The sequence below is a fragment of the Rhizobacter sp. P5_A1 genome, assembly GCF_056400745.1.
This window is the reverse complement of record NZ_JBFUKR010000017.1, coordinates 56,450-111,661: the sequence shown is the minus strand read 5'-3', so window position 1 is coordinate 111,661 and position 55,212 is coordinate 56,450. Positions and strand designations below refer to the sequence as shown.

Annotated in this window: 53 protein-coding genes and 5 tRNA genes (2 of these 58 only partly in view); 22 read left to right on the top strand and 36 right to left on the bottom strand. The window is 68.4% G+C overall.

Features of this window, described 5'->3' with window-relative positions; genetic code table 11:
- From AC1DTW_RS18630 to AC1DTW_RS18565, 14 genes are all read left to right on the top strand, one after another.
- Positions 1 to 469: the 3' portion of a putative Ig domain-containing protein gene (locus tag AC1DTW_RS18630; RefSeq protein WP_477982812.1), read on the top strand. The gene continues 179 nt to the left of window position 1, outside the view; the window shows 469 of its 648 coding nt (coding positions 180-648); its start codon lies beyond the left edge, outside the window; the stop codon is at positions 467 to 469.
- A gap of 159 nt (positions 470 to 628) precedes the next feature.
- The gene (locus AC1DTW_RS18625; protein WP_477982811.1) at positions 629 to 2,188 is read left to right on the top strand and encodes a benzoate-CoA ligase family protein; all 1,560 of its coding nucleotides are present in this window, start codon (positions 629 to 631) and stop codon (positions 2,186 to 2,188) included.
- A 70-nt stretch (positions 2,189 to 2,258) separates the two neighbouring features.
- Complete coding sequence (locus AC1DTW_RS18620; protein ID WP_477982810.1) at positions 2,259 to 3,062, top strand: alpha/beta fold hydrolase; 804 nt, start codon at positions 2,259 to 2,261, stop codon at positions 3,060 to 3,062.
- Positions 3,063 to 3,076: 14 nt separating this feature from the next.
- Entirely contained in the window at positions 3,077 to 4,258 is a 1,182-nt protein-coding gene (locus AC1DTW_RS18615; RefSeq protein ID WP_477982809.1) for an ABC transporter substrate-binding protein, read from the top strand.
- A 144-nt stretch (positions 4,259 to 4,402) separates the two neighbouring features.
- Complete coding sequence (locus tag AC1DTW_RS18610) at positions 4,403 to 4,681, top strand: type II toxin-antitoxin system prevent-host-death family antitoxin (protein WP_477982807.1); 279 nt, start codon at positions 4,403 to 4,405, stop codon at positions 4,679 to 4,681.
- The gene (locus tag AC1DTW_RS18605) at positions 4,678 to 5,088 is read left to right on the top strand and encodes a type II toxin-antitoxin system VapC family toxin (protein ID WP_477982806.1); all 411 of its coding nucleotides are present in this window, start codon (positions 4,678 to 4,680) and stop codon (positions 5,086 to 5,088) included. The genes AC1DTW_RS18610 and AC1DTW_RS18605 overlap by 4 nt, the downstream gene beginning before the upstream one ends.
- A gap of 10 nt (positions 5,089 to 5,098) precedes the next feature.
- A complete protein-coding gene (locus AC1DTW_RS18600; RefSeq protein ID WP_477982805.1) occupies positions 5,099 to 5,971 on the top strand; it encodes a branched-chain amino acid ABC transporter permease in 873 nt (290 codons plus the stop codon).
- 601 nt (positions 5,972 to 6,572) lie between these two features.
- The gene (locus tag AC1DTW_RS18595) at positions 6,573 to 7,520 is read left to right on the top strand and encodes a branched-chain amino acid ABC transporter permease (protein ID WP_477982804.1); all 948 of its coding nucleotides are present in this window, start codon (positions 6,573 to 6,575) and stop codon (positions 7,518 to 7,520) included.
- Positions 7,513 to 8,295, top strand: coding sequence for an ABC transporter ATP-binding protein (locus AC1DTW_RS18590; protein WP_477982803.1), 783 nt, complete (start codon positions 7,513 to 7,515; stop codon positions 8,293 to 8,295). Before AC1DTW_RS18595 ends, AC1DTW_RS18590 begins: the two co-directional genes overlap by 8 nt.
- 13 nt (positions 8,296 to 8,308) lie before the next feature.
- Positions 8,309 to 9,010, top strand: a complete 702-nt coding sequence (locus tag AC1DTW_RS18585) for an ABC transporter ATP-binding protein (protein WP_477982802.1) — start codon at positions 8,309 to 8,311, stop codon at positions 9,008 to 9,010.
- 66 nt (positions 9,011 to 9,076) lie between these two features.
- The gene (locus AC1DTW_RS18580) at positions 9,077 to 9,379 is read left to right on the top strand and encodes an antibiotic biosynthesis monooxygenase family protein (protein WP_477982801.1); all 303 of its coding nucleotides are present in this window, start codon (positions 9,077 to 9,079) and stop codon (positions 9,377 to 9,379) included.
- Positions 9,380 to 9,389: 10 nt separating this feature from the next.
- A complete protein-coding gene (locus AC1DTW_RS18575; protein WP_477982800.1) occupies positions 9,390 to 10,742 on the top strand; it encodes a M16 family metallopeptidase in 1,353 nt (450 codons plus the stop codon).
- On the top strand, positions 10,739 to 12,199 hold the full coding sequence (locus tag AC1DTW_RS18570; RefSeq protein WP_477982799.1) for a M16 family metallopeptidase: 1,461 nt from the start codon (positions 10,739 to 10,741) through the stop codon (positions 12,197 to 12,199). The genes AC1DTW_RS18575 and AC1DTW_RS18570 overlap by 4 nt, the downstream gene beginning before the upstream one ends.
- A 153-nt stretch (positions 12,200 to 12,352) precedes the next feature.
- Positions 12,353 to 12,610: a hypothetical protein gene (locus tag AC1DTW_RS18565; protein WP_477982798.1), complete on the top strand. Its 258-nt coding sequence runs from the start codon at positions 12,353 to 12,355 to the stop codon at positions 12,608 to 12,610.
- A gap of 48 nt (positions 12,611 to 12,658) precedes the next feature.
- Here AC1DTW_RS18565 and AC1DTW_RS18560 read toward each other — a convergent pair whose 3' ends face one another.
- The 9 genes from AC1DTW_RS18560 to AC1DTW_RS18520 all read right to left on the bottom strand — a co-directional run bounded on the left by AC1DTW_RS18560 (position 12,659) and on the right by AC1DTW_RS18520 (position 21,344).
- Complete coding sequence (locus tag AC1DTW_RS18560) at positions 12,659 to 12,898, bottom strand: hypothetical protein (protein ID WP_477982796.1); 240 nt, start codon at positions 12,896 to 12,898, stop codon at positions 12,659 to 12,661.
- 92 nt (positions 12,899 to 12,990) lie between these two features.
- Positions 12,991 to 13,941 carry a PfkB family carbohydrate kinase gene (locus AC1DTW_RS18555; protein WP_477982795.1) on the bottom strand — a complete coding sequence of 317 codons (951 nt, stop codon included), beginning with the start codon at positions 13,939 to 13,941 and terminating at the stop codon, positions 12,991 to 12,993.
- Positions 13,934 to 14,899, bottom strand: a complete 966-nt coding sequence (locus AC1DTW_RS18550; protein ID WP_477982794.1) for an AraC family transcriptional regulator — start codon at positions 14,897 to 14,899, stop codon at positions 13,934 to 13,936. Before AC1DTW_RS18550 ends, AC1DTW_RS18555 begins: the two co-directional genes overlap by 8 nt.
- A 93-nt stretch (positions 14,900 to 14,992) precedes the next feature.
- A complete protein-coding gene (gene dalD, locus AC1DTW_RS18545) occupies positions 14,993 to 16,390 on the bottom strand; it encodes a D-arabinitol 4-dehydrogenase (RefSeq protein ID WP_477982793.1) in 1,398 nt (465 codons plus the stop codon).
- A gap of 4 nt (positions 16,391 to 16,394) precedes the next feature.
- A complete protein-coding gene (locus tag AC1DTW_RS18540) occupies positions 16,395 to 17,441 on the bottom strand; it encodes an ABC transporter ATP-binding protein (protein WP_477982792.1) in 1,047 nt (348 codons plus the stop codon).
- A gap of 11 nt (positions 17,442 to 17,452) precedes the next feature.
- The gene (locus AC1DTW_RS18535; RefSeq protein ID WP_477982791.1) at positions 17,453 to 18,331 is read right to left on the bottom strand and encodes a carbohydrate ABC transporter permease; all 879 of its coding nucleotides are present in this window, start codon (positions 18,329 to 18,331) and stop codon (positions 17,453 to 17,455) included.
- 4 nt (positions 18,332 to 18,335) lie between these two features.
- Complete coding sequence (locus tag AC1DTW_RS18530; RefSeq protein ID WP_477982790.1) at positions 18,336 to 19,193, bottom strand: carbohydrate ABC transporter permease; 858 nt, start codon at positions 19,191 to 19,193, stop codon at positions 18,336 to 18,338.
- Positions 19,194 to 19,317: 124 nt separating this feature from the next.
- Positions 19,318 to 20,625: an ABC transporter substrate-binding protein gene (locus AC1DTW_RS18525; protein WP_477982789.1), complete on the bottom strand. Its 1,308-nt coding sequence runs from the start codon at positions 20,623 to 20,625 to the stop codon at positions 19,318 to 19,320.
- A 308-nt stretch (positions 20,626 to 20,933) separates the two neighbouring features.
- Positions 20,934 to 21,344 carry an LIC_13387 family protein gene (locus AC1DTW_RS18520; protein WP_477982788.1) on the bottom strand — a complete coding sequence of 137 codons (411 nt, stop codon included), beginning with the start codon at positions 21,342 to 21,344 and terminating at the stop codon, positions 20,934 to 20,936.
- Positions 21,345 to 21,433: 89 nt separating this feature from the next.
- Between AC1DTW_RS18520 and AC1DTW_RS18515 the strand changes: the two genes are divergently transcribed.
- Complete coding sequence (locus AC1DTW_RS18515) at positions 21,434 to 22,063, top strand: TetR/AcrR family transcriptional regulator (RefSeq protein ID WP_477982787.1); 630 nt, start codon at positions 21,434 to 21,436, stop codon at positions 22,061 to 22,063.
- Between the two features lie 22 nt (positions 22,064 to 22,085).
- Here the strand turns inward: AC1DTW_RS18515 and AC1DTW_RS18510 are convergent, their stop codons facing one another.
- Both AC1DTW_RS18510 and AC1DTW_RS18505 read right to left on the bottom strand, forming a co-directional pair.
- The gene (locus AC1DTW_RS18510) at positions 22,086 to 22,943 is read right to left on the bottom strand and encodes a sigma-70 family RNA polymerase sigma factor (RefSeq protein WP_477982786.1); all 858 of its coding nucleotides are present in this window, start codon (positions 22,941 to 22,943) and stop codon (positions 22,086 to 22,088) included.
- Positions 22,944 to 23,039: 96 nt separating this feature from the next.
- Positions 23,040 to 23,363 (bottom strand): putative quinol monooxygenase, encoded by a 324-nt coding sequence (locus AC1DTW_RS18505; RefSeq protein ID WP_477982785.1) that lies wholly within the window; start codon positions 23,361 to 23,363, stop codon positions 23,040 to 23,042.
- Between the two features lie 144 nt (positions 23,364 to 23,507).
- Between AC1DTW_RS18505 and AC1DTW_RS18500 the strand changes: the two genes are divergently transcribed.
- Positions 23,508 to 23,792 carry a cupin domain-containing protein gene (locus tag AC1DTW_RS18500; protein WP_477982784.1) on the top strand — a complete coding sequence of 95 codons (285 nt, stop codon included), beginning with the start codon at positions 23,508 to 23,510 and terminating at the stop codon, positions 23,790 to 23,792.
- 12 nt (positions 23,793 to 23,804) lie between these two features.
- Here the strand turns inward: AC1DTW_RS18500 and AC1DTW_RS18495 are convergent, their stop codons facing one another.
- The 19 genes from AC1DTW_RS18495 to AC1DTW_RS18405 all read right to left on the bottom strand — a co-directional run bounded on the left by AC1DTW_RS18495 (position 23,805) and on the right by AC1DTW_RS18405 (position 41,279).
- On the bottom strand, positions 23,805 to 25,088 hold the full coding sequence (locus AC1DTW_RS18495; RefSeq protein ID WP_477982782.1) for an aspartate aminotransferase family protein: 1,284 nt from the start codon (positions 25,086 to 25,088) through the stop codon (positions 23,805 to 23,807).
- A gap of 10 nt (positions 25,089 to 25,098) precedes the next feature.
- Positions 25,099 to 26,166, bottom strand: a complete 1,068-nt coding sequence (locus AC1DTW_RS18490) for a phosphotransferase (protein WP_477982780.1) — start codon at positions 26,164 to 26,166, stop codon at positions 25,099 to 25,101.
- A complete protein-coding gene (locus AC1DTW_RS18485; protein ID WP_477982779.1) occupies positions 26,163 to 27,191 on the bottom strand; it encodes a histone deacetylase family protein in 1,029 nt (342 codons plus the stop codon). Before AC1DTW_RS18485 ends, AC1DTW_RS18490 begins: the two co-directional genes overlap by 4 nt.
- On the bottom strand, positions 27,188 to 27,937 hold the full coding sequence (locus tag AC1DTW_RS18480) for a GntR family transcriptional regulator (protein ID WP_477982778.1): 750 nt from the start codon (positions 27,935 to 27,937) through the stop codon (positions 27,188 to 27,190). Before AC1DTW_RS18480 ends, AC1DTW_RS18485 begins: the two co-directional genes overlap by 4 nt.
- 64 nt (positions 27,938 to 28,001) lie before the next feature.
- Positions 28,002 to 28,946 (bottom strand): 2-hydroxyacid dehydrogenase, encoded by a 945-nt coding sequence (locus AC1DTW_RS18475; RefSeq protein WP_477982777.1) that lies wholly within the window; start codon positions 28,944 to 28,946, stop codon positions 28,002 to 28,004.
- On the bottom strand, positions 28,946 to 30,604 hold the full coding sequence (locus AC1DTW_RS18470) for an ABC transporter ATP-binding protein (RefSeq protein WP_477982776.1): 1,659 nt from the start codon (positions 30,602 to 30,604) through the stop codon (positions 28,946 to 28,948). The genes AC1DTW_RS18475 and AC1DTW_RS18470 overlap by 1 nt, the downstream gene beginning before the upstream one ends.
- Positions 30,601 to 31,446 carry an ABC transporter permease gene (locus AC1DTW_RS18465; RefSeq protein WP_477982775.1) on the bottom strand — a complete coding sequence of 282 codons (846 nt, stop codon included), beginning with the start codon at positions 31,444 to 31,446 and terminating at the stop codon, positions 30,601 to 30,603. The genes AC1DTW_RS18470 and AC1DTW_RS18465 overlap by 4 nt, the downstream gene beginning before the upstream one ends.
- Positions 31,443 to 32,417: an ABC transporter permease gene (locus AC1DTW_RS18460; RefSeq protein WP_477982773.1), complete on the bottom strand. Its 975-nt coding sequence runs from the start codon at positions 32,415 to 32,417 to the stop codon at positions 31,443 to 31,445. Before AC1DTW_RS18460 ends, AC1DTW_RS18465 begins: the two co-directional genes overlap by 4 nt.
- A 37-nt stretch (positions 32,418 to 32,454) precedes the next feature.
- Positions 32,455 to 34,023: an ABC transporter substrate-binding protein gene (locus tag AC1DTW_RS18455; protein WP_477982772.1), complete on the bottom strand. Its 1,569-nt coding sequence runs from the start codon at positions 34,021 to 34,023 to the stop codon at positions 32,455 to 32,457.
- Between the two features lie 55 nt (positions 34,024 to 34,078).
- Positions 34,079 to 34,870, bottom strand: a complete 792-nt coding sequence (locus AC1DTW_RS18450; protein WP_477982771.1) for a class II aldolase/adducin family protein — start codon at positions 34,868 to 34,870, stop codon at positions 34,079 to 34,081.
- A 246-nt stretch (positions 34,871 to 35,116) separates the two neighbouring features.
- Positions 35,117 to 37,555, bottom strand: a complete 2,439-nt coding sequence (locus AC1DTW_RS18445) for a DUF6351 family protein (RefSeq protein ID WP_477982770.1) — start codon at positions 37,553 to 37,555, stop codon at positions 35,117 to 35,119.
- 95 nt (positions 37,556 to 37,650) lie between these two features.
- Positions 37,651 to 38,871: an RtcB family protein gene (locus AC1DTW_RS18440; RefSeq protein WP_477982769.1), complete on the bottom strand. Its 1,221-nt coding sequence runs from the start codon at positions 38,869 to 38,871 to the stop codon at positions 37,651 to 37,653.
- Positions 38,872 to 38,899: 28 nt separating this feature from the next.
- Positions 38,900 to 39,805, bottom strand: a complete 906-nt coding sequence (locus AC1DTW_RS18435) for a hypothetical protein (protein ID WP_477982768.1) — start codon at positions 39,803 to 39,805, stop codon at positions 38,900 to 38,902.
- A gap of 411 nt (positions 39,806 to 40,216) precedes the next feature.
- Positions 40,217 to 40,295: transfer RNA gene (locus AC1DTW_RS18430), tRNA-Arg, on the bottom strand.
- A gap of 9 nt (positions 40,296 to 40,304) precedes the next feature.
- Positions 40,305 to 40,380 (bottom strand) — tRNA-Phe (locus AC1DTW_RS18425).
- 9 nt (positions 40,381 to 40,389) lie between these two features.
- Positions 40,390 to 40,465 (bottom strand) — tRNA-Asp (locus tag AC1DTW_RS18420).
- Positions 40,466 to 40,591: 126 nt separating this feature from the next.
- A tRNA-Thr gene (locus tag AC1DTW_RS18415) sits at positions 40,592 to 40,668 on the bottom strand.
- Positions 40,669 to 40,814: 146 nt separating this feature from the next.
- A tRNA-Gly gene (locus AC1DTW_RS18410) sits at positions 40,815 to 40,890 on the bottom strand.
- Between the two features lie 206 nt (positions 40,891 to 41,096).
- Entirely contained in the window at positions 41,097 to 41,279 is a 183-nt protein-coding gene (locus tag AC1DTW_RS18405; protein ID WP_477982767.1) for a hypothetical protein, read from the bottom strand.
- A gap of 127 nt (positions 41,280 to 41,406) precedes the next feature.
- On the opposite strand from AC1DTW_RS18405, the gene AC1DTW_RS18400 reads away from it, so the two are divergent.
- The gene (locus AC1DTW_RS18400) at positions 41,407 to 41,790 is read left to right on the top strand and encodes a hypothetical protein (protein ID WP_477982766.1); all 384 of its coding nucleotides are present in this window, start codon (positions 41,407 to 41,409) and stop codon (positions 41,788 to 41,790) included.
- A 4-nt stretch (positions 41,791 to 41,794) separates the two neighbouring features.
- On the opposite strand, the gene AC1DTW_RS18395 is transcribed toward AC1DTW_RS18400, so the two are convergent.
- Positions 41,795 to 42,211, bottom strand: a complete 417-nt coding sequence (locus tag AC1DTW_RS18395) for a hypothetical protein (protein WP_477982765.1) — start codon at positions 42,209 to 42,211, stop codon at positions 41,795 to 41,797.
- Positions 42,212 to 42,234: 23 nt separating this feature from the next.
- Here AC1DTW_RS18395 and AC1DTW_RS18390 point away from each other — a divergent pair, with 23 nt between their 5' ends.
- From AC1DTW_RS18390 to AC1DTW_RS18380, 3 genes are all read left to right on the top strand, one after another.
- Positions 42,235 to 42,462: a hypothetical protein gene (locus AC1DTW_RS18390; protein WP_477982763.1), complete on the top strand. Its 228-nt coding sequence runs from the start codon at positions 42,235 to 42,237 to the stop codon at positions 42,460 to 42,462.
- A 123-nt stretch (positions 42,463 to 42,585) separates the two neighbouring features.
- Complete coding sequence (locus AC1DTW_RS18385; RefSeq protein WP_477982762.1) at positions 42,586 to 43,215, top strand: hypothetical protein; 630 nt, start codon at positions 42,586 to 42,588, stop codon at positions 43,213 to 43,215.
- 316 nt (positions 43,216 to 43,531) lie between these two features.
- Positions 43,532 to 43,798 carry a hypothetical protein gene (locus tag AC1DTW_RS18380; RefSeq protein WP_477982761.1) on the top strand — a complete coding sequence of 89 codons (267 nt, stop codon included), beginning with the start codon at positions 43,532 to 43,534 and terminating at the stop codon, positions 43,796 to 43,798.
- A 319-nt stretch (positions 43,799 to 44,117) separates the two neighbouring features.
- Here AC1DTW_RS18380 and AC1DTW_RS18375 read toward each other — a convergent pair whose 3' ends face one another.
- Entirely contained in the window at positions 44,118 to 44,675 is a 558-nt protein-coding gene (locus AC1DTW_RS18375) for a DUF1439 domain-containing protein (RefSeq protein ID WP_477982760.1), read from the bottom strand.
- 343 nt (positions 44,676 to 45,018) lie between these two features.
- Here AC1DTW_RS18375 and AC1DTW_RS18370 point away from each other — a divergent pair, with 343 nt between their 5' ends.
- On the top strand, positions 45,019 to 49,842 hold the full coding sequence (locus AC1DTW_RS18370) for an NAD-glutamate dehydrogenase (RefSeq protein ID WP_477982758.1): 4,824 nt from the start codon (positions 45,019 to 45,021) through the stop codon (positions 49,840 to 49,842).
- Here AC1DTW_RS18370 and AC1DTW_RS18365 read toward each other — a convergent pair.
- From AC1DTW_RS18365 to AC1DTW_RS18355, 3 genes are all read right to left on the bottom strand, one after another.
- Positions 49,835 to 51,559 carry a SagB/ThcOx family dehydrogenase gene (locus AC1DTW_RS18365; protein ID WP_477982757.1) on the bottom strand — a complete coding sequence of 575 codons (1,725 nt, stop codon included), beginning with the start codon at positions 51,557 to 51,559 and terminating at the stop codon, positions 49,835 to 49,837. The genes AC1DTW_RS18370 and AC1DTW_RS18365 overlap by 8 nt on opposite strands.
- A 237-nt stretch (positions 51,560 to 51,796) precedes the next feature.
- Positions 51,797 to 52,414, bottom strand: a complete 618-nt coding sequence (locus AC1DTW_RS18360) for a YdeI/OmpD-associated family protein (RefSeq protein WP_477982756.1) — start codon at positions 52,412 to 52,414, stop codon at positions 51,797 to 51,799.
- Positions 52,415 to 52,466: 52 nt separating this feature from the next.
- A complete protein-coding gene (locus AC1DTW_RS18355; protein ID WP_477982755.1) occupies positions 52,467 to 53,279 on the bottom strand; it encodes a hypothetical protein in 813 nt (270 codons plus the stop codon).
- 57 nt (positions 53,280 to 53,336) lie between these two features.
- Between AC1DTW_RS18355 and pdxR the strand changes: the two genes are divergently transcribed.
- Positions 53,337 to 54,797, top strand: coding sequence for a MocR-like pyridoxine biosynthesis transcription factor PdxR (gene pdxR / locus AC1DTW_RS18350; RefSeq protein WP_477982754.1), 1,461 nt, complete (start codon positions 53,337 to 53,339; stop codon positions 54,795 to 54,797).
- A 7-nt stretch (positions 54,798 to 54,804) separates the two neighbouring features.
- On the opposite strand, the gene AC1DTW_RS18345 is transcribed toward pdxR, so the two are convergent.
- Positions 54,805 to 55,212 carry the 3' portion of a cupin domain-containing protein gene (locus tag AC1DTW_RS18345; protein ID WP_477982753.1) on the bottom strand. Its footprint extends 33 nt past the window's final position, so the window shows 408 of its 441 coding nt (coding positions 34-441); the start codon falls outside the window, past its right edge — the gene reads right to left on this strand; its stop codon occupies positions 54,805 to 54,807.

Here is a 55,212-nt window from a genome sequence, read left to right as displayed (position 1 = left end):
TCAGCGCTGCGACCAGAACTCCGGCGCGCTGCCGGCCGGCATGCACATCAACAACGATTGCTCGATCTCCGGCCGGCCGACCCAGGTGGGCACGTTCACTTTCGGGTACAAGGTCCGCGCCGAAGATGCGGATGGCAGCTTCGACACCACCGCCTCGGTGACCGTGATTGCGCCGACCGCGTGGTACGGCGCGCACCAGGTCTCCGTGAGGCTGGGCGCCGCCATCAACGATCTGCCGCAGATCGTGTCCAACGGCTGGGTCGCGCCGACGGACACCACGGTCGTCTGGTCGTACCAGCTCGCCGGCGGCTCGCTGGCGCCAGGCCTGGCGCTCGACGCCTCGACCGGCGCGATCACCGGCACGCCGACGACGGCCGGCAACTTCCTCGCGACGATCCAGCCGGTGCTGACGACCCCCTACGGGAGCGTGTCGCTGACGCCGTATCCCTACCAGACCATCGCCTCCTGAGCAGAGGCGCAGTATGTTGCATTGATCGAGGGGCAACGGCCCGCCGCGCTTCATGCGTGCGGCGGCACGCGGGAGGGGTGTTCGGGTTTGCTCGAGGGGTCGCGTTGGAAGATCAGCCCTATAGTGCAAACATGCAACATACTACATCACGCGTCGCGAATGATCGACTCCGCGATTAGCCCGCCGCCGGAGCGCTTCAACGCCGCCGCGCACCTGCTCGCGCTGAACGCCGGGCGGGCCGCGAAGCTCGCCTACATCGACGACGCGCAGCGCGTCAGCTACGGCGAGCTGGACGACCAGGTGCGCCGCTGCGCCGCCGCGTTGCTGGCGCTCGGCCTGCGACGCGAAGAGCGCATGCTGATGGTGATGCACGACAGCGTCGACTTCCCCATCGCGTTTCTCGGTGCGCTGTACGCGGGCATCGTGCCGGTGCCGGTCAACACGCTGCTGACCGCTGACGACTACGACTACATGCTGCGCAACAGCGGCGCCCGGGCGCTGCTGGTGTCGCGCGCACTGTGGCCGACCTTGCAGAGCGCGGTCGCGGACTTGGCGATCCCGACGATCGTGACCGGCGATGCTGTGGCCCCCGAGGGGACGCGACGTTTCGCGAGCCTGCTCGAGGCGCCGCCGTTGGCCGCGCCGGCCGACACGCGCGCCGACGACTTCGGTTTCTGGCTCTACTCCAGCGGTTCGACCGGCCGGCCCAAGGGCACGGTGCACACGCACGCGAACCTGTACTGGACCGCCGCGCTCTACGGCACGCCGGTGCTCGGCCTGCGCGAAGACGACATCGGCTTCTCGGCCGCCAAGCTGTTCTTCGCGTACGGCCTGGGCAACGCGCTGACCTTCCCGCTGAGCGTCGGCGCGACGACCGTGCTGATGGCCGAGCGGCCGACGCCGGCCGCTGTGTTCAGGCGCTGGGTCGATCATGGCGTCACGGTCTTCTTCGGCGCCCCGACCGGCTATGCGGGCATGCTCGTCTCGCCCGAGCTGCCGGCGCGCGCCGACGTGAAGCTGCGGCTGTGCTCGTCCGCCGGCGAGGCGTTGCCGCGCGAGATCGGCGAGCGCTTCACGGCCCATTTCGGCTGCGAGATCGTCGACGGCCTGGGTTCGACCGAGATGCTGCACATCTTCCTGTCGAACCGCCCCGGCGACGTGCAATACGGCAGCAGCGGCAAGGTCGTCGACGGCTACCGGCTCAGGCTCGTCGACGACGACGGCCATGAAGCCCGGCCCGGCGAGATCGGCGACCTGTACGTCAGCGGCCCGAGCTCGGCACTGATGTACTGGGGCCAGCGCGAGAAGTCGCGCGCGACCTTCCAGGGCGAGTGGACGAAGACCGGCGACAAGTACTCGATCGACGCGCGCGGCTGCTACGTCTACGCCGGCCGCAGCGACGACATGCTGAAGGTCAGCGGCGTGTATGTTTCGCCATTCGAGGTCGAGGGGACGCTGATGCAGCACCCGGCCGTGCTCGAATGTGCGGTGATCGGCATCGAGGACGCCGACGGCCTGACGAAGACCAAGGCCTGCGTCGTGCGCAAGCCCGGTGCGCAGGTCGACGAGCCCGAGCTGAAGGCCTTCGTGAAGGAGCGCCTCGCGGCCTACAAGTACCCGCGCGTGATCGAGTTCATCGACGAGCTGCCGAAGACGGCGACCGGCAAGATCCAGCGTTTCCGGCTGCGCGACCAGGCGCGCGAGCGCGGGCGGCAGTGAGCCCCGCCCGGCCGCCCGAAGGGGCTCGCTCCCGCCCGGCGGGACCGCGCGCAGCGCGTAGGGTGCCCTCATGAACACGGGCGCCATCCAGTTCGCGCAGCTCGACTGGCGCGGCCGGCCGCTGCGGCTCGAATACCAGTGGGTCGGCGATGCGGAATCGGTGCGCCCGCCGGTCGTCTTCCTGCACGAGGGCCTGGGCTCGGTCGCGATGTGGAAGGATTTCCCCGCCCGCCTGTGCAGCGAGCACGGCCTGCGCGGGCTGGTGTTCTCGCGCTACGGCTACGGGCAGTCGACGCCGAAGCCGCCCGGCGAGCGCTGGACGCCCGCGTTCATGCACGCACAGGCGCACGAGGTGCTGCCGCTGCTGTTCGCGCAGCTGCAGATCGAGCGCCCCTGGCTGTTCGGCCACAGCGACGGCGGCTCGATCGCGCTGCTGCACGCGGCGCGCTTCGACGTGGCCGGCGTGGTCGTCGTGGCGCCGCACCTGTTCGTCGAAGACGTGTCGATCGCGAGCATCGAGAAGGCGCGCGAAGCCTTTGATGGCACCGACCTGCGCGAACGCCTGGGCCGCTACCACGCCGACCCGGATTCGGCGTTCCGCGGCTGGAACGACATCTGGCTGGACCCGGCGTTCCGCGCCTGGAACATCGAGGCCGAGCTCGCGACGATCGCCGGCCCGATCCTCGCGGTTCAGGGCGAGGACGACGAGTACGGCACACTCGCGCAGATTCGTGGCATCCAGGCACGACTGCCGAAAACCCGGTTGCTTGTGATCCCCAAATGCGGACACTCGCCGCACCGGGACCAGCCCGCGCTGCTGGCAGCGCAAGCGGGCCGATTCATCGCCGAACATTCAACATCGACATCATCATGATCAGGGAGCCTCGCATGCCGTTCAGCTTCATCAAGACCTCCGTCGCCGCCGCGAGTCTCGCGCTGTGCGGAATCGCCGCGCATGCGCAGGCAACAGCGCCGGCCACCGGCCCGATCAAGGTCGGCTTCATGCTGCCCTACACCGGCACCTACGCGAGCCTGGGCAACATGATCGAGAACGGCTTCAAGCTCTACGTGCAGGAGCAGGGCGGCAAGCTCGGCGGGCGCGAGATCCAGTACTTCAAGGTCGACGACGAGTCCGAGCCGTCGAAGGGCACCGACAACGTCAACAAGCTGATCAAGCGCGACAACGTCGACGTGCTGGTCGGCACCGTGCATTCCGGCGTCGCGCTGGCGATGGCGAAGGCGGCGCGCGACAACAACACGCTGCTGATCATCCCGAACGCCGGCGCCGACGCGATCACCGGCCCGATGTGCGCGCCGAACATCGTGCGCAGCTCGTTCTCGAACTGGCAGCCGGCCTTCGCGATGGGCAAGGTGGCGGCCGAGAAGGGTGCGAAGAAGGCGATCACGATCACCTGGAACTACGCGGCCGGCAGCGAGTCGGTGAAGGGCTTCAAGGAGGCGTTCGAGAAGGGCGGCGGCTCGGTCGTCAAGGAGCTGAACCTGCCCTTCCCCGGCGTCGAGTTCCAGGCGCTGTTGACCGAGATCGCGGCGCAGAAGCCCGACGCGGTCTACGCGTTCTTCGCCGGCGGCGGTGCGGTGAAGTTCGTCAAGGACTACGCGGCCGCCGGCCTCTCGAAGACGATCCCGCTCTACGGCCCCGGCTTCCTGACCGACGGCACGCTCGAGGCGCAAGGCCCCGCCGCGCAGGGCATGCTGACGACGCTGCACTATGCCGACAACCTCGACACGCCGCGCAACAACGCGTTCCGCAAGCACTTCGCGCTGACCTACAAGGCGAACGCCGACGTGTACGCGGTACAGGGCTACGATGCCGCGCAAATCCTCGGCGCCGGCCTCGCCGCCGTGAAGGGCGATCTGGCCAAGCGCGATGCGCTCACGGCCGCGATGCACAAGGTCACCGTCGACAGCCCGCGCGGCAAGTTCACGATCTCGCCGGCCGGCAACCCGGTGCAGGACATCTACCTGCGCGAAGCCAAGGGCAACAACAACGAGTACCGTTCGATCGCGGTGAAGGCGCTGGCCGATCCGGCGCGGGGCTGCAAGCTGTAGCCTTCGGCACAATCCAGCGGGCGGCGTTGCCGCCCTTTTCTTTGGCTTGGCGCGCTATGCGCGCGCCGCTTGGCATTTGCCCCGTGACCTCGCCATCTCCCTCGGCTAGAATCTGACCAGTTCATCTGACCAGTTCGATCCTTCATGAACAAGACCCCGTGGCGGCTCCAGGATGCCAAGGCGCAGTTCAGCGCCGTCGTCGACGCCGCATTGGCCGGCGAGGCGCAGCTCGTGACACGCCGCGGCAAGCGTGCGGTCGTGGTGCTCGACGCCGGCGAATACGAGCGGCTGCGCCAAGGCGAGCGCGCGCAGGCCCCCGGCTTCATCGAGCACCTGCTGGCGATACCGCGCCCCGCCAAGGCAACGCGCCAGGCGCCCGAAGAGCGCCCGCCGATCCGGCTGCGCGACGTGGTGTTCGAGTGATCCTGCTCGACACCGTCGTGGTGTCGGAGTTGCGCAAGGCCCGCCCCAACCCCCGAGTGATCGAGTGGATGCGCGGCCTGCGCGAAGCCGACGTGTTCCTCAGCGTCGTCACCATCGGCGAGATCGAGCGCGGCATCCGCAAGGTGCGCGACACCGACTTCGCACTCGCGCTGACGCGCTGGCTCGAAGAGCTGCTGCGCTTCTACGGCGACCGGATCCTGCCGGTCACGCCCGAGATCGCGCGCCATTGGGGCCGACTCTCGGCCGATCTCGGCCACGAAGGCGCCGACCTGCTGGTCGCCGCCACCGCGGCGGTGCACCGGCTGACGGTGGCCACCCGCAACGTGCGCCATTTCGCGCCGACCGGCGTGCCGGTGTTCGATCCGTTCAAGGCGGTTGCTGCCTGAGTTGCTGCCGATGGACCTCGCGACCTTCCTCGTCCAGTGCCTGAACGCCGTCCAGTACGGCCTGCTGCTGTTCCTCGTGGCCAGCGGCCTGACCCTGATCTTCGGGATCATGGGCGTGATCAACCTCGCGCACGGCAGCTTCTACATGATCGGCGCGTACATCGCGTTCGTGCTCGCGCCCTGGTTCGGCGACTGGTTCATCGCCAGGCTCGCCGTCGGCGTGCTGCTCGCGGCCGCGTTCGGCTACCTGCTCGAGTGGGCGTTCTTCAGCTTTCTGTACCAGCGCGAGCACCTGCAGCAAGTGCTGATGACCTACGCGCTGATCCTCGTCTTCGAGGAGGCGCGCAGCCTGCTCGTCGGCAACGATGTGCACGGCGTGCAGGCACCGTCGTGGCTGGCGGGCGGGTTCCAGCTCGGCGGGCTGATGTCGTACCCGTGGTACCGGGTGTTCGCTTCCGTCGCGTGCATCGTCGTCGCGCTCGGCCTGTACTTCGTCGTCAACCGCACGCGCCTCGGGATGATGATCCGCGCCGGCGCGAGCAATCGCGACATGGCCCGCGGCCTGGGCCTCGACATCAAGCGCCTGTACCGCATCGTGTTCGCCGGCGGCGTCGCGCTCGCGGCGCTGGCCGGGATGATCGCGGCGCCGCTGTCGTCGGTCTACCCGGGCATGGGCGGCAGCGTGCTGATCATCTGCTTCGTCGTCGTCGTGATCGGCGGCATCGGCTCGATCACCGGCGCGCTGATCGCCTCGCTGCTGGTCGGCTTCGTCGACACCTTCGGCAAGGTGTTCTTCGCCGAATACAGCGGCGTCGGCGTGTATTTGTTGATGGCGGTCGTTCTGGTGTGGCGGCCGGAAGGCCTGATGAAGCGGGCGTACTAGAGATGACGGCGTTCGGTCTCCGATGGGGACGGTCACGCTTGGCGCGTCGCGGCAGGCGGTACCCGGCGCGGGCTCATGCTGGGGCGGTCGGTGCTGCGCACCGACTGCACTGCGCTGCTCGGTCCGGGGTCGCGCCGCAGAACTCGCTCCGTTCGCTGCGCTCACCGCACTCAGACAGCCGCGGCGAGTCAGACATTGAGGCACGCGCTGCGCGCGCGCCGACCCCGGCCCTGCGCTGCTCGTCGCCACAGAAATCGCCCGCCCCGGGCACCGCCTGCCGCGAAACCCACCCGTGGCGGCGTGCCGGCCGGACGCCACCACCGTGCCTGCAAAGGCGAGAGCGGCCGGGCCGGCGAGGGCATGAAGAAGCCAGCGCCGAGCAGCGCAGCGCAGCAGGGTCGGGCCGCTTGCGGCCCAAGTCCGCATGTTTGAGGTCCTGTACTCAGGGCCGAGTTTGCGGACTTGCCCTGCGGAGCGAGCAGCGCAGGGCACCCCTCGCGCAGCGAGGGGCGCGGCTTCAGCCCTCGCCGGCCTGGCCGCTCTCGCCTTTGCCACGCCAAGGCTGGAAGGTCGACTCTCGGAACACACGGTGGAGCAACTGATGCGCCGTCCCTGGCTCGTTCCGGTCGTCGCCGCAGCCGCGTTGCTGGCGCTGCCGGCCATCCTCTCGCCGTACCTGCAGGACCTGGTCGTCAGGATCGCGATCTACGCGGTGTTCGCGCTCAGTCTCGAGTTGCTGGTCGGCGTGACCGGCCTGGTTAGCCTCGGCCACGCCGCCTTTCTCGGCATCGGCGCGTACGTGACGGTGCTCGCGTCGGGCGACGGCGGCGGCTCGGTCGCGGGAATCCTGCCGCTCGCGGTGCTTGCGGCGGCGACGTACGCGCTCTTCGTCGGCGCGCTGAGCCTGCGCACCAAGGGCGTCTACTTCATCATGGTCACGCTCGCGTTCGCGCAGATGGCCTACTTCGTCTTCCACGACACCAAACTCGCCGGCGGCAGCGACGGGCTGTTCCTGTATGTCAAGCCGGTGCTCGGCGCGCTGAACCTCGACGACAAGCGCACGATCTATTACGCGGTGATGCTCGCGCTGATCGGCACCTACGCGCTGCTTGCGCTGCTGATGCGCTCGCGCTTCGGCCATGCGCTCGCGGGGATCCGCGTCAACGAGCAGCGCATGCGTGCGGCCGGCTACCCGACCTACTGGTACAAGCTGGCCGCGTTCGTGATCGCCGGCGCGCTCGCCGGACTCGCGGGCTTTCTGCTTGTCGCGAAGGATGGCGCCGTGAATCCGGAGCTGCTGAGCTGGCACGAGTCGGGCGCGGTGCTGCTGATGCTGATCCTCGGCGGCATCGGCAGCCTGCGCGGCGCGGTGATCGGCGCGGTGGCGTTCACCTTGCTGAAGGAGCTGTTCCAGCTCGAAGCGCTGCTCGGCCCGCTCGCGAGCCACTGGCAGATGACGCTGGGCTTCACGATCATCGCGTTCGTCGCGCTGCTGCCGAAGGGCTTGATCGGGCTGCGCCGACGATGGACCGGAGCCTCCCATGGCTGACGTATCGGCCGCGCCGCGCGAGCCAGAAGGCGGCGCACTGCTGCGTGCGGTGGCGCTGGTGCGCCGCTTCGGCGGGCTGACCGCGGTGAGCGAGGTCTCGCTCGATCTGCGCGTCGGCGAAGTCCATGCGGTGATCGGCACGAACGGCGCCGGCAAGTCGACCTTGATCAACATGCTGTCGGGCGAGATCGCGGCGAGCAGCGGCACGATCGAACTCGACGGCCACGACATCGGCGCCTGGCCGCAACCGAAGCGCGCCCGCGCCGGCATCGGCCGCAGCTACCAGCGCACGACGATCTTCCCGAGCTTCAGCGTGCTGGAGAACTGCCGGCTCAGCGCGCAGGCCACGCAACCGCGTGCCTGGGCCGTCTGGCAGGCGGCGCAGCACTGCGCCCACAGCATGCAGGCCGCGCACGAAGCGCTCGAGGCCGCAGGCCTCGCCGGCGAAGCGAAGCGCCCGGCCGGCCTGCTCAGCCACGGCGGCCAGCGCCAGCTCGAGATCGCGATGTGCCTGGCGACACGACCGCGCGTGCTGCTGCTCGACGAGCCGCTCGCCGGCATGGGCGCCGAAGAGACCGAGCGCATGCTCGCGCTGCTCGGCGCGCTGAAGCGCAGCCACGCGGTGCTGCTGGTCGAGCACGACATGGACGCGGTGTTCCGCATCGCCGATCGCATCACGGTGATGGTCAACGGCGCGGTGATCGCGAGCGATGCGCCGCAGCGCATCCGCACCAATCCCGACGTGCAGGTCGCGTACCTCGGCGAGTCCCATTGAACGGCGCGGCGCCATGCTGAAGATCACCGACCTGCACACCTACTACGGCGACAGCCACACCCTGCGCGGCGTGGACCTCGAGCTGCCGGCCGGCACCGCGCTCGGCCTGCTCGGCCGCAACGGCATGGGCAAGACGACGCTGATCCGCGCGCTGATGGGCTATGTGCGTGTCGCCAAGGGCCAGGTGCAATGGCAGGGCCGCGCCATGACCAACGCCGCGCCCGAGCGCATGGCGCGGCTCGGCATCGGCTACGTGCCGGAGGGCCGCGGGATCTTCCCGAACCTGTCGGTGCGCGAGAACCTCGTGATGACCGCGCGCGCCGGCGTCGACGGCCGCACCGACTGGACCTGCGACCGCGTCCTCGCGACCTTCCCGCGCCTGACCGAGCGGCTCGATCACGGCGGCCAGCAGCTTTCCGGCGGCGAGCAGCAGATGCTGAGCATCGGCCGCGCGCTGATGACGAACCCGCAGCTGCTGATCCTCGACGAAGCGACCGAAGGCCTTGCGCCGCTGATCGTCGCGGAAATCTGGCGCGTGATCGGCGCGATCCGCGCGACCGGCATCAGCACCTTGATCGTCGACCGCAACTACCGTGCGGTGCTCGCGCACACCGACCGCGCGGTGGTGCTGGAAAAGGGCCTGATCGTGAAGGCCGGCGCCTCGGCCGAGCTCGCCGCAGACCACGACGCGCTCGCGCGCTATCTCGGCGTGTAAAGAACTCACCGTTCGGCGGGCGCTTGTAGACTGACGGCCCCACGACTGCCGCCGAAGGCCACGCGCATGATTCTCGAAATCGCCGACATCCGCATCCCGCCGGGCAAGCAGGCGGAGTTCGACGCCGCGATCCAGCGGGGGCTCGACTCCGTCATCTCGAAGGCGGCCGGCTTTCGCGGCTTCAAGGTCAACAAGGGCGTCGAATCGCCCGAGCGCTACATCCTGATGATCTATTGGGAGACGCTCGAGAACCACACGGTCGATTTCCGCCAGGGGCCGCTGTTCCCGCAGTGGCGCGCGATCGTCGGGCCGTTCTTCGCGGTGCCGCCGGTGGTCGAACACTTCACGCTGCTCGCGAAGTCCGCCTGAAGCGCGCGGCATGGGCTCGAAGCTGCCGCGGCTCGCCGCCGCGATGCTCGGCGTCGCGGCGGCATCGTTCGCGTGCGCTGCCGAGGCGCCGCTGAAGATCGCGCCGGTCGCGTTCAGCGAACGCACGCTGCCGAACGGTCTGCAGGTGATCGCGGTGCCGAGCAGCGCAAGCCCGACGGTCAGCGTGCAGGTCTGGTACCACGTCGGCTCGAAGGACGATCCCGCGGGCCGCTCCGGCTTCGCGCACCTGTTCGAGCACCTGATGTTCAAGGGCACCGCTCACCTCAAGAGCGAGCAGTTCGACCGCCTGACCGAAGACGTCGGCGGTTCGAACAACGCGTTCACGACCAACGACGTGACCGGCTACACCGACCTGGTGCCGTCGAACCACCTCGAGGTGCTGCTGTGGGCCGAGGCCGAGCGCATGTCGAACCTGAACGTCGTGCAGGCGAACTTCGTCTCGGAGCGCGCGGTCGTCGAGGAAGAGTACCGCGAGCGCGTCCTCGCATCGCCGTACGGCCGCTTCGCCAACGCGATCCCGACCGCCGCCTACCAGGCGCACCCGTACAAGCGCCCGAGCATCGGCAGCATCGACGACCTCGAGGCCGCGACGCTGGCCGACGTCGTCGCGTTCCACGCGGCCCACTACCGGCCCGACAACGCGACGCTGGTCGTCGCCGGCGACTTCGAGCCGAAGCAGCTCGACGCGTGGGTCGACCAGTACTTCGCCCGCGTGCCGCGGCCGGCAGCGCCGCTGCCTCGCGTCGACGCCGGCGAACCGGCGTGGCCCGCCGACCGCAGCGCGACCGTGACCGGCCCGAACGTGCCGCTGCCGGCCATCGCACTGGTCTGGCTTGCGCCGCCGGTGACAAGCGCCGATGCGCCGGCGCTGCAGGTCGCGGCGGCGTTGCTGAGCGGCGGCGAATCGTCGCGGCTGAACCAGTCGCTCGTCTACCGGCAACGCATCGCCAGCCAGGCCAGCTTCGATGCCGACTTGCGCGTCGGGCCCGGCTTGCTGACCGCGAGCGCGATCGCCGCCGGTGGCAAGCCACTCGCCGCGGTGCAGCAGGCGCTGCTGGCCGAAGTGCTGCGGCTGGCGCAGCAGCCGGTCGCTGCGGCCGAGCTCGCGAAGGTCAAGACGCAGATCGTCACCGGCGCGCTGCTGACGCGCCAGACGCCCGAGGGCCTGGCGTCGGCGGTCGCCGAAGCGGCCGTGCTGCAGGGCGGCGCCGGGCACGTCAACACCGATCTGGATGCGCTGCAGGCCGTCAGCGCCGCGGATGTGCAGCGCGTGCTGCAGCGCTACGTGGTCGGCGCGCACAAGCTGGCGCTGCAATACGTTCAGGAAGGCGCGGCGAAATGAGCGCGCTCCTGCCGCGAACCCTCTTGACACTCGCGCTGCTCGCCACCCTCTCGACCGGCGCCCGCGCGCAGACCTTCGACACGCCGCCGAAGCCCGGCGCGCCGCGCCCGCTGAGCATTGCTGCGCCGATCGAGCAGCGCCTGCCGAACGGGCTGCGCGTCGTGCTCGCCGAACGCCGCGGCGTGCAGCTGGTGACCGCGCAGCTGCTCGTGCTCTCGGGCAGCGAGGTCGATCCGGCCGGCCGCGCCGGCCTGGCCTCGATGACCGCCGGGCTGCTGACCAAGGGCACGCGCCGGCACAGCGCGACCCAGCTCGCGCAGGCCGCCGAATCGCTCGGCGGCGCGCTCGACAGCGGTGCCGGCTGGCATCAATCCGAGGTCGCGATCACCGTCACGGTCCCGAAGCTCGACGCCGCGCTCGCGCTCGTCAGCGAGGTCGTGCGCGAGCCCGCGTTCGCGCAGACGGAGCTTGACCGGCTGCGCACGCAGGCGCTCGACGATCTGAAGGTCGCGTACAGCCGGCCCGGCACGCTGGCCTCGCTCGCGTCGCAGCGGCTGCTGTTCGGCGTCGGCGCCTACGGCCATCCGTCCAGCGGCACGCCGGCATCGCTGACGCGCATCACCCGCGCCGATCTGGTCGCGCTGCACGCGGCGCGCTTTCGACCCGATCACGCGGTGCTGGTGCTCGCCGGCGACCTCGACGCGGCCGGCGCGCTGCGGCTCGCGCGCCGCCGCTTCGGCATGTGGCGGGCGCCGGCCGGTGCGGCGCCGGCGGCGGATGCGCTGCAGGCGAATGCGCCGCTGGCGCAGATCGCGGCGGCGATCGACATGCCGCAGTCCGGCCAGGCCGCGGTGGTCGTCGCGGCGCCATTGCCCCCGCTGGGCGCCGATCGCGCGACCGCCGAGGTGATGAACGCGGTGCTGGGCGGCGGTTTCTCGTCGCGGCTGAGCCAGGAGATCCGCATCCGGCGCGGCCTGAGCTATTCGGCCGCGAGCGGGATCGATGCGCGCCCGCTCGGCGGCTCGCTGCGTGCGGTCGTTCAGACCAAGAACGAATCGGCCGCCGAGGTCGTGACCCTGGTGCAGGCCGAGTTCGACCGGCTCGCCGCCGCCCCGGTCGCCGACGACGAGCTCGCCGCCCGCAAGGCCACTCTGATCGGCGACTTCAGCCGCAGCGTCGAGACCACCGCTGGGCTGGCCGGGGCGCTGAAGGCGCTGATCGTCGCCGGGCTGCCGTTGGACGAACTGCGCACGCGGATTCAGGCGCTGTCGGCGGTCAACCCGGCCGAGGTGCAGCGCTATGCGGCGACGAACCTGGGCGCCGCGGGCCGGCGTGTGGCCGTCGCGGGCGACGCGGCGAAGTTCGGCGATGCGCTGAAGACCGCGTCGCCGGGACTCGTGATCGTGCCGCCGGGCCGGCTCGATCTGGACCGCGGCCCCGGCCTGAGCGCACCGTGAACGCAGGCGGCGCGCGGCGCCGAAACACAATCCCCTGAACGATTCCGGTATTGGATTGCACGCGGAATCACGAATACTGGGACAATCGAGGGGTTGCCCGTGATTGCCCTCATGGCGCCACGGTCGTCCGCACTTCTTCTTTCAGGACCGCCAATGGCCACCCGTCGCCCTTCCCCGCCCGCCGCTTCCGACACCACGCAGAAGCTGCGCCAGACCCAGGCCGAGTACGTCGCCGCGCGCCCGGCCGGCGAGCCCGGCGTCAAGCCGATGATGTCGAGCTCGAAGATGTACGTCTGCCGCCGTTGCCAGGCCAACTTCAAGACCGGCGACGGCAAGCCCGATGCGCGCCTGCCGGGTCTGGGCAAGTGCAACAAGTGCCTCGCGGCCGCGACGGCCGCGCTCGCCGCCTGAACTGAAGTCATTCGCGCCGCGCTCCCGCGCGGTGCCTTCCCGATCGCCTCAGCAGATGAGCATCGGCGACTGCTTGCGGACCAGCTCGTGGGCCCGGCTCATCGCATACGCGAGCGCCGCGGCGGCCGTGGGCCAGCGATGGCCGCAGGCCAGGCCCTCGTCGCGCATGATCTCGCGCTGCTGCGCGTCGTGCACGACCAGCGCGGCAATGTAGCCGTCGCCGTGCGGCCCCTCGAGCGCGCCGGTATAGACGCGGTAATCACCGATTTTTCGTTCGTCGAAGTGCATTTGATCCGCTCCGGCCGGCATCCCTCGCCCGCCAACGCCTGCATCATCGGCAAGTTTGCTGCACTGCGATATCCACCGTAAGAGGGAAAAGGTCACATCGCGTTGTCAGACTCCAACAGCCACGCGGCGCGCGCCGCGGCGTAGATGCCGCTGGCCGGGTCGACCGCGCCGGCAATGCCGCAGACCGCCGATGCGTACTCGCCGGCGCGCTGCAAGGTCATCGGCAGCGGCCACCGGCGCAGCTCGCCGAGCACCAGCACCGAGGCGAACGCATCGCCGGCACCGACGGTGTCACGCACCTCGACCGCCGGAGCGCGACCTTCGAGCCAGCCAGCGCCGGCCGCGTCGAAGCAGGCCCAGCCGCGGGCGCCGCGCGTGATCGTCAGCCGCTGCAGCGCGAAGCGCGCGACCAGCGCCTCGACCGCGGTGCGCAGTGCCGGCTCGTCCCAGCCCAACGCGGGCTGGCCGGGCGCGACGAACCACGCGATCAGCTGCTCGAGCTCGTCGTCGTTGACCTTGACGAGCCGCGCGCGCGCCAGCGACGCCTCGGCCAGCGCGCGGTTGTCGGGGCCGTCGCGCAGGTTCAGGTCGAGAAACGGCAGCGCATCGCCGGCATCGAGTGCGGCCCGGATCGCGCCGCGCGACACCGCGCCGCGCTGCGCGAGCGTGCCGAAGTACGTGAGCGCCGGCGCGCTCCGCTGGACAGCTTCGACGGCGGCCGCGAGGTCGAGGTGATCCCAGGCCGAATCGGCGCCGATCTCGAAGCGGTGCTGCGCGCCTTGCATGTGGACCGTCACGGTGCCGGTGGCGTGCCGCAGGTCGCGCTGCAGGCCATGCGTGTCCATGCCGTAGCGCGCGAAGTCGGCGGCGATCGTGTCGCCCAGCGCATCGGTGCCGATGCGCGTGATCATCAGCGGCGAGGCGCCGAGCAGCGCGAGGTTGCGCGCGACATTGAACGGCGCGCCGCCGATCACGTCGCGATCCGGGAAGCGGTCGATCAGCGCCTCGCCGAGCACCGCGACGCGGCGATTCGGCTCATCCATGGACCGGCTTCGCGGAGGGCGATGTGCGATGCGCCTCGGTCGCGCGCACGCCGAAGCGCGCCTCGCCCTGGCGCCGGAATTCCTTTGGCGTCATGCCCTTGATCTCGAGGAAGCGGCGGTTGAAGTTCGCGACGTTGTTGAAGCCGCAGTCGTAGCAGACGTTGCTGATGTAGCGGTCGGTCTCCATCAGCAGCTGGCAGGCACGCGCGATGCGCAGCCGGTTCACGAAGTCGGTGAAGGTGTTGCCGGTCGCGCGCCGGAAGTAGCGCGAGAACTGGCTCTCGCTCATGCCGACGCGCTGGCTCAGTTCGCCCATCGAGAACGACTCGGTCGCGTGCTCGTTGATGTAGTCGACGATCGTGCTGATCTGCGCGAGCGAGTTGTCGTCGTCGAAACTCTGCAGCGGCATGCTCGAGAGCAGCCGGTAGTCGGTGCAGTCGGCGAGCTCGCCGAGGAACCCGAGGAACTCGCTGAAGCGCTTCACGCCGTGCAGGCTCTTGATGCGCTGCATGTGCTCGTTCGCGCGCTCGGCCAGGCCGAAGAACTCGATGCCCAGCCGCGCGCGCTCGAGCAGCGGCAGCACGTCGCGCAGGTCGGTGATCAGCTCCGACGCGCGCTTCAGCGGCTCGCCGGCGAACTGCAGCACGACATCGCGCTGCGCGACACCCTCGGGACCGACATCGGTCGAGATCCAGTTGTGCGGCAGACGCGGGCCGGTCAGCACCAGGTGGCCGGGCTCGAAGTGGCCGATGTAGTCGCCGACGAAGACCTTCCCGCGCGTCTGCAGGATCAGGTGCAGTTCGTACTCCTCGTGGTAGTGCCAGCGCACCAGCGGGTTCGGGAAGCCGTGCTCGAGACAGCGCACGTACCCGTAGCTGCCCGCGGGCTCGTAGCCGAGCGTCGGATCGCGAACGAAGTCGTGCTCCAGCTCCGGGGTCCTTGCGCGCTTCAAACTCATGACGGGTATTGTCCGGCTTGTCGGTTTCAGCCGCCCGGCCGCAGCCCTTCGGCCTTCGCGAACGCTGCGTCGAATTGCTGCGACTTGAGTCGTTCAGACATCGGTGTGCTCTCGGACGAATTGCAGGACCTCGAGATGCGCCGCTCTCAAGGCCGCGACGAGGCGTGCGTCACCGGCCAGCGGTCCCCAGAGAACGGACACGCGCGCGAACGCGCCGAGCGGGTCGGCGCTCGCGAAGATCGCATGCGCGCTTGCCGCGTCCATGCCCTGATCCTGGTAGGCGAACGGCAGCTCGCCGCGGTGCCAGCGGCCGAGGAACTCGAAGAACAACGCCGGCAGCTTGGCGGTCGATGCGATCGATGCGCCGCGCGCCAGGCATTCGCGAAATGTCGGCCACAGGAAGCCGGGGATCTTCGCGAAGCCGTCGGCGGCGACGCGCTGGTTCGTGTCGAGCAGGTGCGGATTGCTGAAGCGATCGATCACGACATCGCGGTATGCAGCGAGGTCGAGCGGGTATGGGCTGGTCTCGGCCTGCAGCGACGGGATCACGTCGTCGGTCACGTAGTCGTAGGCCATCTTGCGGATCAACGGATGCGCGACGCCTTCGTGGATGTGGTTCAGCCCGATCAGCGTGCCGGCCCACGCGAAGCAGCTGTGGCTCGCGTTGAGGATGCGGATCTTCGCTTCCTCGAACGGCAGCACCGAGTCGACCATTTGCGCGCCGACCTTCTCCCACGCCGGGCGGCCGTTGATGAAGTGGTCTTCGATGACCCACTGGATGAACTTCTCGCCCATCACCGGCGCGCCGTCATCGAAGCCGGTTGCCGCCTTCACGCGCACGGCCACCTCGGGCAGCGGCCGCGGCGTGATGCGATCGACCATGTCGTTCGGCGTGCTGGTGCTGGTCGCCAGCCATGCGAGCAGCGCGGCGTCGCCCCGGCGCGCCAGGAAGTCTCTGAAGCCGTGCCCGAAGCGCTCGCCGTTGCTGCGCAGGTTGTCGCAGTTCAGCAGCGTGACCGGCCCGCTGCCGCGGTGTCTGCGCTCGTTCAGGATCGCCGCGAGCGCGCCGTAGATCGTGCTGCGCGTCGTGCCGGCGAGATCGGACGCGAGCTCGGCGTAGCTCGTCTCGAGCCGATTCTCGCTGTCGAGGTAGTAGCCGGCCTCGGTGACGGTGAACGAGATGATGCGCGTGTCAGGGTCGGCGCCGACCTCGATCAGCCCGGCCAGCGACGGCTCGTACGGAATGATGCGCCGGATCGACGTGATGCGCTCGTAGTGGCGCTCGCCGGCCGGCGACACGGTCTCGAGCGTGTACGCCCCGCCCTGCGCTTGCAGCGCGGCGATCGTGTCGGCCATGTCGGCACGCAGGTTGCCGCCGGCCAGCACCCAGCCGGTCTCGCCCTGCTCGATCAGCCGGTGCAGGTAGACAGCCTGGTGCGCGCGGTGGAACGAGCCGAGCCCCAGATGAAGAATGATGAACGGCTTGGGCATGATTTCAGGCGGCTTGCTTCATCTCGCGGATCGCGCGCCCCTGCTGGTCGAAGAACAGCAGCGCGTTCGGATCGATCTCGATGCCGACCGCGTCACCGAGCTTCAGCGTCGTGCGATCGCTCTGGCGCGAGACGAGCGGCACGTTCGCGCCGACGCGCGTGTGGATCAGGGTGTCCGAGCCGAGCGACTCGACCAGCTCGACCTTGCCGGCGATGCCCTGACCCGCCGCGGCGACGCGGACGAATTCGGGCCGCACGCCGACCGAGCCGTCGGACGGCAGGCGCGCGCCGGCGATGCGCGTCAGCTCCGGCAGCGCCGCGGCCGCGAGCACATTCATCTGCGGCGTGCCGATGAACTGCGCGACGAACTGGTTCGCCGGCCGGTCGTAGAGCTCGAGCGGCGCGCCGACCTGCTCGATCAGTCCGTCGCGCAGCACGACGACGCGATCGGCCAGCGTCATCGCCTCGATCTGGTCGTGCGTCACGTAGATCGTCGTCGCGCCGAGGTCGCGGTGCAGGTTCGCGATCTCGACGCGTGTCTGCCCGCGCAGCGCCGCATCGAGGTTCGACAGCGGCTCGTCGAACAGGAACACCTTCGGCGCGCGCACGATCGCGCGGCCGATCGCGACCCGCTGGCGCTGGCCGCCCGACAGCTCCTTCGGCGTGCGCTGCAGGTAGGCCGTCAGGTTCAGAATCTTCGCGGCCCGCTCGACCTTCTCCTTGCGCACGTTGACATCGACCTTCGCCAGCTTGAGCGCGAACGACATGTTGTCGAACACCGTCATGTGCGGGTACAGCGCGTAGGACTGGAACACCATCGCGAGATCGCGCTTCGACGACGGCACCTCGGTGATGTCGCGGCCGTCGAGGTGCAGCGAGCCCGAGGTCGTCGACTCCAGCCCGGCGATCAGCCGCAGCAGCGTCGACTTGCCGCAGCCCGACGGGCCGACGAAGACGATGAACTCGCCGCGGTTGATCTGCAGGTCGATGCCCTTGATGGTGCGCACCGGCCCGAATTCCTTGACGATGTTCTTGAGTTCGAGGAAAGCCATGATCGAGTTCCTTATTTCACCGCGCCGAAGGTCAGGCCCTGGACGAGTTGCTTTTGTGAGAACCAGCCGAAGACGATGATCGGCGCGATCGCGAGCAGCGAGGCGGCCGACAACTTGGCCCAGAACAGGCCTTCGGGGCTGGAGTACTGCGCGATCAGCGCGGCCAGCGTGCCGGCGTTCGCCGACGTCAGGTTCAGCGACCAGAACGCCTCGTTCCACGCCAGCACCAGGCACAGCAGGCCGGTCGACGCGATGCCGCCCATCGTCAGCGGCAGGATCGCGTGGCGGAATTCGTCCCACACGGTCGCGCCGTCGAGCCGCACGGCCTCGAGGATGTCGTTCGGCACCTCCTTGAAGGCGCTGTACAGCATCCAGACCATGATCGGCAGGTTCGACAACGTGAACACGATGATCAGCGCCGGCAGCGAATCGAGCATGCCGGTGGTCTGCGCCATCACGTAGACCGGCACCAGCGCGCCGACCGCCGGCATCATCTTCGTCGACAGCATCCACATCAGGATGTCGCGCGTTCGCTTCGTGCGGAAGAACGCCATCGAGTACGCGGCGGGTGCGGCGATCAGCAGACCGAGCACGGTCGAGACGACGCTGGTGATCAGCGAGTTGCGCGCGTAGTGCAGGTAGTCGCTGCGCGCCTGCACCTCGACGAAGCTCGACAGCGTCGGCGTGAAGAACAGGTTCGCCGCGATCGCCTGGCCCTCGGTCTTGAAGGCGGTGATGCCGAGCCAGAACAGCGGGAAGAACAGCAGCAGCGCGATGCCCCACGCGGCGATCGTGCGCACGAGCGGGAAGGCGGGCTTCTTGGCCCGGGCGTGCCCGGCCTCGGGCGTGCGGGCACTGGCGTTGGCCAGGGCAGTCGATTCGTTGTTCATGGCATCAGTCCAGGTTCTTGCCGACCATGCGGATCAGGAACACCGCCGCGATGTTGGCGAGGACGACCGCGAACAGCGCGCCGGCCGAGGCCACGCCGACATCGAAGCTCATCAGCGCCTGCTTGTAGATCAGGAACGCGAGGTTGGTGCTCTCGTTGCCGGGGCCGCCGCTGGTGGTCGTGAAGATCTCGGCGAACACGCTCATCAGGAAGATCATCTCGATCATCACGACGACCGCGATCGAGCGGCCCAGGTGCGGCAGCGTCAGGTACCAGAACTGGTGCAGCTGGTTGGCGCCATCCATGCGCGCCGCTTCCATCTGCTCGCGGTCGAGCGACTGCAGCGAGGTGATGAAGATCAGGCACGCGAACGGCAGCCACTGCCAGCTCAGGATGATGATCACCGACAGCAGCGGGAAGTCGGTCATCCAGTCGATCGGCGTCGCACCGAAGAAGAGCCACACCTTGCCGAGCACCCCGTAGATGGGGTTCATCATCATGTGCTTCCACAGCAGCGCATTGACCGTGGGCATCACGAAGAACGGCGAGATCAGCAGCACGCGCACGATGCCCTGGCCCGGGAACGGCTCGTTGACCAGCAGCGCCAGGCCGACACCCATCACGACCGTGATCACGATGACCCAGCCGAGCAGTTCGAGCGTCTGCAGCACCGAGGGCCAGAAGTCGGGGTCGGTGATGAAGTACTGGAAGTTCTCCAGGCCGACGAAGCCGTGCTCGCCGGGCTGGTTCAGGTTGTAGTGGATGAACGCGAAGTAGATCGTCATCACCAGCGGAACGATCATCCACGCGAACAGCGTGACGACCGCCGGCGCCATCAATGCGCGGGGCAGGAATCTGGACATGGTGTGGGCCTCCGTGACTTCCCAGGGGTGCGAGCGAGGGCGGGCCGAGCGCCGGGCCGCCCCAAGCCGGCCCGCATCCCCCAGGGGGATCGGTCGATGTACCCATCGACCGAGGGGCTGTCATCTACTTCTTGTAGTAGCCGCCCTTGGTCATCTCGCGCTCGGCCGCGGTCTGCGAGGTCTTCAGCGCCGCATCGACCGTGACCTTGCCCGACAGCGCCGCGCTCATCTGCTGGCCGACCGCGATGCCGATCGCCTGGAACTCGGGGATCGCCGCGTACTGCACGCCGACATACGGCGACTTCGGCAAGGTGCTGTCGTTCGGGTTCGCGCTGTCGATCGCCTTCTTCTCCTCGGCGGCGAACTTCGCGACCTTCTGGAACTCCGGGTTCGCGTAGGTCGACTTGCGCGTGCCGGTGGGCACCGCGTGCCAGCCGTCGGCCTTCGCGATCAGGTTGATGTAGTCCTTCGAGGTCGCCCAGGTGATGAACTTCTGCGCCGCGTCGGGGTTCTTCGACGACGCCGGGATCGCGAGATTCCACGACCACAGCCAGTTCGCGCCCTTCGGCGTGACGGCGACCGGCGCCTGCGTGAACGCGACCTTGTCGGCGACCTTCGACTGCTTCGGATCGCTGATGAACGAGGCGGCGATCGTCGCGTCGATCCACACGCCGCACTTGCCCTCGTTAAACAGCGCGAGGTTCTCGTTGAAGCTGTTCGCCGACGCGCCGGGCGGGCCGTATTTCTTCATCAGGTCGACATACATCGCGATCGCGTCGTGCCAGGGCTTGGAGTCGATCTGCGGCTTCCAGGACATGTCGAACCACTGGCCGCCGTTGGTGTTGACCAGCGTCGTCAGGAACGCCATGTTGTCGCCCCAGCCCGGCTTGCCGCGCAGGCACAGGCCGTACACGCCGTTCGCGGGGTCATGGATCTTGGCAACGATGTCGGACATCTGCGCCCAGGTCGGGTTCGCCGGCATCGTCAGGCCTTTCGCCTTGACGAGGTCGGCGCGGTACATCGTCATCGAGCTCTCGCCGTAGAACGGGGCCGCGTAGAGCTTGCCGCCCTGCGACAGGCCGCTGCGGATCGCCGGCAGCAGGTCGTCGACATCGTAGGCGGCGTCGGTCTTGATCTCGGTCAGCCAGCCCTTCTTGCTCCAGATCGGCGCCTCGTACAGGCCGATCGTCATCACGTCGAACTGGCCGCCCTTGGTCGCGATGTCGGTCGTGACGCGCTGGCGCAGCACGCCTTCCTCGAGCGTGACCCACTTCAGCGTGATGCCGGGGTTGGCGGTCTCGAAGTCCTTCGTGTGCTTCTGCATCTCGATCATGTGGCCGTTGTTGACGGTCGCGATCACGAGGTCCGTCGCGTGGGCGGACGCGGCAGCGAGCACGCTGAGCCCACAGGCGAAGGCGGTCTTGAGTTTCATTGGTTTGTCTCCTGTCGTTCGAAAAACGTGCGGCACGTGCAGCGCACCGGCAGGCAGAAGATAGGCGTATCGAGTTGCCGGATTCGGTACCGGTGACCCGACTACAGATACTTTATTGCGCCGACCGCCTGGGGGTTTCCTGGATTCGTGGGTCAGCGCACCAGTGCGCGCCCGCGGGCGATCGGTAACACGCTGCCGCCTTCATGGCGGCAGCCGTGCAAAGGCGCTCAGCGGCCCTTGCGACGTGCGCTCAGGACGGCGCACCGGCGGTCTCCAGCAGCCCCACGCGATCTAGAGTGAGCAGCGGCTCACGACAGCGCCCACCCGCTCGCGTAAAGGGCACAGGCCAGAGCCACGCCGCGAAACGGCACGCTGAAGAAGTAGCGTCGGGCCAGCGCGAGGTAGGCCAGCAGCACGGCCATGCCCAGCGCCAACAGGAACAGCGAGCCGCCCAGCACATCGGACCGCCACAGCGCCAGGTACCCATACACCAGTGCGAACGCGATGATGCCCAGGCTGTGGCTGGCATTGAAGCCCTTCGTGGCGCGCCAGACGGTGGTTTGGCGCGTGATGACCGGGTTCGCCCGCTCCATCGCTTCGCGCACGGCGGGGTCCCGCGGATCGAGCTTGTTGCCGCGATAGGTGTAGAGCAGGTGAATACAGCCCAGCGCGCCCAGGACGGCAGCGCTGGCGGCAATGAGGATGTGAGCAGCGTTCATAGGATGGCACCGGGGAGGGTCGAAGCGATCTTTACATGCGAAAGATTCTGCATTCTTGAGCCGCATCCTTCTCGTGTCAAGATCTCACCATGACAGCATCGGCAAAGACCTCGAAGCCCGCCCGACCCCCCGCGCGGGGTGACAAGACGAAGGCCCGCCCCTACCACCACGGCAACCTGCGCGCCAGCCTGCTCGAAGCGGCCGACGCCGTGCTGGCCGAGCGCGGCGCGCACGGACTCACTCTGCGCGATGTGGCCAGGGCGGCCGGGGTTTCGCACGGCGCGCCCTACCACCACTACGCGAGCCTGAACGAGCTGCTCGCCGCCGTTGCCGAGCGCGGCTTCGTGATCCTGGGCGACGCGATGGCGGAAGCGGTCGCCGTACCTGACACGCGCGAACGGCTGCTGCGCGTGGCGCAGGCCTACGTCGAGTGCGCGCGTGCGCACCCTGAGCGGTTTCGGCTGATGTTCGGCCCGCTGCTGGCCAGCAAGGCCGAACACCCAGCGCTGAAGGACGCGGCCCAACGCGCTTTCGGCTTCGTGCTGGCCGCCGCCAACGCCCACGACAAGAAGCATGGCGCCAGCTTGGCCCTGGCCGGCTGGAGCCTCGCGCACGGCCTCAGCCATCTGCTGATCGACGGCGCCTTCGAGGGCCTGCCGATGAAGACGCAGAACCCTGACACGCTTGCTCGCAAGCTCAGCGAGCGAGTGTTCGGATAGTCCTGGGCCGAAGGCGGCGTGGCTACAGCGAAGCGTGCTGAGCGTCTGCCACCACGTAGCGTGCAAAGAGAAAATCGCGAATCGTCGACACGCGTTCACCGGACCACCCGAGCACGACGAAGTAGTCCGGCCGCTCATCGGAACGCTCGTGTTGTTGAATGAGCACGGCCGGTCGGCCTTCGACCAGGCCTGGCCACGCCCGCCAACCCTGCGTCTGCCCGTACCGCCCGAAGTACTCGCCAACGGCGGCCCCCTGCAGCTGCAGGCGATTTACCAGGTCCAGCCGCACGTCGGCAGCCAGCATCGTGCGAAGCGCGTCGAAGTCGCGTGCGTTGAACAAGTCGACATACCTTCGCAGCAGTCGTTGTTCGGCGGTCGACAACGCAGCGTGCTTGCCCGCCCCCGCCGTTTGCCTGGCCAACGCGCGCAAGCGGCTGCGTCCGCGCTGCAGGATCGACTTCACCGCCGGCACCGTGGTGCCGAGAATATCGCCGACCTCCTCGGCGGAATACTCCAACACGTCGAAGAGAATGACCACGCTTCGCTGCGATGCAGGCATTCGCATGAAGGTCGGCAACGTTGCGGCTGCCGCCTCGCGCCGCGCCTGTTCGTCGACGGGATGAACGATCAAGTCCACATCGTCCTCACTGTGCGTATCGGCACGGCGTGCTCGACGTCTCAGAAAGTCGAGCGCCAGGTTATGAGCGATCCGGAACAGCCAGCCCTCGGGGTTCTCGATCGGCCTGTCCGGCGAGCCGGATTCCAGCGCGCGCAACAAGGCCTCCTGCACGATGTCCTCGCCATCGAGTGCCGAGCCCACCATCCGGGTGCAATAGCGGTGCAACCTGGGGCGCAGCCGGTCAACATCGATCGCCGACAACGGCTGCGAATCAGGTGGGGGCAACTGAGTCATTCGGCTGAGGCTCAAATGAACCGCCGCGAGGCGGCAAGGCGGCAAAGCGGCGACAAGAGCGGCTCACGCAACAACGGTGGACGTGACATCGCACGTCATCGCTTCCATCTGCGCGATCACCTTGATGCGTTCGAAGTATGCCGGCATCTCGGGACGCAGCCGCATCGCCGCAATCCCATCGGCGGTGCGCCATTGGCCGTAAATCACAACGCGGCGGCCGTCGCGCGAGACATGCAACGAAGACGAGACGAAGCCAGGGACCTTGGAAATCCAGGCATCAGTGCCTTCCTTCAATAGCGCGACAAGCCGGTCGCGGTCTTCCGCAGCGACACTGAAGACATTGATCAGCGTGGTGAGTTTGGCATCGGCGTTGATGGTGGGTGTCATGGCGTTGGGCTTCGGTTGGGAGAGTGAGGTCGCATTGCATAGACGTCGGACAACGGTCAAACGAATCGGTCCGAGCGCGACTGGCGGCGCGGTTGGTCCGGAATATGCGATCGACACGCGCCTTATCCCGAAGGAAGTTCCATCGTGACTCGTCCCCAGGCAGCACCGACGGTGCAGATCGACAACGAACGCGTCAAGGTGACCGAGTGGCGCTTCGCGCCCGGCGCCGAGACCGGCTGGCACCGCCACGGCATGGACTATGTTGTCGTGCCGATGACGACCGGCACCCTGCTGCTCGAAACGCCCACGGGCGAGATCCGCAGCCCGCTGACTGCCGGCCTGTCGTACACGCGATTGACCGGCGTGGAGCACAACGTCATCAACGCGAACGAGCACGAGTTCGTGTTCGTCGAGATCGAGCTGAAATGAAGCGCGACGCGCTCACGCCGCCGTCAGCACCTCGTCCAGCGTGTCGACCAGCAGGTCGGCGTTGGCTCGCGAGAACACCAGCGGCGGCCGGATCTTCAGCGTGTTGGCATGCTCGCCGGTGGCGCCGAGCAGCACGCCGCGCTCGCGCAGCGCGTTGACCACGCGCGCGGTCTCGGCGCTGGCCGGCGCCTGCGTCGCGCGGTCGCTGACGAGCTCGACGCCGATGAACAGGCCCGCGCCGCGCACGTCGCCGACCAGCGGGTGGCGCGTCGCGAGCTCGACGAGCCGGGCGCGCAGGTGGCGCCCGACACGCTGCGCGTTGGCCACCAGGTCTTCGCGTTCGATCACGTCCAGCACCGCGATGCCCGCGGCCATCGCGACCGGGTTGCCGCCGAAGGTGTTGAAGTAGCGGCACTCGCGGCCGAACGCGGCCAGCACCTCGGGGCGCGCGGCCAGTCCCGCGAGCGGGTGGCCGGCGCCGAGCGGTTTGCCCATCGCCACGATGTCGGGCTCGACGCCGTGGCGCTGGAAGCCCCACAGCGCGTCACCGGTGCGGCCCAGCCCGGCCTGCACCTCGTCGGCGATGAACACGCCGCCGGCCTCGCGGATGGCGGCCACCGCCTCGGCGAGAAAGCCCGGCGGGTCGGTGAAGATGCCGTCGCTCGAGAACACCGTGTCGACCATCAGCGCGGCCGGCCGGATGCCTTGCGCCTTCAGATCGGCGATGGCCTCGCGCACGCCGCGTGCGAACGCGGCGCCGAGGCCCTCGGGCGCGCTGCGGTAGCTGTCGGGCGCCGGCACCGTGCGCACCGTCGCGCCGAGCTGCACGAACTTGCCGAGCGACGGCGAGGCCTGCGCGATCGACGCGGTCACGCCGTGGTACGCGAAGCGCGTGACGATCAGGCCCTCGGCCTTCGTGTGCGCCCGGGCGATGCGCAGCGCCAGGTCGTTGGCCTCGCTGCCGGTGCAGGTGAACATCGCATGCCCGAGCGCGGGCGCCAGCGTCGCGAGCAGGCGCTCGGCGTAGTCGAGCACGCCCTCGTGCAGGTAGCGCGTGTGCGTGTTGAGCACGCCGGCCTGGCGCGCGATCGCGGCGACGACCTGCGGGTGGCAATGGCCGACCGACGCGACGTTGTTGTAGGCATCGAGATAGCGCCTGCCGTCGGCGTCGAAGAGCCAGACCCCCTCGCCGCGCACCGGGTGCAGCGGCGTCTCGTAGAACAGGCGGTAGGCCGGGCCGAGCAGCTTCGCGCGGCGTGCCAGCAGCGCCTGCGTGTCCGTGGAAATGGGCAGCATGTCGGTCACCTCAGTCCAGCCCGCAGGCGCGCCGCAGCGCGCGGGTCGCCGCCTCGACGCCGAGCTGTTCGCAGGCCGCCAGGCGCGCCCACGACAGCGGATTGTTGCGCAGCACGTAGGCCGCGTTGTCGGGCTGGCGCGCCGCGCGCCAGCCGCTGATCGCGACCACCATCACCAGGCGCGCCGTCATCAGCGTGAACAGCACGTCGATCTCGGCGCGCTGCAGCGGCAGCACCGCGTGGTAGGCCGCGACGAAGGGCACGATGTCGGCGAGCGGATCGCCATCGGCGCCGAGCTGGTACGCGGCAGCAACCGCGAGCTCGTCGATCAGCGGCGCATGCACCATGTCGCCGAAATCGAGGATCGCGGCGATGCGGTCGGTGTCGGCCGGGTCGACCAGCACGTTGTAGATGTTCAGGTCGTTGTGGATCGGCTGGCGGCGCAGGCCGGGCAGCACCGGCTTGGCGATGCGGTCGAAGCGGTCGAGCGCGCGTTCGGCCAGGCCGCGGCGCGCCGGGTCGCCGATGTGCACGAGCAGCTCGCGCACCGCGTCGGCACGCTGGATGTCCCACGGCAGATCGAGCGCGGCGGCGGGGTGCGTGAAGTCGCACAGCGCGAGGTCGAGCCGCGCCAGCGTGCGGGCGAGGTTCTCGCGCTGCAGCGTGCCGCGCGGCGCGTCCGGCATCGGCAGGCCGGGCAGGTAGCTGAACAGGCGCACGACGCGCGGCAGACCGTCGCCGGGCTCGGCCACGAACGACGGCGCGTCGTTCAAGGCCGGCACGATGCGCTGCACCGGCAGGCCGGGGTCGACCGCGGCGAGGTGCAGCAGCGCGCGGGTCTGGAAGTCCGCCACCAGCGCCGACTCGGCCGGGTGCGAGAGCTTCAGCATGTAGCGCGCGCCGTCGGCGGCCGATTGCAGCCGGTAGTTGCGATCGCGCTCGCCGGTCAGCGCGACGATCTCGCCGCGCAGGCCGTAGCGCTCTTGCGCCAGCGCGCGGACCCACTCGATGTCGAGCGCCGGCGAGCCGTCGCTCAGCACCTGGGCATCGAACGCGGCGCTCGCGGTCGCGGCCGTCATGCGGCGCCGGCGAACCCGCGCAGTGCGCTCGCGAGATTCGGGCCCAGGTCGTCGGACAGGTAGCCGCCCTCCTGCACCAGCACGGTCGGCAGGCCCAGACGCGCGATCTCGGCCATCAGCAGCGCGAAGCCGGGCGTGGTGATCTTCATGCCCCGGTACGGATCGCGCTCGTGCGCGTCCAGCCCGAGCGCGACCACGAGCGCGCCGGGCGCGTAGGCGCGGATGCTCGCGCAGGCATCGCGCAGCGCCGGCAGGTAGCCGTCGAAGTCGGTGCCGAGTGCGAGCGGTTGGTTGATGTTGTAGCCCAGGCCCTCGCCCTCGCCGCGCTCGTGCGCGTGGCCGGTGAAGAAGGGCGTGAAGTGGCGCGGGTCACCGTGCAGCGAGATCGTCAGCACGTCGGCGCGGCGATAGAAGATGCCCTGCGTGCCATTGCCATGGTGCACATCGATGTCGAGGATCGCGACGCGCGCATACACGCCACGCAGATGCTGCGCCGCGATCGCGACATTGTTCAGGTAGCAGAAGCCGTTCGCGCGATCGGCATATGCGTGGTGGCCCGGCGGCCGGCACAGCGCGTAGGCCGCGCGCTCGCCATCGAGCACCAGCTGCGCGGCATGCGTGGCCAGGTGCGCCGACGCGGTGGCCGCCGCCCAGGTGTGCGCGCCGATCGAGCACGCGTTGTCGCCCATGTGGAAGCCGGCCTGGCCGACGACGCTCTCGGGGTAGCTGCAAGGCTGGCCCGGGAACGGGTGGATGTTGGGCATCACCTCGTCGGACGGGTCGTCCAGCAGCTGCCAGCGCGCGTGCGCGGTCTCCAGAAAGCGCAGGTACTCGGGCGTGTGGATGGCCGCGCGCGGGCCGGCGCCGTAGTCGGGCGCGGCGACGACCTCGTGACCGTCTTCCTGGGCAGCCGCGAGCAGGCGCAGCGCGCGCTCCGGCTGCTCGTTGCTGCGCTTGAGCTTGCCGCGCACCATGAAGCGCTGCGGATCGTGGTTCCGGTGCGCGTCGCTGTAGACGACCTTCATCGCACAGGCTCCTTGGCCAGCCGGGGGCGTTTGGAAGCAGGCGGCGTCTTTGCTGTGCCATGCTGCTCGACGAACAGCGCGCGCACGTGCTTCCACGCGTCGTCGAGGTGCACGTGCATCGCGGCGCGCGCCGCCGCGGGGTCGCGGCTCACGAGCGCGTCGACGATCGGCTGGTGCGTCAGCGCCATCGCGACCGGGTCGCGCGAGAAGGCGTCGAACAGCGCGATGATCATGCGCATCTCGGTCTGGATGTTCGAGAAGATGCGGTGCAGATGCGCGTTGCCCGAGAGCTCGCAGATCAGCGTGTGGAACGCGAGATCGGTCGCGATGCGGTGGTGCTGCGGATGCGTGGTCGCCTCGCGCACCATCTGCTGCACCAGTTCCTGCAGGCGCGCCAGGCCGGCATCGTCGGCGCGCCGGCAGGCGAGCTCGATCGAGGTCATCTCGAGGCTGGTGCGCACCTCGAACAGGTCGTCGATCTCGCGGACCGTGATCGTGCGCACCGCGAAGCCGTGCCGCGGGCGCGCGACCAGCACGCCCTGGCGTTCGAGCCGGCGCGCCGCCTCGCGCACCGGCGCGCGGCTGACGCCCATGCGGCGTGCGATGTCGGCCTCGAAGACGCGCGCGCCGGGCGCCAGCCGGCCCTCGACGATCGCGCGCGTCAGCTGCGCCTCGACCAGCCCGACCAGGTCGGGCGCCTCGACGGATTCGAAGTCGGCGGTGTCGACGGTGGGAACGGTGCTCATCGGGTTTGTCTCGTCGTGTCGGCGCTGGGCGCTCGGTTCTCGATCATCGCGCCGTCGGATCGGGTCAATAGCCGCGATCCAGGTCGACCTGGTGCAGCGGCCTGCCGCCTTGCTGCAGCGTCGCGAGGTTGGCCAGCGTCTGCTGCGCGATCACCATGCGGTCGGTGCGGGTCGCGATGTGCGGCGTCACGAGGATGCGCGGGTCGCCCCAGAACGGATGCTCGGGCGGCAGCGGCTCCTGCGAGAACGCATCGAGTGTCGCGGCCGCGAGCTGGCCGCTGGCCAGCGCGGCGAGCAGGTCGGCTTCGACGAGGTGATCGCCGCGACCGACGTTGATCAGGTGCGCGCCGCGCGGCAGCTTCGCGAACAGCGCGGCATCCAGGAAGCCGCGTGTCTGCGGCGTCAGCGGCAGCAGGCACACCAGCGTGTCGCAACCGGCGAGGAACGCGTCGAGCTGCGCGCCGCCGTGGAAGCCGGCCACGCCGTCGGGCAGCTCGGCCTTGGCGCTGCGGCTCCAGCCGCGCACGTCGTAGCCGATCGTCGCCAGCGCCGTCGCGCAGGCCATGCCGAGGTGGCCGAGGCCGGCGATGCCGACGCGGTGCCGGCGCGGCGAGGCGAAGGGCTGCTCTGCCCAGCTTGACGCGGCCGAACTGGCGAGATAGCCCGTCATGCCGCGCTGCTGCTGCACCACCGCCCAGCAGACATACGCCTTCATGCCGGCGGCCATCGTCGTGTCGACGACGCGGCACAGCGGCAGCGCGCGCGGCAGCGTCGGGTCGGCGACGACGTGGTCGACGCCCGCGGCCAGCGACTGCACCAGCCGCAGCCGCGGCAGCTGCGCGAGCACGCCGTGCGGCGGGAACCAGCAGACCGCCGCGTCGATCTCGTCGAGCCGACCGAGGTCGGCGCCGAGACGCAGGTCGATCTCGGGGCAGGCCTGCCGGAAGGCCGCGGCCAGGTACTGCATGTCGAGCACCGCGCTGAGCAGGGCCACGCACGGCGCGCCCATCAGGCCACCGCCATCGTCATCGGCTGCGGCGCCGCGGCGAGCCGCGGCGCCGCTTTGATCAGCTTGCGCGTGTAGGCATGCTGCGGGTCGCTCAGCACCTGCTGCGTCGCGCCGTATTCGACGACCTCGCCGCGCTGCATCACCGCGATGTGGTCGCACATCTGGCCGGCGACGCGCAGGTCGTGCGTGATGAAGACCATCGCGAGCTGGAACCGCTCGCGCACCTGCGCGAACAGCTCGAGCACCTGCGCCTGCACCGACACGTCGAGCGCCGAGACCGGCTCGTCGGCGACCAGCAGTTCGGGCTGCATCGCGAGCGCGCGGGCGATGCCGATGCGCTGCCGCTGGCCGCCCGAGAACTCGTGCGGATAGCGCTGCGCCGCATCGGCGCCGAGACCGACGAGCCCGAGCAGTTCGACCGCGCGGGCCATCGCCTCGGCCTGGCCCAGGCCCTGCGCGATCGGCCCGCCGGCGATCGCGGCGCCGATGCGATGGCGCGGGTTCAGCGACGCGTACGGGTCCTGGAACACCATCTGGATCTTGCCCGCCGCCTCGCGCCGGAAGCCTGCGCCGGGCGACAGGTGACGGCCCTTGAACAGGATGCGTCCGCTGTCGAACGGCGCCAGGCCGACCAGGCAGCGGCCGACGCTGGACTTGCCCGAGCCCGACTCGCCGACCAGCCCGAGCGTCTCGCCGCGCCTCAGCTCGAAGCTGATGTCCTTCGCGGCCTGCACCGTGCGGCCGCGCCTGAACAGGCCGTTGCCCGAGCGGTAGGTCTTGCACAGGTCCTGCACCTGCAGCACGCGGGCGACCTCGTCGGTCGGCGTGGCGCGCTGCGCCTGCCCATCGGGAATCGCGGCAATCAGCTTGCGGGTGTACGGGTGCTGCGGCGCGTCGAGCACATCGCGCACGGCGCCGGCCTCGACGACCTGGCCGGTCTGCATCACCACCACCTGGTCGGCGATCTCGGAGACGACGCCGAAGTCGTGCGTGATGAACAGCACCGCGGTGCCGCGGCGCCGTTGCAGCTCGCGAATCAGCGTGAGGATCTGCGCCTGCGTCGTCACGTCGAGCGCAGTCGTCGGCTCGTCGCAGATCAGCAGCACCGGCTCGAGCACCAGCGCGCACGCGATCATCACGCGCTGGCGCTGGCCGCCCGAGAGGCGGAACGGGTAGCTGTCGATGGTCAGCTCGGGGTCGGGCAGGCCGACATCGGCGAGCGCCGCGAGGATACGCTGGCGCTTCTCGGCCGCGGGCACGTTCACGTGCGCGTCGAACACCTCGCCGATCTGCTCGCCGATGCGCATCACCGGGTTCAGCGCCGTCATCGGCTCCTGGAACACCATGCCGATGCGGCGCCCGCGCAGCTCGCGCATCTGCGGCTCGGTCAGCGTCAGCAGGTCGACACCCTCGAACAGAATCTTGCCGGCGACCGGCGCGACCTGCGGGCGCGGCAGCAGGCCCATCACCGCGTTCGCGATCATCGACTTGCCCGAACCGGATTCGCCGACGACGCACAGCGTCTGGCCCGGCAGCACCGACAGCGACGCGCGTTCGACCGCGAGCGCGCGATCGGCGCCGGCCGGCAGCGAGATGCTCAGCGCGACGATGTCGAGCACCGGCCGCACCGGCGGCACGGAATCGGGGGCGCCGCTCATTTCGTCCTCCCGTCAAGCCGCGTGTTCAGGCCGTCGCTGAGGCCTTCGCCGACGAGGTTCAGCGCGAGCACGGTCAGCACGATCGCCAGGCCGGGGAACAGCGCCATCCACCAGGCCTGGCGCAGCACGGTGCGGGCCGAGCCGACCATGTAGCCCCAGCTCATCTGGTTCGGGTCGCCCAGGCCGAGGAAGCTCAGGCTCGATTCGAGCAGGATCGCCGTGGCCACCATCAGCGAGGCCATCACGATGATCGGCGACATCGCGTTGGGCAGGATCTGCGTCAGGATGATGCGCGGCGTCGACTGGCCGGCGAGCAGCGCGGCCTGCACGAAATCGCGCTGGCGCAGCGTCAGGAACTCGCTGCGCACCAGGCGCGCGACCGGCGGCCACGAGACGATCGCGATCGCGGTCACGATCGAGCCGACCGAGGGCTGGAAGATCGCGACCAGCACGATCGCCAGCGCGAAGCTCGGCACCGCCTGGAAGATCTCGGTGAAGCGCATCAGCGCCGAATCGATCAGCCCGCCGAAGTAGCCGGCGATCGCGCCGAGCGTGATACCGATCAGCAGCGCGACGACGGTCGAGACCGCGCCGATCAGCAGCGAGATGCGCGCACCGTAGATCATCCCGGAGAGGATGTCGCGCCCGAGCGTGTCGGTGCCGAGCGCGAAGCCAGGTTCGGTCCACGGGTGCAGGAAGGGTTGCTGCACCATGCCCCACGGGTCGTTGCTCGCGATCCACGGGCCGAGCAGCGCGACGGCGACGACGACCAGCAGCACCGCCATGCCGGCGACGGCACCCTTGTTGCGCGTGAAGCGGCGCACGAACGGGCTCTTTGTCATGTCAGCTCGATCCGCGGGTCGACCAGCGTGTAGACGAGGTCGGTGATCAGGTTGAACAGCACCGCCATCGCGGCCGTGACGAGGAACGCGCCGAGCAACAGGCTGTAGTCGCGCTGCAGCAACGCGTCGAACATCAGGCGGCCGATGCCGGGCCACGCGAACACGGTCTCGGTCAGCACCGCGCCGCCGATCATCCCGCCGGCCTGGATGCCGGCGAGCGTGACCACCGGCAGCAACGCGTTGCGCAGCACGTGTGCGCGCAGGATGCGGCCGGGCTTCACGCCCTTCGCGCGCGCGGTCTTCACGAAGTCCATCTGCGCCACGTCGAGCATCGCGGCGCGGGTCATGCGTGCATACACCGCCATGTAGAACAGCGCCAGCGTCAGCGCGGGCAGCAGCAGGTGCTGGGCAATGTCCCAGGCCAGGCCGAGCCCGGTCAGGCCGGCGCCGACCGTGCTGAAGCCGAAGCCCGGCAGCCAGGCCAGCTGCACCGTGAACACCAGCACCGCCATCAGCGCGAGCCAGTACAGCGGCGTCGCGTAGAAGACCAGCGCGACGACGGTGATCGAGCTGTCGACCCAGGTGCCGGCCCGCCGCGCGGAGAGCGCCCCCAGCGTCACGCCGAACAGCAGCGACAGCACGAACGCGCTGCCGGTGAGCAGCAGCGTCGCGGGCAGGCGATCCATGATGAGCTTGAGCACCGGCTGCTGCTGGCGGTACGAGAAGCCGAGGTCGAGCCGCACGACCTTGCCGAGGTAGGTGGCGAGCTGCGTCGTGATCGGCTGGTCGAGCCCGAACTGGCTGCGCAGTTGCGCGACGAACTGCGCGTCGGATGCGCCGGCCTCGCCGGCGAGCACCGACACCGGATCGCCCGGCGCGGCGCGCACCAGCATGAAGTTGACGGTGGCGATCAGCACGATCGCCAGCAGCCCCTGCAGCACGCGCGTCAGCATGAACTGCATGCGCTTCATCGCTCGCCCCCGCCGCGCCGTGTGCCGATGCGAAGCGTCATGCGATCGACGCGCCGCCCAGGCTGTCGTTCAGGCCGATGCCCGAGCTGACGATGTTGGCGAGCTTGGTGCGGTACAGCGTCGGGAAGTTGATCTCGTACAGCCACGCGACCGGCACCTCGTCGAGCAGGATCTTCTGCACCTGCAGGTAGATCGCCTTGCGCTTCTCGGGGTCGGCCTCCTTCGCGCCGGCGTCGAACAGCTCGTCGACCTTCGGGTTGGAGTAGCCCTCGACGTTGTTGAACGGCGAGCCCTTCGCGATGTTGGCCGTCGTGTAGTTGCGCGCCACGCCGAGCGCCGGGTCGCCGTACTGGTAGACGTAGGTGAACGCGAGGTCGTAGTCCCATTCGTTGAGCTTCTGGTTCCAGCCGGCCACGTCGGTCGCGACCGTCTCGATCTTCACGCCGGCCTGGGCCAGGTTCTGGCGCAGGATCTCGGCGGTGCGCGTCCAGGTCTCGCCGTAGGGCAGCGGCAGCATGCGCAAGGTCTCGCCCTTGTAGCCGGCCTCGGCGAGCAGCTTCTTCGCGGTGTCGACGTTGCGCGGGTACTTCGCGACATCGGTGCTGTGGAACTTGATGTTGCTGTTGAACGGCCCGGTCGCGGGCTTCGCGAAGCCTTGCCAGGCGACCTTGCAGATCGCCTCGCGGTCGATCGCGAACATCAGCGCCTGGCGGAACTTGATGCTGTCCATCGGCGCCTTGCGGTTGTTGATCCACAGCCACGACTGCGGCGCGAAGAACTCCCAGCCCTTGGTCGTGACCGACACGCCCGGCAGCTTCGCGAGGCGCTGCACGTCGAAGTATTCGACCGCGCCGCCCGGCACCAGATCGACCTTGCCGGACTCGAACGCCGCCGCGCGCGAGGCTGCATCGGGGATCACGTGGAAGTACACGCTGTCGACCAGCGGCACATCTTTCACGTGGTATTTGTCGTTGGCCACGAGCTGGATGTACGAGCCCTTGACCCACTCCTTGAACTTGAACGGGCCGGTGCCGATCGGCGTCGCGTTCATCGGGTTGGTCAGGAAGTCGGTGCCTTCGTAGAGGTGCTTGGGGATCATCGGCATGCTGCCGACCTCGAAGATGCCGAGGAAGGGGCCGAACGGGTACTTGAGCCTGAACTCGACCGTCAGCGGATCGATCGCCTTGACGCTCTCGACCGAGGCCAGGTTGGCGCGCAGCCGCGCATGCGTCTTGCGCAGGAACACGTCGGCCGAGAACACCACGTCGGCCGAGGTGAAGGGCTTGCCGTCGTGCCACAGCACGCCCGGCTTGAGCTTGAACGTGAAGACCGTGCCTTCCTTGTTCGCGACCCACGAGGTCGCGAGCGCGGGCAACGGGTTGATCTTCTCGTCGTAGCGCAGCAGCCCCTCGTAGATGTTGCCCGCGATCAACTGGGTCGGCCCGTTCTGCGTGATGCCCATCATCAGGCCCGGCGGCTCGGGCTGGACGACCGCGTTGATCACGCCGCCCTTCTTCGCTGCGGCGAGCAGGTGCAGCGGAACGCCGGCCAGCGTCAGGCCGGCAGCGGCGGAGGCACCCATCTGGATCAGGTTGCGACGTTTCATGCGGACGAACTCCTTGAGGCTCGGGATGACGAAGGGGCGAAGCGGGGTCGGGAACTCAGTCGCGGTACGAGGTCGGCGGCGCGGGCTCGATGTGCCGCAACAGGGCGCGCCATTCGCGTGCGTTCGGATCGGGCTCGTCGGCGGCGCGCGTGCTGTCGCCGCTCTCGTACTGGCGCGCGGTCTTTTCGCAGACCTCGGCCGACACCGGGTAGACGGCCTCGCCGCTCGCCTGGATCGCCATCTGCACGCGGCAGGCGCGATCGAGGTTCAGCATCAGCAAGAAGGCTTCCGGGATGTTGCGGCCCAGGGTCAGCAAGCCGTGGTTGCGCAGGATCATCACGCGTGCGGTCGGGCCGAGGTCGGCGACCAGGCGCTCGCGCTCGTCGTCGTCCAGCGCGATGCCCTCGAAGTCGTGGTACACGACGCGGTTGTGGAACTCGAGCGCCCACTGATTGCAGGGCTGCAGCCCGCAGGCCAGCGACGACACACCGACGCCCGCGACCGTGTGCGTGTGCAGCACGCAGGCCGCGTCGTGGCGCGCCGAGTGCACCGCGCTGTGGATCGTGAAGCCGGCGGGGTTCACGTCGTGCGGCGAGTCGCCGACGATGCGCCCCTCGAGGTCGATCTTGACCAGCGACGATGCCGTGATGTCGCGGAACAGCACGCCGAACGGGTTGATCAGGAACTGGTCGTCGGTGCCGGGCACACGTGCGGAGATGTGCGTGAAGATGCTGTCGTCCATGCCGAAGTGGGCGACCAGCCGGTAGGCGGCGGCGAGGTCTTCGCGCGTCTGGCGCTCGGAGGCTGAGGGTCTGGGCGCGCCGGGGTTCGCCGCGTGCAGCTGCATGGGTGCCTTTCTGGTCGGTCGACCGTGCGGATCGTGCGGATCGTGCAAAAGGCCCGACGATAAGTCAGCCAGCGCAATCTGTCGACAGTCAACGTTAGACAGGCGTTAGCAAAATGCGGGCCCGAGCGTATGCCCCAATTCGAGGCAGGTTTTGAGCGCACGCGACCGAAGTCCAGCCGGCCGGCTGCGCCAGCGCCGGCGCGGCGCCGGCGTGGAGAAGAAGCGGTGCGCGAGCCTCGGCGCGGCTCAGAGCCCGACCGACCCCGACACCGGTGCCGGCGGCAACGGTTGGCCGCCCGGGCCGGCCGCGAAGGTCAGCGGCGAGATCGCCTCCTGCTGACCGACGCCCGGCTTGCTCCAGTCGCAGACGCCGCCCGCGAAGACGGCCTGCAGCCGCGCGAGCTGCGCGGGGCTGAACGCCACCGGCGCGTAGTCGGCGCCGTTCAGCGGCTTGAGCTGGCACTTCAGGATGTTCTCGGTCAACGCGCCGCCGGCCACCTGGCGCGGCGACGCGTGCTTCGCGAGCCGCGGGTCGGCATCGCACAGGGCCATGTCGGTGACCGGGGTCGTGAAACCGGGGTCGCCGGTCAGGTAGCACAGGTCGACCGCCGTCGCCGGCTTGGCGGCAACCACCTGCGCCTGCGTGCGCTCGGCGTTCAGCGTGGCCTTCGGCGCGCTCGTCAGCAGGCTCGTCAGCCAGGTGTCCATCGTCTGCAGCGACGCCAGCGTCACCGCCTGCGCCTGCGCCGCGGTGGCGGGCAGCAGCGCGGTGCCGTAGCGCCACATCACCTGGTTGCCGTGGTTGCCGCCGTTGGCCGCGTCGATGCGTGCGCGCTCCGAGAACGAGCGCCAGATGTAGTGGATGCCCTGCTCGTCATAGCCGCGCGAGTCGATGATCGGCAGCTTGCCGAGGTTCTTGCCGCTCGAGACGATGCCGCTCCGGTAGGCGATGTCGAGCGCCGCCAGGTCGGCGCTGGACCGCGCCGCCGTGAGGTTCGAATCGGCGTTCGTGCCACCGATCTTCTCGTTCAGCGTGACGAACTCTTCGGCGCCGATCGCCCCCGCCAGCAAGGCCTTCAGCCCGTACTGGATGCCGACGTTGTCGCCGGTCTGCAAGGCGCGCGTACTGCCGGCAATGCCGGCGGTCGTGCCCCAGACCGCGGTGGCCAGGTCGGGGTCGCCGCAGCGCGTGCCGGTCGGGTTCGTCACCGGGTCATAGACCAGCGCGGCCGGCAGCCGGCAGTTGTTGCGTGGCGCACCGACCGGCGCGATCGCACCGGTCGTCGGGTTGATCACCAGGGTCGGGACGTAGTTGCCCGGCTTGTTGTTGAAGCCGAAGGCGTTGTTCCACGATTGGCAGCCGACGTGATCGAGGTGGCCGTTGATCGCGGTCTTCTTTGCGTTGATCTGCGCCTGGGTCAGGCCGCTCATCAGCGCGGTCCATTCGGGGCTGACGTAGGCGTTGACGAGCAGCACGCAGTCGATGACCTCCAGGCCGGTCGTGATCGAGTCCGGGTAGTCGCAGCTCGGCTGGATGCCGTCGAGCAGGCCGGGGAAGGTCGAGGCGACCGTGTTCTGCTGGATCGAGCCGCCCGAGCAGCCGTTGCCCAGCGTGTACTTGATCTCGCCGTAGCGATCGACGATGTGCTCCTTCATCATCAGCAGCGTTTCGGCGACGAGGATCCGGTTCGAGTTGTAGAGCGAGTCGGTGAGGCTGTTGTCGACGACCATGAAGCCGCGCGACAAGGCCGCGTCGTCGGCCCAGTTCTGCTCGGTGCGGAACTGCAGGCGCGGCTGCCCGGTCGAGGCGCCGAAGCTGTAGACCACCTTGCCGTTCCATTGGGCCTGCGGCGCCAGCGCGGTCCAGGGCGCGGCCTGCGTGGGATCGAACAGCACCGCGATGTCGAAGATGCCGCGGTTCATCGTGCCGCGCTCGACGCGCACGATGTAGGGCAGCGTGAGCCCCGCGCTGGTGGTGGTCGTCGCCAGGTCGGCCGGCGTGCTGCCGGGCGTGTAGGGCTTGAAGCAGTTGTTCGTCGGCTGGGCCGCCGGCGGGCTCGGGTCGGGCAGCGCGGTCGAGCAGCCGACGGTCGTCGTGCGGTAGAACAGCTTGTACTCGGTCGCGATGTTGCATTGCGCGTCGAGCGCGGTCGTCGTCAGGCCGCTGGCATTCGAGGCCGGCGTGTTGCCCGATTCGGCGACCGGTGTCGGCGTGGCGCAGATCCACGGCGTGGTCTGCGAGCCGAGCAGCACCGGCCCGCCGCGCGCGTGGTTGGTGATCGTCAGGCTGGCGTGCGGCCGGCCGTTGCCCTGGCCGTTGGCATCCGCGACGAAGAGGTTGGCACCGAGCTTCAGGCCCGTCAGCACGCCGCGAAACCTGCGCGCCTGCGTGTCGGCGACGAACGCCGCGCCGACATCGGTGCCGTTCAGCGTCAGCGTCACCTGTTGCATCGGCACGGTGCGCGGCACCTGCACCTCGACCAGCGCATCGCCGTCGCTGATCAGGTCGGCGCGGTTCGACATCGTCCTGATCTCGAAGTTGGCCGGCGGCAGCTGCGCGGCCGCCAGCGCCGAGGCGGTCGGCGTGGCCGATTCGGTGCCCCCACCGCCGCCGCAGCCGGCGACGACGAGCGTGGCGGCGATGATGGCGGCGAGGCGGCCGATCGGATGGACGTGGTTCTTCATGTCACTCCCTTCGCGCCGGACGCACCGGTGGGAAGGCGATTGCAGCCCTTCCGTTTGGCGCCGGCATCGGGGACTACCCTGGCTTCGGCCCGGCCTCAACCCTTCACGCAGACCACCTGCTTGAGCGTGTGCACGACCTCGACCAGGTCGCGCTGCGCGGCCATCACCGCGTCGATGTCCTTGTAGGCCGCGGGCGTCTCGTCGATCACGTCCTTGTCCTTGCGGCACTCGACGCCAACGGTCGCGGCGCGGTGGTCGGCGAGCGTGAAGCGGCGCTTCGCTTCGCCGCGGCTCATCGCGCGGCCGGCGCCGTGCGCGCAACTCTCGAACGACTCGGCGTTGCCCTTGCCGCGCACGATGTAGCTGCGCGCGCCCATGCTGCCGGGGATGATGCCGAGCTGCCCGGCCTTCGCGCTGACCGCGCCCTTGCGGGTCACGTACACGTCTTGCCCGAAGTGGTGTTCGATCTGCACATAGTTGTGGTGGCAGTTCACCGCCTCGACGTGGCTCTGGAAGTTCTTGCGGATCACCGTCTTCGCAGCCTCGATCACGCGCTTCATCATCACCTCGCGGTTGATGGCCGCGAACTGCTGCGCCCAGCCGACCGCGCGCACGTAGTCGCCGAAGTAGCGCGCGCCTTCCTCGAAGTACGCCAGGTCGCGATCGGGAAGATTGGCGTTGTTGCGCAGCGCATCCTGCTTCGCCAGTTCGATGAACATCGTGCCGATCGCGTTGCCGACGCCGCGCGAACCCGAGTGCAGCATGAACCACACGGCGCCCTGCTCGTCGAGGCAGACCTCGATGAAGTGGTTGCCGGTGCCGAGCGTGCCGAGGTGCGCACGGTTGTTCGTCTTCGCCAGCTTCGGGTAGTCGCGGCACAGCACGGCGAACTCGGGCTCGAGCTGCGCCCAGGCCGTGTCCACCGCGCCCGGCACCTTGCCCCAGGCGCCCGGGTCGCGCGCGCCCGGCGAGCGGCCGTGCGGCACCGCGCGCTCGATCGCCGAACGCAGCGGCGCGAGGTTGTCGGGCAGGTCTTCGGCCGTCAGCGTGGTCTTGCAGGCCATCATGCCGCAGCCGATGTCGACGCCGACGGCCGCCGGGATGATCGCGCGCAGCGTCGGGATCACCGAGCCCACGGTCGCGCCGATGCCGAAGTGCACGTCGGGCATCGCCGCGATGTGCCTGAACACGATGGGCAGGCGCGCGGCGTTGGTCAGCTGGCGCTTGGCTTCGTCCTCGACGGGTACGCCGCGCGTCCACATCTTGACCGGCACGCCGCCGGGGACGTCCTCTTCGATGTAGTTCGGTTCGTTCATTTGATTTCTCCTTGCGCGAAAGGCGCCATCACGCCACGTGCAGTGCACCGCGCTTGATGCGCTTGCCCGCGCGCTCGATGCGGCGCCAGCCGCTGTTGTCGTTCATCGTGATCCAGCGCCGCTCTTCGGCGCGATAGAACCAGTCCTTGTCCTGTTGGTAGTACACCTGCGCGCCAGAAGATTCCCAGATGTTCGCGATCTCGTTGCTGTGCGCGCGCGCCTCGTCGAAGTCGGTCGTCGCCTTCTGGCCCATCTCGCTGTAGCACGCGTTCAGCTGCAGCAGCAAGGCGTTCACGTCGGCCGGCATGCGCTGCGCCTGCAGGCCGATCTTGACCGCCTCGTCGAGCAGGATCGGGTAGCCGTGCGACGGGTACTTGCCGTTCAGCGCGCTCGCGATCGCGTCGGCCTTCGCCTCGTCGGCGATGTGATACGCGAGCAGCTCGCGGCACAGCATGATCGACAACGACTCCGCTCGGTCGACCGCGCCGATCACCAGCGGGTGCACGTACTGGAACAGCGCCTTGTAGGCGTTCTCCGGCACCTCGCCCTGCTGCTCGCGCCACAGGCGGATCACGCGCTGCAGCTCGTTCAGGCTCACGCTGACGCGATCGTTGTCGCGGTCCACCGGCGAGAGCGCGTGGTTCAGCGAGGTGTCGACCGCCGTCAGGTAGGCCGTCGGCCCCATCTGGATGCCGTCGGCGCCCAGCGCGATCATCGTCGCGGCCGAGGCGCATTCGAGCGGCACCAGCGCGACCAGCTGGTTGCAGTGCTGGCGGAGCAGATTGACCAGGCGCAGCGACACCTGGCCGCTGCCGCCATCCGACTTCAGGAACAGATAGATGACCTCGTGGCGGCCGAGTCGCTCGAGCACGTGATACAGCGCCACCACGTCGGTGTGGCACACCGAGCCGCGCGGGCCGTTCCAGTAGGCCACGAGCGGGCCGCCCAGCCGCTGCGCGAGCTGTGCGATCAGCGCTTGCGTCTTCGTGAAGAGGACGGGCGGCTGCTTGACCTTGACTTCGATCGCGGGTAGTTGTTCGTTCTTCGTGTTGTTCTTTCGAGTCCTCGGGGAGCGCGCCCAACGTGTTGCATGACGCGCTCCCCCGACAAGCACCGTGAGGTGCGATTGCTTGCATTGCCTGCAGCCTCAGACGAGCGCGATCCCTTCGGCAGCCGCGCGGCCAGCCATTCGTGCACGTCCGCGCGGATGTGGGCCGACCCGCCGGGTAGAAGCCGGCTGCTCTCGTCCACGGAGCCAACGTGGATTGCTCGCTTCGGTCTTCGGCCCGCGCCTGCGGCGCGTCCAGTGCGCTACGCGCACTGAGCGAACCACCGTGTCCGTTGTTGGTACCTCGTGCACGACTCGAACGTGCGACCTCCGGCTTCGTAGACCGGCGCTCTTGATCCCGCTGAGCTAACGAGGTTCTGTTGTCTGGTGCCGAGAGAGGGCTTCGATCCCCCGTCGCACGCGCCTTCAACGCGCCGCTCTACCTGCTGAGCTATCTCGGCAAACTGATCTGGCGCCTCGTGCGGGATTCGAACCCGCGGCTTCCGGCTAGACAGGCCGGCACTCTGCCCGCTGAGTTAACGAAGCAATATCCATCCGGTCACGGGTTCCGGCGCCGCCCAATCGTTGCGGCCGATTTCCACCCTCGAAGCGTGAGCTCCACGAAGGTTCCTTGTTCTCGCGTCGCGTGCGGGACGAACGCGACTTGTCTGGTGGTGCCCTCGGCGACGGTTCGAACGCGCGGCCTGCCGCTTACAAGGCGGCTGCTCTGCCTGCTGAGCTGCGAGGGCGATGGAGATCCACTTCGGCTGTGCCCAAACGCGAGCATCCCGTCGGATGTGGTGTCTCGCTGCACGTGACCTGGCCAAGGGTCGCGCACATCCCGCGCCGCCAACACCATGTCGCGCGGCAACGGAGTGAATAGACACAGCCGAAGTGGAGCGGATGACGAGTCTCGAACTCGTGGCCCCGACCGTGGCGTGGTCGTGCTCTGCCTGCTGAGCTACATCCGCAAAGGGTGCAGGACGAACCATCGGCCAGTACCGAGGTCGTCTTGCGGCAAGTTGTTAAAGAGCTCCACCATCGCCCAACGGCGCCGGTGGCGCGATCCATCGATCGCGGGCCTGCGCCGATGCGCAGCCGGTTGAAGTCAGAAAACAAAAAGGCCCGGATCCTGCGGAATCCGGGCCTCTGCGAGCAGAGATTCGAGGGTGCGCTTCTACGCGCTGCCCTCTCCCGGATGCACCTGGTCCTCGTTCCGATCAAGGTGATGGCCCGCCGGCAAGGTCAGATGCAGTGCACTCGTGCAACCGCCGAACGACTTCATCGCCGCAGCGACACGCACGAACGCGACCAACCCCTTCATGGGTCGGTTGGCTGTGACGATGTGCGCGGATTTCACGATGAATCTTCCTGAGAAAAAAATTGTGCTCGATGAGCAGAGGAGGCGGACTGTAAATAGTCTTTACTGCGTCGTCAACCCCCTGAGACAATGACACCTGAACTCGTTGCAATCGTGCACACAACCCGTGGTCAACATCACCGTCACTCGCAGGCAGAACGCACTCGCGCTGTTTCAGGCCTTCGCAGAAGGGGCGCTTGCAGAAGGCTCGTCGCCCAAGGGCCTCGAGCAGGCCTTCGCGGCCACGCTGCAGATCTCGCCCAGCATGTGGAGCCAGATCAAGTCATCGCGCCCGATCGGCGACAAGCTGGCGCGCCAGATCGAAAGGCACCGAGGACGGTCTCAGGGCTGGCTCGACGAAGCTCGCGAAGACAGCGCGCCGACGGCCGCCGAGAAGGCCTTTCTCGAGTTCGCGCTCGCCGCTTGGCGTTCGACGAACTCGGCGGGCCGCAAAGAGCTGCGCGCGGTGCTCAAGACGAGCATCGATGGGCCGACCCCGCGCAGTTCATAGGCGCTCAGCGTCCGGCTGCGCCGACCCGCTCGCCTGCTTCGATTCGCTGCGATCGGCGCAACGCGGGATGCGTCGACGACCGCTTCTCGCCGGAGCCGCGCCGCACCCCGACGGCAGCGGCGACCGGGTTGGTCAGCACGAAGATCTCGGCGGCGATTCTCGGATCCAGCTCGCGCGCAGCGTGAATGCTCATCACGGCACATCGAACCGCCAGGCCGATGCTCATCGCGGGTCGGATCTGAATCAGCCGCTCGGCAAAGCCACCGAGCCAGTCGTGCGTGGAATGTGTGTGGTCCATGGCGTCGATTGTTCGATTGCCATTTGCGCCGACATGCCTCGAACTGGCGGGTGAAACCGGAATATGCACATTCCGGGTGTGACGAATTTCCCAATGGCGCCGGTGGCGTGCCAAGCTTGGCACCGGCGCATCCGGGGAGGGGCGACATGCCAAGCAAGCTCACCCATGAACAGATCTCCGCCCTCGACGACAAGGGCGAGCGGCACGTCGTGATGGTGACGCGCTCGCCGATCCCGGGCTCGCCGCATGTCATCGGGCCGCCGCACTACACGTGGCATGACGGACAAGCCCTGCACCTCGTCGACACCCAGGCCGGCATCCTCGAGTGCGCCCTCACCGGGCAGCGATTGAAGATCGAGGCCTGGCGCGGATAGGGCGCGTGACGAGTCATCGGCTTGTCCGGCTCGAAGAGCCATGGCGCCGTATCGGCTGCGCCTTGCGGTGCACAGCAAACGGCGCGAACATCCGAACACAGGTCGCCATCGGCAAGGCATCGCATGAGCACCCCACCACGCGCGATCGGCATTGCAGCCGTGATGCTGTGCGTTGCGCACGCGGGCACGGCCGCGCCTGCGCCGCCCGACGCGGGCGAAGCGGCCGGGCGCTGCGAGGCGGCGGTGGCCGAGACGGTCAAGCAAACCCGCGGCACGCAAGCGCAGGAGGTGCAGTTCATCGGCGCCAAGCGCGCGCTGTTGGCGATGCCCGATGACGAGACCGGGGTCAAGGGCGAGGGTCGCTATCGCAAGCCGGGCGGTGTCTTCGTGCCGTTCACCTACAGCTGCACCGTCGGCGTCGGCAGCGGCGCGACAAAGGGAGTGATCTTCCGCGAGATCGGCGGCACAGCTTCTGACAGCGGGAAGGCGTGGCAGCCCGATCTGAGCCGCTTCACGCCCGAAGCCTGCGAGTCCGCTGCCGCGCAGGCCTTGAAGGACAAGTTTCCGCGCGTCGACCGAATCGAATTCGCAGCGAACGTGCGACGGCTCGAGCCGGCTCCCGATGCGCGCACCAGCCTCGAGGGTCAGGGTAACCTGCAGCGCGCACCGGGGATGAACCCGAGCCCGTTCAAATACCACTGCGAGTTCGATGCCCGCAGCGGCAAAGTCCTTCGCGTGCAGACGAGCGAGTGAGCGGCCTGCAGGCAGGTTGCGGGGGGATGAAGAAGTTGGGGCAGCCGCAGGCCGGGCAGGTGAATCTGCATCCACGCCTGCGCTGCGTGGCTCCGCGCGACCCTGGCACCATCCTCAAGCCCCTGGGCCGCGGTGCGATGGCGCACGCTGCCGAACGCCTGTGCGCCCGCGAGGGCAATTCCGTGGCGACGATCATGCGACGAAAAGTGGCGCCGGCGTCCTTCACGGAGGCGCGACAAGCGAGAGGGAGGCCGGCAGAATCGGTTGCCGGGGTTCGATGACGCCCCGGCGTGATCGGCCCCCCGCGGAGGTGCAAATGGGCAAGCCTGAAGACGACACTCTGATCGACGCGCGTGCATTCGAGGCGCCTGCCCAAGATGCCGGGATGGCTGACGGCAGGACGATCTATCAGATACGGCATCGTCGCGACGCTCAACCCGACGACGCGCCCGACGAAGGCTGGAGCGGCTGGTTCGACTGCGCGAGCGAGGAAGAGTACGAGGCGACCCATCACTGCATCGCCGAGGGCCATCCCTACGAAATGCGCAGGGTGGCGCTCATGGCCGTCGATCACGCCGCCTGAGTCTTGCCAGGCCGTGCAGTGACCAAACCCCCTTGATTTATCTGGTGGCCTGGGGCGGAATCGAAAGACACGCCGCGTCTGGCTCCAGCACTTACTCACTTACTCTTACCAATTCGCCCTTCTTGCCGAGGTACACCGTCGGGCGCACCAGACCTTCGTGCCCATGCCAGAGATTGCTTCCCTTGAACAACTGAATAACCGCAATGGGCTGGAGATCGTGAGTTCAGGACGCGGCGGCCAAGCACGGCAGCCGCTGCACTTCCGGCATCGTGGTGAGTACCCAGATGACACCTCACAACATCGAGTCAGTCCCGCCCGGCTACTTCAGCTGGACCTTGATGCTGTCGTCGAGCACCGTGATGTCGCCGATCTCGTAGGTCTTGAGGCCGAAGCGCAGTTCCTCGGCCGTGAACGTACGAAGAACCTGGCCCTGCAGCAGTTCCTGCGCGACCAAGCCGCCGATCTGCTGCAGCCTTTCGGCGTCACCTCCCCTGACACCCTGCAGCTCCAGGCGCTCGGCTTTGGGTTGATCCAGACGCAGGGCGCGCATCACAGCGTCAAACCGCAGCGCGCTGCTGAGCGCCACCGTGCCACTGACCTGGCTTGCGCCCAGCAGCGGACTGGCGATCGACACACGGGCCGTTATCGCCGCGCGGTTAGTCGCCGCGCTCAGGGCGAGTTGCGGGTCGCTGAGTCCCACCGTCACGATCTGGGCGTAGCGCTGTGAGAGGGGAAATCGAGCCGCGATCATGGCCTGCAGTTCGGAGCGCGTGGCGGTGAATTCGCTCTCCCAGAAATTGAACCCAGCCCACGCGCGCCAGGGCAGCGCGGCGCCGAGCGCGGTCAGGCACAGGTGGCGGCGGGAACAGTGGAGCATGTGGGCAATGGCATGACAATCGCAACCTGCCATTTTGCGTGTGACCTCCAACTTGCGCTGTCGGACCCTCTGCGGACATACGTTGTTCGGCATCGAGCTCCGCAAAGCGAACGGTGAACACGCCGGCGGCATGCATGGCCGCTCGGCGAGCTCTTGCCCTCGATGCACCAACGAGCACAGGCGATGCGACGTGGCGGGCGTAACCTTCGGTACGTCGGCGCGTGGCCATGGCAGACCCGCGAATGCGCCACTGCGCCCGGCAACTCGACGCAAACGAAGCGGCAGTTCACCACCGGCCTGCAAGCTGAAGTTTGAACCAGTCGAAAGATATAAGGAGACAAGCATGCTGACGCAAACAAACCAGACCGGCCTGCGGGCCGAGCGCATGGACGAAGTCGTCAAGCTGGTGCGCGCCAAGGTCACTCCCGACCAGCGCGAGGCGCTGGCGGCCTTCGTGCAGACGTATTTCGGCCAGGTCGACCCCGAGGAACTGGCCGAGCGGCAGGTGGCCGACCTGTACGGTGCGGCGGTGTCGCACTGGAGCTTTGCCCGCAAGCGCGAACCCGGCCATGCGCGGGTGCGGGTGTTCAACCCGACGATCGCCGAACACGGCTGGCAGTCGACCCACACCGTGATCGAGATCGTCAACGACGACATGCCCTTCCTCGTCGACTCGGTGACGATGGAGGTCAACCGCCACGGGCTCACGCTGCACCTGATCATCCATCCGCTGGTGGCGGTGACGCGCGATGCCGACGGTGCGCTGCAGGGTCTGGCCGATGACGGCGCTGGCCCGCATGAATCGTTCATCCACGCCGAAGTCGACCGCGTGCCCGAGCCGTCCGGGCTCGAAGCACTCGCCGCCGACGTGACCCGTGTGCTTGGCGACGTGCGCTCGGCGGTGAGCGACTGGGGCGCGATGCGCCAGCGCATGCTCGACATCATCGATGAGCAGCAACGGCACCCGCCGCCGCTCCCGGCCGAAGAGTTGGCCGAAGGCCAGGCCTTTCTGCGCTGGCTGAACGACAACAACTTCACCTTCCTCGGCTACCGCCGCCACGAGCTGGCGCTCGTCGACGGGCAGGACGCGTTGAACGTCGTTCCCGACTCGAACCTGGGCATCCTGCGCGAGGTGGCGGCGCTTGATGCGGTCACCGCCTTTGCCGCGCTGCCGCCCGAGGTGCGCGCGCGGCTGCGCCGGCCCGAGCTGCTTGTGGTGACGAAGTCGACCGCGCGCTCCACTGTGCACCGGCCGGGCTACCTCGACTACGTCGCCGTCAAGCGCTTCGGCGCCGATGGCGCGGTCTGCGGCGAAGACCGCTTCCTGGGCCTGTTCACGTCCAGCGCGTACAGCGCCAGCCCGGCCGACATCCCGTTGCTGCGGCGCAAGGTGGCCGACGTGGTCGCGCGCGCCGGCCTGACGCCCGGCAGCCACGCCGGCAAGGCCTTGATCAACATCCTCGAGAACTATCCGCGCGACGAGCTGTTCCAGACCAGCGGCGACGACCTGCTGCAAACCGCGGTGGGCATCCTGCACCTGGGCGAGCGCCAGCGGTTCCGTCTGTTCGTGCGGCGCGACCCGTTCGAGCGCTTCGTGTCCTGCCTGATCTATGCGCCGCGCGAGCACTACACGACCGAACTGCGTCAGAAGTGGCAGGCGATCCTGGTGCAGGCCTTCAATGGCAGCGCTTCGGAATTCAACGTGCACCTGTCCGAATCGATGCTGGCGCGGATCCAGATCACGGTGCGCACCCAGCCAGGGCAGATCCCGGCGTTCGACGCACGCGAGCTCGAAGCGCGCCTGATCTCGGCGGCGCGGCGCTGGGACGACGACCTGAAGACGGCGCTGATCGAAGCATCGGGCGAGGCCCGCGGCATCCAGCTGCTGCGCCAGTTCGGCGGCGCTTTCCCAGCCGGCTACCGCGAGGAGTTCGCGGCCCGCGCCGCGGTACCCGACGTCGAGCTGATGACCCGGCTCAGCGAAGCCGAACCGGTGGGCATGAGCTTGTACCGTCCGCTCGAGGCACCGCCCGGCAACCTGCGCTTCAAGCTGCTGCGCCGGGGCGAGCCGCTGACCTTGTCGGCCAGCCTGCCGATGCTCGAGCACATGGGCATGAAGGTGCTCGACGAGCACCCGCACCGCATCGCGCCGCAAGACTCGGCGCCGATCTGGATCCACGACTTCGGGCTGATGTCCAGTCTCGGCGATGCTGAGGTCGAGGTCGACGCGCTGCACGAGGTGTTCGAGAACTCGTTCGCCGCGGTGCTGCGCGGCGCCGTCGAGGACGACGACTTCAACCGCCTCGTCGTCGCGGCGCGCCTGCCGGCCGAGCAGATCGTGGTGCTGCGTGCCTACGCGAAGTACATGCGGCAGATCGGCTTTGCGCTGTCGCAGGCGTTCATCGAGGCGACCCTGGCGGCGCACGCCGACATCGCCGCCCAACTCGCCCTGCTCTTCGAGCTGCGGTTCGACCCGGCCGGCGGCACCGATACCGATGCCCGCGCCGCGGCGCAGGTGGCGGCGATCGAGGCCGCGCTCGAGCAGGTCGAGAACCTGTCGGAGGACCGCGTGCTGCGCCAGTACCTGGCGCTGATGCTTGCCACGACGCGGACGAATTTCTGGTGCCGCGACGCCGCCGGCCGGCGGCGCGGCTTCCTGTCGTTCAAGTTCGATTCGTCCAAGGTGCCGGGCCTGCCCGCGCCGAAGCCGATGTTCGAGATCTTCGTCTACTCGACCCGCTTCGAAGGGGTGCACCTGCGCGGCGGCAAGGTGGCACGCGGCGGCCTGCGCTGGTCGGACCGCCCGGAAGATTTCCGCACCGAGGTGCTGGGCCTGGTGAAGGCGCAGATGGTGAAGAACACGGTCATCGTGCCGGTCGGCTCGAAGGGCGGCTTCGTGCTGAAGAAGGCGCCGCCGGCCAGCGATCGCGAGGCCTTCATGAAGGAGGGCGTGGCCTGCTACCAGGACTACCTGCGCGGCCTGCTGGACATCACCGACAACCGCGTCGGCGACAAGATCGTGCCGCCGCCGCAGGTCAGGCGCTATGACGCGGACGACCCTTATCTTGTCGTCGCCGCCGACAAGGGCACGGCAACCTTCTCCGACTACGCCAACGGCATCAGCAAGGAGTTCGGCTTCTGGCTCGGCGATGCGTTCGCCTCGGGCGGCTCGGTGGGCTACGACCACAAGGCCATGGGCATCACCGCGCGCGGCGCCTGGGAGTCCGTCAAGCGCCACTTTCGCGAGATGGGGGTCGACACACAGACGAGCGCCTTCACGGTGGCCGGGATCGGCGACATGTCGGGCGACGTGTTCGGCAACGGCATGCTGTTGTCGCGCCACATCCACCTGTTGGCGGCATTCGACCATCGCCACATCTTTCTGGACCCGCAGCCCGATGCCGAGGCGGCGTTGGTCGAACGCGAGCGCCTGTTCGGGCTGCCGCGATCGTCATGGGCCGACTACGACGCCAGGCTGATCTCGGCCGGTGGCGGCGTGCACTCGCGCGCCGCCAAGTCGATCCAGATCACGCCCGAAGTCAAGCAGGCACTGGGCATCGGCGTCGATTCGATGACACCGACCGAACTGGTCAACGCCATCCTCAAGGCGCCGCTGGACCTGATCTACAACGGCGGCATCGGCACCTACGTGAAGGCCACGGGCGAAAGCCATGCGCAGGTCGGCGACCGCGCCAACGACGCGCTGCGGGTCAGCGGCAGCGAGCTGCGCTGCAAGGTGTTCGCCGAAGGTGGGAACCTGGGCTGCACCCAGCTGGGCCGCATCGAGTACGCGCTCGCGGGGGGGCGCATCAACACGGATGCGATCGACAACTCGGCCGGGGTCGACACCTCGGACCACGAAGTCAATATCAAGATCCTGCTCGGTCTGGCCGTCAGCGAGGGCGAGCTCACCGACAAGCAGCGCAACGCGTTGCTGCCGGGAATGACCGACGATGTCGCCGCCTTGGTGCTGCGAGACAACGTCTTCCAGACCCAGGTGCTGTCGGTCACGGGCCGCATGGCGCCACAGCTGATGGACGCACAGGCGCGCTTCATGCAGTACCTTGAAAAGGCCGACCGGCTCAACCGCGCGATCGAGTTCCTGCCGTCGAACGAGGAGATCGCCGACCGGCGCGGCAAGGGACAGGGCCTAACCAGCCCCGAGCGCGCAGTGCTGCTCGCCTACAGCAAGATCTGGCTCTACGACGAGTTGCTCGGCTCGACCTTGCCCGACGACCCGTGGGTGTCGAGCGCGCTGGAGCGCTACTTCCCGCCGCTGCTGCCGGATCGGTTCAGCAGCTACATGCAGCGCCACCCGCTCAAGCGCGAGATCATCGCCACGCATGTCACCAACAGCATGATCAACCGGGTCGGCAGCACCTTCGTGCACCGGTTGCTCGAAACCACCGGCGCACGCGCCTTCGAGATCGTGCGCGCGTACCTGTTGAGCCGGGAGATCTTCGGCATGGTGAGCTTGTGGCAGGCGATCGAGTCGCTCGACAACAAGGTGGCCGACGAGATGCAGGCGCGGATGCTGATCGACACCAGCCGCCAGCTCGAACGCGGCACCAAGTGGTTCCTGCGCTCGCGCCGGCTCGTCGACGACATGGGGGTCACGATCGAGCACTTCACGTCGAACGTCACCACGCTCGCCGCACGCCTGCCGCAGCTGCTCGACGCCGACGAACGTGCACGCGTCGAGGCCGCGGCGGCCCACTACGTGGCGGGCGGCGTGCCGCGAGAATTGGCCGAACGGGTGGTGACCTTCGGCACGCTGTACGCAACGCTCGACATCGCCGAGATCGCCGGCAGCGCACGTTGGCCGGTGGAACGGGTGGCGGCGATCTATTTCGATCTCGCGAATCGCCTGGGCATGCCGTGGCTGCGCGACAAGATCACCGCGCTGCCCGGCGATCAGCACTGGCAGATGCTCGCCAAGGGGGCGATGCTAGACGACCTGTGGGGCCTGCAACGTTCGATCACCGGCGCGGTGCTGGCCGGTGGCGGTGACGCCGACGCGCCGGGCGCGCTGGTCGAGGCCTGGCAAGTCAGCAATGGCCGCACCATCGAACGGGCAAGGCAGCTGCTCGGCGAGTTGCGCGCGGTGCCGGCACCGGATGCGGCGATGCTGTCGGTGGCGCTGCGGGAGTTGCGCGGCCTCACGTAGTCCCGTACGGCGGCAGCGTGGTCAGGCGCGGGTCGTCGACCGGGCCACCGACAGTGAAGTGATAGAGCGATTGGAAGGCGAGGTCCTCAATCCCGAACACCCGATGCACCGGGTCGTCGAAGAAGCAGCCGATGCCTGTGGCGCGCAAGCCGGCTGCTTCGGCTTCGAGATACAAGACCTGCCCGATCAGGCCCGCTTCCCAGAACAGGCGTCGATAAAACCAGGCCCCATGCGTGAACAGCGCGTCCTGGTACTCGGCGATCATCGCGAGCGCGAAGGCGCCCTCGCCTGCGATGTCCTGATGGCAACTGAGCTGCGTCGCGAGCCGCTTCGCGTCGCCGGCCTCGAGCAGACACAGCGGCAGATCGACCGGGCAGCCCGGCGGGGTCGACCAGGCGAACCGCGCGTGCATGGCACGCTTCAGGCGATCAATCTCGACCGGGTCGCGAACGAGGAGGTACAGCCCCGACGCGATGCCGTCGACCCGATGAACGAACATCCCGAGGTGGATCGTCGGATCCCAGGGCATCGTGTCCCAGGGCATTGGGCGCCGGTTCGCCGGCCGCTCGACGCCCGGCATCAGGCGCGTGAGCATCCGGTAGAAGCGCTCGGCGGCAATCGATGTCCGGCCGTCGCAGGCCAGCAGGCTTCGGCGCTGCAGAATGATCTGGCCGGCCAGCGGGCCGTCGGCGCACGCGGGGCCCGGGCTCTCGACGACCGGCGCTTCGAGCCGGTCGGCCTCGTGCGCCGGGTCGGCCGGTTTGCGTGCAGCGACGGCGACCGCGTCGATGACCTCCCAGGGCACCGACTCGTCGCGACTGAGCCGGTTGGCGGTGCCATGCCAGCGTTGCCGGGTCATGCGCCGTGCAATTGCTGGATCGAGCGACTGCGCCATCCCGCGCCCGGCGCGGGCCGGCCCGTCTGCGGCGGGCGCGGATGGCCAGACCGCCAGCACGACATCGGGATGCTCGCGCTCGGCGCCGACGAAGTCCTCGGCCCGGTTCAAGCCGAGCAGGTCGTCGATCGTCTCGTCGGCCAGGCCATGCAGGAGACTCGCGCTCCAGCCCAGGGTCGCGGCGGCGATCCGCAGCGCGCCGATCGCGTGTCCCGCATCGTGCTGGCAATAGCGGAATGCGCGCTCGCCGTACTTCCACGCCTCACGCCAATGGATCGACGAGAGCCCGACCAGGAAGGACTGTGCCGGAAACTCGCGCATCAGCGCCGCGAACAGCGCTGCGCTGCAGTCCGCACGCCGTTCGAGGCCGTGCTCGCGCGGCGCGTAGTGGTACAGGCCCGGGGCGTCGTCCAGCCCGGGCAGCGCATCGATCAGCAGGTAGCCCTCGGTCGGATGCAGATTGCCGCTCGACGGATTGCAGCGCAGCGCCCAGCGCGTGCCGCCGGCCTGCTTCCAGGCGGAAATGGCCAGCGCGTACTGAAACAGCCGCGACAGTGCGGCTATCGTGACGGGCGCACTCGGCACCGAACCGCGACGGTAGAGGTCGTCGTAGCGCGGCGAGAGCGGCGCGTCGTGCACGCCGAGCCGGGGCAGGTGAATGAGCCGCGCGCCTTCGTAGCGGCGGAACGGATTCGGCTGGTTCGCCCAATCGAGCCCGCCCGGCCCGGGCGCATAACGGTTGAAGTCGTGCTTGGTGCGCTCGTGATAGCGCATCACCGTTTCGATCGTGTCGGTGTCGTGGAGGCAATCGACGTTTGACATGCAGAAGTGCCCAGCGCGCCTTGGCGTGGAGGGCCATTCTTGCCCTCTCCATTGCCACTGTGCCGATGCTGGCCATTGATTGATCTTCGGTCGCAGCCGGTTCACATTCAGCGCCAGGAGCCGTGCCCGATGCCCGCCGTGCGCGAAGCCGTCGTCGACGGCTTGTTTCTACCCCGCTGCGCTGCGCGCGCAGATCGTCGACTGCCTCGCCGGCGTCGGCGCTGCCGACGCATGGGTTCATGACGCACGTTGTGCTTCAAGTGCTGTCATTGCCTTGCGAAGCTGGGCGGCACGGGCCGCTGCGTTGCGTGCTGTGAGAAGCTTCAAGATCAACTCATATTGCCGCGTCTTGCCTAGCGCATCAAACTCCTGTGCTGCTTGCCGGCTCGCCGCAAGGGCGGCGGCAAGATCAGGTGGAATCGTGGCATTTCGCTGGGACTCGTAGGCAGCGACCCACCGCCCGTCGGCCTTGGCAGCGGCGACCTCGGCCAAGCCAGACGGTCGCATTCTGCCGGCCAGGACCAGCACCGCAACCTTGCGTACGTTGACTTGGGACCAGCGGCTGTTGCGCCGCCGGGGCACGTACTTCTGGAGGTAGTAAACCTCATCGAGTGGCTTGCGCTGACCGGATATCCAACCAAAACAAAGACCAACGTCAACCGCCCCGTCGCTGGTCAGGGACGGAAGACCCGACCTCTTCTTCGCGATCTTCAACCACACACCCGCATGCAACCCGACATGTTTGGCCAGCCAAGCCTCGAACTCTGAGGCGTCGCGGAAGGCGATCACCGCAACACGGTCAACAACAGGATTGCTCAAAGGGGGCACCTTCTTGTCAGCGAGTGTCGCGTTCACCTCAATGCTGCGCCTTGTTTAAGGATGTCAAGATTGTGTGGATTGCTCCAACTCACCCGCCGTCGCTGACGGCCGCAAGATAGCGATCGAAAGACGCGTCGACCGACGATCGAGCAGCGCCCAAAATGTTGCGGCCCCAGTTGTAGCCGTACGCGTCGTCGTAGTCGAACGGGGCCAGACGTGCGCGCATCGAACGCACCTCGGCCGGCCGCATCGGCATGAAGTTCGGGTAGCTGTACATGAAGCTCACGCTGCGCCGGTCGGACGCCACCTGCGGCGAGTCACCAACGAAGAGCGCACCGCGTCCGCGCGGGCCGCTTGCCCAGTGCAACGCCGTACTGCCAGGGAAGTGACCTCCGGTCCGAATCAGCGTCACGTCTTCGCCGAGAGAGAGGCTGTCCCCCTGCCAATGTTCAACGCACCGCGCGGGCCGTTGCACCCAAGCCTTGTCGGCGGCGTGCACCAGGACGGGCACGCCGCCCAGCGCATCGCTCCATTGCACCATCGAGGCGTAAAAGTGCGGGTGTGAGATCACGATGCGATCGACTCCACCCTGCTCGCGCAAGAGTGCCACGGCCTCATCCGTGACGAGGCTCAGGCACTCCCACAGAATGTTGCCCGCCCGCGTGTTGAGCAGCAACGCGCGCTGCGGGATGCCGAACTCGCCCGCCATCGCCATCGCGACCAGTCCGGCATCCTCACCCAAGCGCAAGGCGTGGCTCTCGATGAGCGCCTCATGCGTCGTCCAGCGTTGGCCATTCCAGCCCACGTATTGCCTCTCGTCCTCGCACACGGGGCAATTCGTCGGCGGGTGCGCGCTGGGGGCGAACTGGGTACCGCAAGTCTCACAGATGTAGCTGGCCATGGCTTCCTACTTTAGAGACAATCTGGATTGGCGAAAGGGACAGTTCAGGGCAAATCGATGGAACCAGTTCTACCGTTCGAATTGACGCTGGCAGGCGTCCGTGCCGGCGGCTTGACGAAGGCCCTGCATCGTCATCTGCGGGCCGCGATCATCGAGCGCCGCCTGCCCGATCGCTTCGTGCTGCCCTCGACGCGGCGGTTGGCGGACCATCTTGGTGTCGGCCGCAACACGGTGATCGCTGCCTACGATCTGCTCGTGTCGGAAGGGTACGCCCTTGCGCGTCCAGGCACGCGCCTCGTCGTCATCGGACCGGCCGACGCAGGGCCGCGCAAGGCGCTGCGCGGAGGAGTTGCCCAAGCATCGCGAGAGACCGATCTGCGCATTGCCAAATCCTGGCGGCAACCCGCGGAACGCCTCACCCACAGGATCCCGATACCGGCGCGGTGCTTTCGGACCGGCGTGCCGGAAGATCGACATTTCGACCATGACGTCTGGCGGCGTTTGACCGCGAGGGCCTTGCGCGAAAGTGCACGATTGCCTTTCAACTACGGCCCTTCCGCAGGCCTTCCGGTTCTGCGCGAGGCGATCGCTGGCCACGTTGCCTTCGTGCGCGCGGTGGTCTGCGGGCCTGATGACCTGATCGTCACGTCGGGAGCGCAGCAGGCGTTCGACGTGCTGGCAAGGCTGCTCGTCACGCCGGGTCGAACCCGCGTAGCCGTCGAGGATCCGGGCTATCCGCCGACGCGCGCGGCCTTCACGGCCGCTGGCGCCCTCTTGGTGCCCGTGCCGGTAGACGATCAAGGCCTGCGTGTGGATCGCGTGCCGAACGGCGTGAAAGTGATCTGCGTGACGCCTTCACATCAATCACCGACTGGCGCAGTGATGTCGGCCGCGCGCCGTGCTGAACTGTTGATACGCGCCCGCGCGCTCGGCGCGGTGGTGGTCGAGGACGACTATGACGGCGAGTTCCTGTTCGACGCCCACCCTCAAGATGCCCTTCAGACCCTGGACTGTGACGAGAGGGTCTTCTATGTCGGGACCTTCTCCAAGAGCCTGTTTCCGTCCCTACGCAAGGGCTTCTTGGTGGCGCCGGCTTGGGCACGCGAGGCACTGACCGACGTCAAGCGGAGTACCGATTCGCACAGCGACGGCCTCACGCAAGTCGCTCTCGCGGCCTTCATCGCCGAGGGGCACCTGGCGCGCCACATCCGCCGAATGCGGCCGATTTATGCACAACGCCGGCAGGCCTTGGTGCGGGGCATCGAGCAGCGCTTGGGGCAATGGCTGCAGGTGCTGCCTGGCAATGCGGGGCTGCACTTGAGCGCGCGCATTCACAAGGGTTCATCCACCGGAATCGTATTGCGGACCGCGCTCGACCATTTACCTGGGGCACTGCCGCTCTCGGCATACGCGATTGCCAAAGCGCGCATGCACGGCCTGTGCATCGGGTACGGATGCGTGGAGGTCGATCAGATCGCCCGTGCGGTCCGCGGGATGGGCCGAGCGCTGGACGCCTAGCGATATTTCAGGCGATCAGGTCAGGGATGTCCAGTTCATGCTTCTGGCAGTAGCGCTCGAGTTCCTTTCGCTGCGTGAGCGCGTTAGCGGTGGAGCGAACGCTGCCGTCCGCTGCCAGGAACTCGACCGTGCCCCTCACGACCACCAGAGCGACCGGTGTTTCATCGTCGATGACGCGCCACCAGTCCACATTGCCGGCGGGTTCGTAGACGTAGTCGCCAGGACCGATCACCTCTCCGGTGCAGAGCTGCCGCGAGCCGCTGACGTTGTACGCATGGATTTCGCCGCTATGTCGGTGCAAAGGCATGGCGACTCCTGGCTCCATGCGCAGGAGTTCTACGAAGCCCCTCGTTGTTGGGCAGGGCACGCAGAGTCTCCGCGCCGATCTCGCTCTGCCGGACCACTGTCCCTCGGC

Excerpts from the sequence above, each read along its gene's own strand:
- AC1DTW_RS18625 (WP_477982811.1), top strand. The coding sequence starts at position 629 with ATGATCGACTCCGCGATTAGCCCGCCGCCGGAGCGCTTCAACGCCGCC.
- AC1DTW_RS18620 (WP_477982810.1), top strand. The coding sequence starts at position 2,259 with ATGAACACGGGCGCCATCCAGTTCGCGCAGCTCGACTGGCGCGGCCGG.
- AC1DTW_RS18615 (WP_477982809.1), top strand. The coding sequence starts at position 3,077 with ATGCCGTTCAGCTTCATCAAGACCTCCGTCGCCGCCGCGAGTCTCGCG.
- AC1DTW_RS18610 (WP_477982807.1), top strand. The coding sequence starts at position 4,403 with ATGAACAAGACCCCGTGGCGGCTCCAGGATGCCAAGGCGCAGTTCAGC.
- AC1DTW_RS18600 (WP_477982805.1), top strand. The coding sequence starts at position 5,099 with ATGGACCTCGCGACCTTCCTCGTCCAGTGCCTGAACGCCGTCCAGTAC.
- AC1DTW_RS18595 (WP_477982804.1), top strand. The coding sequence starts at position 6,573 with ATGCGCCGTCCCTGGCTCGTTCCGGTCGTCGCCGCAGCCGCGTTGCTG.
- AC1DTW_RS18590 (WP_477982803.1), top strand. The coding sequence starts at position 7,513 with ATGGCTGACGTATCGGCCGCGCCGCGCGAGCCAGAAGGCGGCGCACTG.
- AC1DTW_RS18585 (WP_477982802.1), top strand. The coding sequence starts at position 8,309 with ATGCTGAAGATCACCGACCTGCACACCTACTACGGCGACAGCCACACC.
- AC1DTW_RS18580 (WP_477982801.1), top strand. The coding sequence starts at position 9,077 with ATGATTCTCGAAATCGCCGACATCCGCATCCCGCCGGGCAAGCAGGCG.
- AC1DTW_RS18575 (WP_477982800.1), top strand. The coding sequence starts at position 9,390 with ATGGGCTCGAAGCTGCCGCGGCTCGCCGCCGCGATGCTCGGCGTCGCG.
- AC1DTW_RS18570 (WP_477982799.1), top strand. The coding sequence starts at position 10,739 with ATGAGCGCGCTCCTGCCGCGAACCCTCTTGACACTCGCGCTGCTCGCC.
- AC1DTW_RS18565 (WP_477982798.1), top strand. The coding sequence starts at position 12,353 with ATGGCCACCCGTCGCCCTTCCCCGCCCGCCGCTTCCGACACCACGCAG.
- AC1DTW_RS18560 (WP_477982796.1), bottom strand. The coding sequence starts at position 12,898 with ATGCACTTCGACGAACGAAAAATCGGTGATTACCGCGTCTATACCGGC.
- AC1DTW_RS18555 (WP_477982795.1), bottom strand. The coding sequence starts at position 13,941 with ATGGATGAGCCGAATCGCCGCGTCGCGGTGCTCGGCGAGGCGCTGATC.
- AC1DTW_RS18550 (WP_477982794.1), bottom strand. The coding sequence starts at position 14,899 with ATGAGTTTGAAGCGCGCAAGGACCCCGGAGCTGGAGCACGACTTCGTT.
- dalD (WP_477982793.1), bottom strand. The coding sequence starts at position 16,390 with ATGCCCAAGCCGTTCATCATTCTTCATCTGGGGCTCGGCTCGTTCCAC.
- AC1DTW_RS18540 (WP_477982792.1), bottom strand. The coding sequence starts at position 17,441 with ATGGCTTTCCTCGAACTCAAGAACATCGTCAAGGAATTCGGGCCGGTG.
- AC1DTW_RS18535 (WP_477982791.1), bottom strand. The coding sequence starts at position 18,331 with ATGAACAACGAATCGACTGCCCTGGCCAACGCCAGTGCCCGCACGCCC.
- AC1DTW_RS18530 (WP_477982790.1), bottom strand. The coding sequence starts at position 19,193 with ATGTCCAGATTCCTGCCCCGCGCATTGATGGCGCCGGCGGTCGTCACG.
- AC1DTW_RS18525 (WP_477982789.1), bottom strand. The coding sequence starts at position 20,625 with ATGAAACTCAAGACCGCCTTCGCCTGTGGGCTCAGCGTGCTCGCTGCC.
- AC1DTW_RS18520 (WP_477982788.1), bottom strand. The coding sequence starts at position 21,344 with ATGAACGCTGCTCACATCCTCATTGCCGCCAGCGCTGCCGTCCTGGGC.
- AC1DTW_RS18515 (WP_477982787.1), top strand. The coding sequence starts at position 21,434 with ATGACAGCATCGGCAAAGACCTCGAAGCCCGCCCGACCCCCCGCGCGG.
- AC1DTW_RS18505 (WP_477982785.1), bottom strand. The coding sequence starts at position 23,363 with ATGACACCCACCATCAACGCCGATGCCAAACTCACCACGCTGATCAAT.
- AC1DTW_RS18495 (WP_477982782.1), bottom strand. The coding sequence starts at position 25,088 with ATGCTGCCCATTTCCACGGACACGCAGGCGCTGCTGGCACGCCGCGCG.
- AC1DTW_RS18490 (WP_477982780.1), bottom strand. The coding sequence starts at position 26,166 with ATGACGGCCGCGACCGCGAGCGCCGCGTTCGATGCCCAGGTGCTGAGC.
- AC1DTW_RS18485 (WP_477982779.1), bottom strand. The coding sequence starts at position 27,191 with ATGAAGGTCGTCTACAGCGACGCGCACCGGAACCACGATCCGCAGCGC.
- AC1DTW_RS18480 (WP_477982778.1), bottom strand. The coding sequence starts at position 27,937 with ATGAGCACCGTTCCCACCGTCGACACCGCCGACTTCGAATCCGTCGAG.
- AC1DTW_RS18475 (WP_477982777.1), bottom strand. The coding sequence starts at position 28,946 with ATGGGCGCGCCGTGCGTGGCCCTGCTCAGCGCGGTGCTCGACATGCAG.
- AC1DTW_RS18470 (WP_477982776.1), bottom strand. The coding sequence starts at position 30,604 with ATGAGCGGCGCCCCCGATTCCGTGCCGCCGGTGCGGCCGGTGCTCGAC.
- AC1DTW_RS18465 (WP_477982775.1), bottom strand. The coding sequence starts at position 31,446 with ATGACAAAGAGCCCGTTCGTGCGCCGCTTCACGCGCAACAAGGGTGCC.
- AC1DTW_RS18460 (WP_477982773.1), bottom strand. The coding sequence starts at position 32,417 with ATGAAGCGCATGCAGTTCATGCTGACGCGCGTGCTGCAGGGGCTGCTG.
- AC1DTW_RS18455 (WP_477982772.1), bottom strand. The coding sequence starts at position 34,023 with ATGAAACGTCGCAACCTGATCCAGATGGGTGCCTCCGCCGCTGCCGGC.
- AC1DTW_RS18450 (WP_477982771.1), bottom strand. The coding sequence starts at position 34,870 with ATGCAGCTGCACGCGGCGAACCCCGGCGCGCCCAGACCCTCAGCCTCC.
- AC1DTW_RS18445 (WP_477982770.1), bottom strand. The coding sequence starts at position 37,555 with ATGAAGAACCACGTCCATCCGATCGGCCGCCTCGCCGCCATCATCGCC.
- AC1DTW_RS18440 (WP_477982769.1), bottom strand. The coding sequence starts at position 38,871 with ATGAACGAACCGAACTACATCGAAGAGGACGTCCCCGGCGGCGTGCCG.
- AC1DTW_RS18390 (WP_477982763.1), top strand. The coding sequence starts at position 42,235 with ATGCCAAGCAAGCTCACCCATGAACAGATCTCCGCCCTCGACGACAAG.
- AC1DTW_RS18385 (WP_477982762.1), top strand. The coding sequence starts at position 42,586 with ATGAGCACCCCACCACGCGCGATCGGCATTGCAGCCGTGATGCTGTGC.
- AC1DTW_RS18380 (WP_477982761.1), top strand. The coding sequence starts at position 43,532 with ATGGGCAAGCCTGAAGACGACACTCTGATCGACGCGCGTGCATTCGAG.
- AC1DTW_RS18375 (WP_477982760.1), bottom strand. The coding sequence starts at position 44,675 with ATGCTCCACTGTTCCCGCCGCCACCTGTGCCTGACCGCGCTCGGCGCC.
- AC1DTW_RS18370 (WP_477982758.1), top strand. The coding sequence starts at position 45,019 with ATGCTGACGCAAACAAACCAGACCGGCCTGCGGGCCGAGCGCATGGAC.
- AC1DTW_RS18365 (WP_477982757.1), bottom strand. The coding sequence starts at position 51,559 with ATGTCAAACGTCGATTGCCTCCACGACACCGACACGATCGAAACGGTG.
- AC1DTW_RS18355 (WP_477982755.1), bottom strand. The coding sequence starts at position 53,279 with ATGGCCAGCTACATCTGTGAGACTTGCGGTACCCAGTTCGCCCCCAGC.
- pdxR (WP_477982754.1), top strand. The coding sequence starts at position 53,337 with ATGGAACCAGTTCTACCGTTCGAATTGACGCTGGCAGGCGTCCGTGCC.